This is a genomic window from Thermodesulfovibrionia bacterium (genome assembly GCA_030646035.1).
GTDB lineage: Bacteria > Nitrospirota > Thermodesulfovibrionia > UBA6902 > UBA6902 > JACQZG01.
In genome coordinates this window covers 1-46,530 of the sequence record JAUSMY010000055.1, presented here as the reverse complement: position 1 = coordinate 46,530, position 46,530 = coordinate 1, and the positions used below count along the sequence as shown (strand labels likewise).

48 protein-coding genes, 4 tRNA genes, 1 other RNA gene and 1 pseudogene are annotated in these 46,530 nt (G+C 46.1%); 20 read left to right on the top strand and 34 right to left on the bottom strand.

Translation table 11 applies throughout. From position 1 onward, the window contains the following. Positions 1 to 181: 181 nt before the first annotated feature. Together Q7U10_08655 and Q7U10_08650 are read left to right on the top strand one after the other, a co-directional pair. The gene (locus Q7U10_08655; GenBank protein ID MDO8282669.1) at positions 182 to 1,153 is read left to right on the top strand and encodes a DUF3187 family protein; all 972 of its coding nucleotides are present in this window, start codon (positions 182 to 184) and stop codon (positions 1,151 to 1,153) included. Positions 1,154 to 1,156: 3 nt separating this feature from the next. Continuing rightward, entirely contained in the window at positions 1,157 to 1,519 is a 363-nt protein-coding gene (locus tag Q7U10_08650; GenBank protein MDO8282668.1) for a hypothetical protein, read from the top strand. A 52-nt stretch (positions 1,520 to 1,571) separates the two neighbouring features. Here Q7U10_08650 and Q7U10_08645 read toward each other — a convergent pair whose 3' ends face one another. The 9 genes from Q7U10_08645 to uvrC form a co-directional block, all read right to left on the bottom strand. Then, positions 1,572 to 1,913: a zinc ribbon domain-containing protein YjdM gene (locus Q7U10_08645; GenBank protein ID MDO8282667.1), complete on the bottom strand. Its 342-nt coding sequence runs from the start codon at positions 1,911 to 1,913 to the stop codon at positions 1,572 to 1,574. 97 nt (positions 1,914 to 2,010) lie between these two features. After that, on the bottom strand, positions 2,011 to 3,588 hold the full coding sequence (locus Q7U10_08640) for a dehydrogenase (GenBank protein MDO8282666.1): 1,578 nt from the start codon (positions 3,586 to 3,588) through the stop codon (positions 2,011 to 2,013). Between the two features lie 19 nt (positions 3,589 to 3,607). After that, positions 3,608 to 5,209 carry an NAD(P)/FAD-dependent oxidoreductase gene (locus Q7U10_08635; protein ID MDO8282665.1) on the bottom strand — a complete coding sequence of 534 codons (1,602 nt, stop codon included), beginning with the start codon at positions 5,207 to 5,209 and terminating at the stop codon, positions 3,608 to 3,610. A 70-nt stretch (positions 5,210 to 5,279) separates the two neighbouring features. Continuing rightward, positions 5,280 to 5,945, bottom strand: a complete 666-nt coding sequence (locus Q7U10_08630) for a class I SAM-dependent methyltransferase (protein MDO8282664.1) — start codon at positions 5,943 to 5,945, stop codon at positions 5,280 to 5,282. 154 nt (positions 5,946 to 6,099) lie between these two features. After that, entirely contained in the window at positions 6,100 to 6,537 is a 438-nt protein-coding gene (locus tag Q7U10_08625; protein ID MDO8282663.1) for a DUF5661 family protein, read from the bottom strand. A 31-nt stretch (positions 6,538 to 6,568) separates the two neighbouring features. Then, positions 6,569 to 7,060, bottom strand: coding sequence for a hypothetical protein (locus Q7U10_08620; GenBank protein MDO8282662.1), 492 nt, complete (start codon positions 7,058 to 7,060; stop codon positions 6,569 to 6,571). A 1-nt stretch (position 7,061) separates the two neighbouring features. Beyond that, complete coding sequence (locus Q7U10_08615) at positions 7,062 to 7,484, bottom strand: YkgJ family cysteine cluster protein (GenBank protein MDO8282661.1); 423 nt, start codon at positions 7,482 to 7,484, stop codon at positions 7,062 to 7,064. Continuing rightward, entirely contained in the window at positions 7,481 to 8,275 is a 795-nt protein-coding gene (locus Q7U10_08610) for an inositol monophosphatase family protein (GenBank protein MDO8282660.1), read from the bottom strand. Before Q7U10_08610 ends, Q7U10_08615 begins: the two co-directional genes overlap by 4 nt. A 13-nt stretch (positions 8,276 to 8,288) precedes the next feature. Then, positions 8,289 to 10,097 carry an excinuclease ABC subunit UvrC gene (gene uvrC / locus Q7U10_08605; protein ID MDO8282659.1) on the bottom strand — a complete coding sequence of 603 codons (1,809 nt, stop codon included), beginning with the start codon at positions 10,095 to 10,097 and terminating at the stop codon, positions 8,289 to 8,291. Between the two features lie 169 nt (positions 10,098 to 10,266). On the opposite strand from uvrC, the gene Q7U10_08600 reads away from it, so the two are divergent. From Q7U10_08600 to hypD, 9 genes and pseudogenes are all read left to right on the top strand, one after another. Beyond that, entirely contained in the window at positions 10,267 to 11,334 is a 1,068-nt protein-coding gene (locus Q7U10_08600) for a hydrogenase small subunit (GenBank protein ID MDO8282658.1), read from the top strand. A gap of 23 nt (positions 11,335 to 11,357) precedes the next feature. Continuing rightward, positions 11,358 to 13,073 (top strand): annotated as a pseudogene (locus Q7U10_08595) (nickel-dependent hydrogenase large subunit). Positions 13,074 to 13,083: 10 nt separating this feature from the next. After that, complete coding sequence (cybH, locus tag Q7U10_08590; GenBank protein MDO8282657.1) at positions 13,084 to 13,740, top strand: Ni/Fe-hydrogenase, b-type cytochrome subunit; 657 nt, start codon at positions 13,084 to 13,086, stop codon at positions 13,738 to 13,740. Between the two features lie 107 nt (positions 13,741 to 13,847). After that, the gene (locus tag Q7U10_08585; protein ID MDO8282656.1) at positions 13,848 to 14,324 is read left to right on the top strand and encodes a HyaD/HybD family hydrogenase maturation endopeptidase; all 477 of its coding nucleotides are present in this window, start codon (positions 13,848 to 13,850) and stop codon (positions 14,322 to 14,324) included. A 13-nt stretch (positions 14,325 to 14,337) separates the two neighbouring features. Beyond that, positions 14,338 to 14,583 (top strand): HypC/HybG/HupF family hydrogenase formation chaperone, encoded by a 246-nt coding sequence (locus Q7U10_08580; GenBank protein ID MDO8282655.1) that lies wholly within the window; start codon positions 14,338 to 14,340, stop codon positions 14,581 to 14,583. After that, positions 14,576 to 14,926, top strand: coding sequence for a hydrogenase maturation nickel metallochaperone HypA (hypA, locus tag Q7U10_08575; GenBank protein ID MDO8282654.1), 351 nt, complete (start codon positions 14,576 to 14,578; stop codon positions 14,924 to 14,926). The genes Q7U10_08580 and hypA overlap by 8 nt, the downstream gene beginning before the upstream one ends. A gap of 8 nt (positions 14,927 to 14,934) precedes the next feature. Beyond that, on the top strand, positions 14,935 to 15,672 hold the full coding sequence (gene hypB, locus Q7U10_08570) for a hydrogenase nickel incorporation protein HypB (protein ID MDO8282653.1): 738 nt from the start codon (positions 14,935 to 14,937) through the stop codon (positions 15,670 to 15,672). Continuing rightward, positions 15,669 to 16,661, top strand: coding sequence for a hydrogenase expression/formation protein HypE (gene hypE / locus Q7U10_08565; GenBank protein MDO8282652.1), 993 nt, complete (start codon positions 15,669 to 15,671; stop codon positions 16,659 to 16,661). The genes hypB and hypE overlap by 4 nt, the downstream gene beginning before the upstream one ends. After that, positions 16,655 to 17,698, top strand: a complete 1,044-nt coding sequence (gene hypD, locus Q7U10_08560) for a hydrogenase formation protein HypD (GenBank protein ID MDO8282651.1) — start codon at positions 16,655 to 16,657, stop codon at positions 17,696 to 17,698. Before hypE ends, hypD begins: the two co-directional genes overlap by 7 nt. Before the next feature lie 56 nt (positions 17,699 to 17,754). Here hypD and Q7U10_08555 read toward each other — a convergent pair whose 3' ends face one another. After that, positions 17,755 to 18,165: a threonyl-tRNA synthetase editing domain-containing protein gene (locus Q7U10_08555; GenBank protein ID MDO8282650.1), complete on the bottom strand. Its 411-nt coding sequence runs from the start codon at positions 18,163 to 18,165 to the stop codon at positions 17,755 to 17,757. A 69-nt stretch (positions 18,166 to 18,234) separates the two neighbouring features. Here Q7U10_08555 and hypF point away from each other — a divergent pair, with 69 nt between their 5' ends. Continuing rightward, a complete protein-coding gene (gene hypF / locus Q7U10_08550) occupies positions 18,235 to 20,484 on the top strand; it encodes a carbamoyltransferase HypF (GenBank protein MDO8282649.1) in 2,250 nt (749 codons plus the stop codon). On the opposite strand, the gene truA is transcribed toward hypF, so the two are convergent. The 3 genes from truA to Q7U10_08535 are packed head-to-tail and all read right to left on the bottom strand — an operon-like array spanning position 20,478 to position 22,487. Beyond that, positions 20,478 to 21,218: a tRNA pseudouridine(38-40) synthase TruA gene (truA, locus tag Q7U10_08545; GenBank protein ID MDO8282648.1), complete on the bottom strand. Its 741-nt coding sequence runs from the start codon at positions 21,216 to 21,218 to the stop codon at positions 20,478 to 20,480. The two genes, hypF and truA, sit on opposite strands and share 7 nt — an antisense overlap. A 21-nt stretch (positions 21,219 to 21,239) precedes the next feature. After that, complete coding sequence (locus tag Q7U10_08540) at positions 21,240 to 21,590, bottom strand: rhodanese-like domain-containing protein (protein ID MDO8282647.1); 351 nt, start codon at positions 21,588 to 21,590, stop codon at positions 21,240 to 21,242. Positions 21,591 to 21,608: 18 nt separating this feature from the next. Further along, positions 21,609 to 22,487, bottom strand: coding sequence for a DUF362 domain-containing protein (locus Q7U10_08535; GenBank protein ID MDO8282646.1), 879 nt, complete (start codon positions 22,485 to 22,487; stop codon positions 21,609 to 21,611). Between the two features lie 167 nt (positions 22,488 to 22,654). Between Q7U10_08535 and Q7U10_08530 the strand changes: the two genes are divergently transcribed. The 5 genes from Q7U10_08530 (at position 22,655) to nrfD (ending at position 28,126) form a co-directional block, all read left to right on the top strand. Beyond that, on the top strand, positions 22,655 to 23,989 hold the full coding sequence (locus Q7U10_08530) for a M23 family metallopeptidase (protein ID MDO8282645.1): 1,335 nt from the start codon (positions 22,655 to 22,657) through the stop codon (positions 23,987 to 23,989). A gap of 25 nt (positions 23,990 to 24,014) precedes the next feature. Next, a complete protein-coding gene (locus Q7U10_08525; GenBank protein MDO8282644.1) occupies positions 24,015 to 24,296 on the top strand; it encodes a hypothetical protein in 282 nt (93 codons plus the stop codon). A gap of 104 nt (positions 24,297 to 24,400) precedes the next feature. Further along, entirely contained in the window at positions 24,401 to 26,590 is a 2,190-nt protein-coding gene (locus tag Q7U10_08520; protein ID MDO8282643.1) for a molybdopterin-dependent oxidoreductase, read from the top strand. Position 26,591: 1 nt separating this feature from the next. Then, complete coding sequence (locus Q7U10_08515) at positions 26,592 to 27,149, top strand: 4Fe-4S dicluster domain-containing protein (GenBank protein MDO8282642.1); 558 nt, start codon at positions 26,592 to 26,594, stop codon at positions 27,147 to 27,149. An 8-nt stretch (positions 27,150 to 27,157) separates the two neighbouring features. Next, a complete protein-coding gene (nrfD, locus tag Q7U10_08510; GenBank protein MDO8282641.1) occupies positions 27,158 to 28,126 on the top strand; it encodes an NrfD/PsrC family molybdoenzyme membrane anchor subunit in 969 nt (322 codons plus the stop codon). A 31-nt stretch (positions 28,127 to 28,157) separates the two neighbouring features. Here the strand turns inward: nrfD and Q7U10_08505 are convergent, their stop codons facing one another. The 3 genes from Q7U10_08505 to Q7U10_08495 form a co-directional block, all read right to left on the bottom strand. Next, entirely contained in the window at positions 28,158 to 28,391 is a 234-nt protein-coding gene (locus Q7U10_08505) for a hypothetical protein (GenBank protein ID MDO8282640.1), read from the bottom strand. Positions 28,392 to 28,407: 16 nt separating this feature from the next. Further along, a complete protein-coding gene (locus Q7U10_08500; GenBank protein MDO8282639.1) occupies positions 28,408 to 29,994 on the bottom strand; it encodes a DEAD/DEAH box helicase in 1,587 nt (528 codons plus the stop codon). A gap of 91 nt (positions 29,995 to 30,085) precedes the next feature. Further along, a complete protein-coding gene (locus Q7U10_08495) occupies positions 30,086 to 30,400 on the bottom strand; it encodes a YajD family HNH nuclease (protein MDO8282638.1) in 315 nt (104 codons plus the stop codon). 76 nt (positions 30,401 to 30,476) lie between these two features. Between Q7U10_08495 and Q7U10_08490 the strand changes: the two genes are divergently transcribed. Then, positions 30,477 to 30,872: a hypothetical protein gene (locus Q7U10_08490; protein ID MDO8282637.1), complete on the top strand. Its 396-nt coding sequence runs from the start codon at positions 30,477 to 30,479 to the stop codon at positions 30,870 to 30,872. Here Q7U10_08490 and Q7U10_08485 read toward each other — a convergent pair. From Q7U10_08485 to tadA, 9 genes are all read right to left on the bottom strand, one after another. Next, complete coding sequence (locus Q7U10_08485; protein ID MDO8282636.1) at positions 30,869 to 31,528, bottom strand: DUF2238 domain-containing protein; 660 nt, start codon at positions 31,526 to 31,528, stop codon at positions 30,869 to 30,871. The two genes, Q7U10_08490 and Q7U10_08485, sit on opposite strands and share 4 nt — an antisense overlap. Beyond that, a complete protein-coding gene (locus Q7U10_08480; protein MDO8282635.1) occupies positions 31,525 to 31,881 on the bottom strand; it encodes an acyl-CoA thioesterase in 357 nt (118 codons plus the stop codon). Before Q7U10_08480 ends, Q7U10_08485 begins: the two co-directional genes overlap by 4 nt. Before the next feature lie 6 nt (positions 31,882 to 31,887). Further along, positions 31,888 to 32,481 (bottom strand): recombination mediator RecR, encoded by a 594-nt coding sequence (gene recR, locus Q7U10_08475; protein ID MDO8282634.1) that lies wholly within the window; start codon positions 32,479 to 32,481, stop codon positions 31,888 to 31,890. After that, complete coding sequence (locus tag Q7U10_08470) at positions 32,481 to 32,810, bottom strand: YbaB/EbfC family nucleoid-associated protein (protein MDO8282633.1); 330 nt, start codon at positions 32,808 to 32,810, stop codon at positions 32,481 to 32,483. Before Q7U10_08470 ends, recR begins: the two co-directional genes overlap by 1 nt. Positions 32,811 to 32,930: 120 nt before the next feature. Further along, positions 32,931 to 34,592: a DNA polymerase III subunit gamma/tau gene (gene dnaX / locus Q7U10_08465; protein MDO8282632.1), complete on the bottom strand. Its 1,662-nt coding sequence runs from the start codon at positions 34,590 to 34,592 to the stop codon at positions 32,931 to 32,933. Between the two features lie 43 nt (positions 34,593 to 34,635). Further along, positions 34,636 to 34,734, bottom strand: an RNA gene (gene ffs / locus Q7U10_08460) — signal recognition particle sRNA small type. Between the two features lie 100 nt (positions 34,735 to 34,834). Then, a tRNA-Ser gene (locus tag Q7U10_08455) sits at positions 34,835 to 34,922 on the bottom strand. 103 nt (positions 34,923 to 35,025) lie between these two features. Continuing rightward, positions 35,026 to 35,115, bottom strand: a tRNA-Ser gene (locus Q7U10_08450). A 16-nt stretch (positions 35,116 to 35,131) separates the two neighbouring features. Beyond that, entirely contained in the window at positions 35,132 to 35,614 is a 483-nt protein-coding gene (tadA, locus tag Q7U10_08445; protein ID MDO8282631.1) for a tRNA adenosine(34) deaminase TadA, read from the bottom strand. A gap of 116 nt (positions 35,615 to 35,730) precedes the next feature. Here tadA and Q7U10_08440 point away from each other — a divergent pair, with 116 nt between their 5' ends. Further along, the gene (locus Q7U10_08440; GenBank protein ID MDO8282630.1) at positions 35,731 to 36,324 is read left to right on the top strand and encodes a hypothetical protein; all 594 of its coding nucleotides are present in this window, start codon (positions 35,731 to 35,733) and stop codon (positions 36,322 to 36,324) included. 39 nt (positions 36,325 to 36,363) lie between these two features. Next, positions 36,364 to 36,687, top strand: coding sequence for a hypothetical protein (locus Q7U10_08435; protein MDO8282629.1), 324 nt, complete (start codon positions 36,364 to 36,366; stop codon positions 36,685 to 36,687). Between the two features lie 49 nt (positions 36,688 to 36,736). Here the strand turns inward: Q7U10_08435 and Q7U10_08430 are convergent. The 9 genes from Q7U10_08430 to Q7U10_08390 all read right to left on the bottom strand — a co-directional run bounded on the left by Q7U10_08430 (position 36,737) and on the right by Q7U10_08390 (position 46,313). Further along, positions 36,737 to 36,813, bottom strand: a tRNA-Arg gene (locus Q7U10_08430). Between the two features lie 18 nt (positions 36,814 to 36,831). Continuing rightward, positions 36,832 to 37,368, bottom strand: a complete 537-nt coding sequence (locus Q7U10_08425; GenBank protein MDO8282628.1) for a hypothetical protein — start codon at positions 37,366 to 37,368, stop codon at positions 36,832 to 36,834. 38 nt (positions 37,369 to 37,406) lie between these two features. Then, positions 37,407 to 37,499, bottom strand: a tRNA-Ser gene (locus tag Q7U10_08420). 161 nt (positions 37,500 to 37,660) lie between these two features. Beyond that, on the bottom strand, positions 37,661 to 38,011 hold the full coding sequence (locus Q7U10_08415; protein MDO8282627.1) for a response regulator: 351 nt from the start codon (positions 38,009 to 38,011) through the stop codon (positions 37,661 to 37,663). A gap of 52 nt (positions 38,012 to 38,063) precedes the next feature. Next, entirely contained in the window at positions 38,064 to 41,198 is a 3,135-nt protein-coding gene (locus Q7U10_08410; protein MDO8282626.1) for a PAS domain S-box protein, read from the bottom strand. A gap of 4 nt (positions 41,199 to 41,202) precedes the next feature. After that, complete coding sequence (gene glgA, locus Q7U10_08405; GenBank protein MDO8282625.1) at positions 41,203 to 42,654, bottom strand: glycogen synthase GlgA; 1,452 nt, start codon at positions 42,652 to 42,654, stop codon at positions 41,203 to 41,205. A 43-nt stretch (positions 42,655 to 42,697) separates the two neighbouring features. Continuing rightward, positions 42,698 to 43,693: a galactose-1-phosphate uridylyltransferase gene (galT, locus tag Q7U10_08400; GenBank protein MDO8282624.1), complete on the bottom strand. Its 996-nt coding sequence runs from the start codon at positions 43,691 to 43,693 to the stop codon at positions 42,698 to 42,700. A 255-nt stretch (positions 43,694 to 43,948) separates the two neighbouring features. Further along, on the bottom strand, positions 43,949 to 45,409 hold the full coding sequence (locus tag Q7U10_08395) for a catalase (GenBank protein MDO8282623.1): 1,461 nt from the start codon (positions 45,407 to 45,409) through the stop codon (positions 43,949 to 43,951). Positions 45,410 to 45,776: 367 nt separating this feature from the next. Continuing rightward, complete coding sequence (locus Q7U10_08390; protein ID MDO8282622.1) at positions 45,777 to 46,313, bottom strand: class I SAM-dependent methyltransferase; 537 nt, start codon at positions 46,311 to 46,313, stop codon at positions 45,777 to 45,779. Between the last annotated feature and the right edge of the window lie 217 nt (positions 46,314 to 46,530).

Below are 46,530 nucleotides of genomic sequence, written 5' to 3'. Positions count from 1 at the left end.
TATCCGAGCTGTCCGGAAAGATGGAAGACCTTGAAAAGGCTTTGAAGTTAAAGAACAGCCTTGCTTCTGCTGAGATCTATCTGCATTAAGAAGGTATTTGATAAGCCCTGTCCCTTAATTTAAGGGGCAGGGCTTATTTTGCTATTCTTCTAAAAAATTGCTTCTTCTGATAAAATCAACAATGCGATACGCCGGATATAGCACCTTTGTATTTCTGATCCTTTTCATCATCACGCCTTTTTCAATTGCCGGATCCTTTGACGGGCCTCTTCAGGTAAAGAACCAATACCCGATATTCATGCATGCCGGCGCGCCTTACATTGCGGCCGCATCAATGGAGAACTCCTTTTCCGCAAGCCTGTCACATTCAAGCACATATACTGTCCAGTCATCAAAAGACTGGGTCATTGATCAGGATATGGAGGTCACAGAGCTTAATCTGAGATACAAGAAGGTGCTTTATGACTCTGTTGAGATCGGCGTTGATATCCCTATCATCGCTCTGAGCGGCGGCTTTATGGACGGCTTCCTTGATTCATATCACAAGACTCTCGGCCTGCCTGATTATGGAAGAGGCGCACGGCCTGATGATGACTTTCTGTATGAGATAAGGAGAGACGGTAAGCTGATCGTTAAAGGCAAGACCGGTGTCGCGCTTGGCGACATAAGGCTTACAGCTAAAAAGCCTCTAATCTCTTCTGATGAAATGAAGTTGAGCCTGATGGGAGATATCGAGCTTCCGACAGGAAGCGCAAAAAAAGGATACGGCAATGGGAGCATTGATGCGGGTGTCGCTTTGCTGTTTAACAGGAAGATATCAGATGACTTTATGGCATATCTTAACCTCGGCTCAGTATTCCCCGGAGACCTGAAGGGGTATGAGGATATTAAACTTGAGGACTTCATACATGGAGGCGTTGCGGTTGAGACAACCTTAAAGGAGAAGTATTCGCTCATACTCCAGCTTCAGGGCCAGTCGAGGATATACCCAAGGACAGACCTGGGGGCAGTTGACAGGGGGGCATGGCTGCTCTCTTTTGGAGGGAGATATGTTGCAGGCAGGAACCTTTTTGAGCTCTCTTTTACTGAAGATATAAATTCATCAGGCGCGCCTGATTTCATTCTGAATCTTTCGTATAAAGCGAGGTTGTAAATTATGGATAACGACAAACTCTTTCATGACTGGGCTGTATCGTATCTCAAGCAGAAGCTCTCAAGGAGCTACACAGACGTAAAGATAAATCTTGAGGGCGGCGACAGGAACGAGTTCAAAGGGATGTATCCTGACCTCATACTCGGCAATCACGGGATGGTGCTTGCGATCATGCAGGTTGAGACAGAAATGACAGTGACGCCTGAGAAGGCGGAAGAGTGGAAGAAGCTTTCAGGACTCGGGGCAAAGCTGATAGTGATGGTTCCCAAGACTTCAAAGGCAAAGGTGATCGAGCTTTTATGGAAGGCCGGTATCGCTGACAAGGCGGCGGTCGGGAGTTATGAGTTTAATGTCAGTATGCCGTGAGGGAGAGGAGGCACGAGATCAGGCTGTAGCTCGTTAGGGCTGTCGCGTTAATCTATGCCTTTTTTACAAATTCCGATTTCAGCTTCATCGCTCCAATGCCGTCGATCTTGCAGTCAATATCATGGTCGCCTTCTACGAGACGGATGCTTTTTACTTTGGTGCCGACCTTAACTACCGATGAAGACCCCTTTACCTTCAGGTCTTTTATCACTGTAACGGCGTCACCGTCCTGAAGTAGATTTCCATAGGCATCATGAACAACAAGTTTATCATCAGCGCTCTCTGCGCTCGGATCTTGTGGCCATTCATGTGCGCATTCCGGACAAATATACAAAGTTTCGTCTTCGTATGTGTATTCTGAATTGCATTTAGGACATTTCGGCAAACTGCTCATGCTGTGTCTCCTGGTTATGGTTGGCTAACAATTAAAAGACTGTCGCCTGTATTTTCTGTAATAAGAAAATTCTAGTTGAATGAGTAAGCAAATACAACTATGAATATGCCTTCAAGCTGAACTCAACAGCCTTTATCGCATCAGCTGCCGAGCTCGTTATGCCGCCTGCGTAGCCAGCGCCTTCGCCGATAGGATAGAGGTTCTTTATATTTACTGACTCATATTTTTCATTGCGCATAATTCTTACGGGTGAGGAAGTTCTTGTTTCTGCTCCTAAGAGTATCGCATGGCCTGAGACAAACAATGGATAATCTTCTTTCCAGTGATTGAATGCGGTTAAAAGCGCTTCGTTTATAAAGCCGGGCAGAATTGTATTCATGGGGACGGATTCAGCGCCCATCTTGTAGGAAGTTTTATTCAGGCTGGCAGAGCTTCTGCCGCATAAAAAATCCATCAGATTCTGCGCAGGAACCTTCCAATCTCCGCCGCCTGCAGCAAACGCCTTTCGCTCGATATCTTTCTGGAACTCAAGCCCTGCCAATGGATGGGCTGATCCGTAATCAGTCGTATGGCAGGTTGCAACTATCGCTGAATTTGAGAATGCTGATGATCTGTTTGCGTAGCTCATGCCGTTGACAACGAGCATGCCGTCTTCAGATGAGGCATTCACCACCTCGCCTCCGGGGCACATGCAGAATGTGTAGACGCCCCTTCCTGTTTTTTTGTCGGTGTAGTTTAGAGAATAAAGCGCTGCTCCAATCTTCGGATAGTCCTTATATTTATCTCCATATCTCATGAGGTTTATGATCTCAACAGGATGCTCTATTCTTGTGCCGACGAATATCTGTTTCTGCTCCATGGTGACACCTTTTTTGTAGATCATCTCAAATGTATCACGCGCTGAATGCCCGAGCGCAATGAATATCATTGAAGAATGATATTCTGTGTCACCGTTTATCACTACGCCTGATGCCTTACCGTCTGTGATAAGTAAGTCGGTCATCTTTGCCCCATAGTGTATCTCCCCGCCTCTTTCCAGAATATAGTTCCTTATGCTCTTCACGATCCTGCACAAGACGTCCGTACCAAGATGAGGCTTGCGGATGTAGCCTATCTCTTCAGGCGCGCCGAATTTAATGAAGGTATCAAGCACCTTGTTTGCTGAATGCGAGTTCCTTAACCTGGCAAAGAGCTTTCCGTCAGAGTATGAACCTGCGCCGCCTTCGCCGAACTGGATATTGGATTCAGGGTCAAGCTTCCTCTCTTTAATAAACGTCTGAACATCAATCGAGCGTTCTTCTATCATCTTGCCTCTTTCAAATATCAGGGGTTTTATCCCATGCTCAATAAGCTCAAGCGCAGCGAAGATTCCTGCAGGGCCGAAGCCTATTATGATAGGACTCTCTTTGATGGTGATCGGGTTTTTGTCAGGCGTTATCGTCTCAGTGAATAGAGGGAAGTTTTTTTTGTTGTCGAAGCTTTCAGGAAGATTTACAACAATTGACAGTTCGTAGTAGAACGCTTCTTTGCTGCTCGCATCAAGTGACTTGCTCAGTATCTTAGTGAGATTTATACTGCTTTCACTTAGCCCAAGTTTTTCTGAAGCTGCTTTTATATATTCATCAATCCCGTCTTTTTCAACAGGTATCCGTAACTTGTTTAATATTAGATCCAAGAAAATCTCCTTAAAGAACTCAGCCCATCATGCTCAAGGCAACTGCCTCTGCAACCTTGATCCCATCAACGGCAGAAGAGAGTATCCCGCCTGCATAGCCTGCGCCTTCTCCTGCGGGATATAAGCCTTTGGTATTTATACTTTGCAGGTCATCATCGTTGCGTTTGATGCGTATCGGTGAAGAGGTGCGCGTCTCAACCCCGGTCAGCACGGCATCGGCAAGATCAAATCCATTTATCTGTTTTGCAAAGGCAGGCAGAGCTTCGCGTATCGCAGCAACAGCATAATCCGGCAAGGCTGTGCTGAGGTCGCACAGTTGCACACCGGGCGCATAAGAGGGCTGCACCATGCCTAATTTAGTCGAAGGCCTGCCTGCTAGAAAATCACTTACGAGCTGCGCTGGCGCATGATAATTTTTTCCGCCAAGTTCATAAGCGCGCGACTCCCAGTAACGCTGAAACTCCATGCCTGCGAGCGGGCCATTTGGATAGTCTTCCGGTGAGATGCCAACCACGATAGCGCTGTTGGCGTTGCTGTCACTGCGCGAATACTGGCTCATGCCGTTCGTCACAACACGCCCGGGTTCAGATGCTGCTGCAACCACCTTACCGCCGGGACACATGCAGAATGTGTAGACCGAGCGGCCGTTAGCAGCGTGATATACCAGTTTATAATCAGCCGCGCCGAGAAGCGGGTTGTCCGCGCTCTTGCCATGACGGCTGCGGTCGATGAGCGACTGCGGATGCTCGATGCGGAGGCCGATAGAAAAAGGTTTAGGCTCGATATAAATGCCATGCCTATGTATCATCTCAAAGGTATCACGCGCGCTGTGGCCGATCGCGAGGATGAGATGATCAGTTGCGATATCTTCACCGCTTGCCAGCGTCACGCCTTGCACCTTTCCGTTATTTATCTTAATGTCATCCACATGGCTTTCAAACCGTATCTCTCCGCCCAAGGATTGTATCTCAGCGCGCATCTTCTCCACTATGCCGACCAGCCGGAATGTGCCGATGTGCGGCTTGCTGACATAAAGTATCTCAGCCGGCGCGCCTGCCTTAACAAATTCCTCTAACACTTTTCTGCCGTAATGCTTCGGGTCTCTGATCTGGGTATGCAGCTTGCCGTCTGAAAATGTGCCTGCGCCGCCTTCGCCGAACTGCACATTTGATTCAGGATGAAGTATGCCCTTGCGCCAGAGGCCGAATGTGTCTTTGGTTCGCTCGCGCACAGCCTTGCCGCGCTCCAGTATCAGCGGGCGAAATCCTGACTGCGCGAGTATCAGCCCTGCGAATAGCCCGGCAGGCCCCATGCCGATAATGACCGGCCGTGATGTGAGTGTTTCAGGAGCTTGCGCGACAAAATGATAGCTGATGTCAGGTGCGGTTTTGATATGTAAATCTTTTTTGAACCGCTCAAGTATCTCAGCCTCATTGCGCGCTTCAATATCAAGCGTATATACAAAAAAGATAGCCGGTGATTTGCGAGCATCAACCCCGCGTCTGAATATAGCGTAGTTTGTAAGATCAACAGCAGGGATACGGAGCCTCTTGATAACAGCATCTCTTATCTCTCCTTTAGGATGATCGAACGGAAGTTTGAGTTCAGTCAGTCTTAGCATGCTTTAAATTTTGAATTTATATTTCAATTCAGGTGGCAATAATAAGCTATCACTTATAATGAGGAGGGAATTACTTGATGGCTTTGAATAGTAAATCTCTGCCAAAGAGCATATTCAGAGAACACGGGGTATTCTTTGATACTTTGAGAAACGGCAGGATTTTCCCTCCCAAAGGAATTATTAAAATATCTCTAAAATAGGGTGTTAATAATTTCCTTAATTTCTCAGGGTAAAACATGTGAACATGCGTTGGGTCGCTGTCAAAGTCTTTCCCGATAAGGAACTTATACCTATTCCTCATCCTTTTGCTGTTTGGAACAGAACCTATAAACATCCCGCCATTTTTTAAAACAGCTAATATTTTCTCAATAAATGGTTTTGTGTAATAAATATGCTCGACTATTTCACAAGCTACTACAACATCAAATGATTCTTTCTCAAAGGGAAATTCGGCGTTTAAGTCCAGCCATAAAGTTTCAATCCCGATCTTGCTCTTCGCAATATCCAGTGCCTTCCTGTCAATGTCCACGCCTGTTACAGTATTGCCTTTTGTGAAATATTTTGTTAACTCGCCGTCTCTGCATCCTAAATCCAAAACAACCTTTCCCTCGCCAATCCAGTCTTTTAAGTATATGCCTCTCTCACCATGGCAATATAAATATCCATATCTTTTCCCTTTCTCATGATGAGTTTTGTATACATCTTCTAAAAAAATCTTACCTGAATCAATACCCATAAAGTCTATAGAGTCCTTGCTTGTAGATGTATTAAATAAAATTTAACAACTAAATCAACTTTGACTGGCATATTATCATACCTCATGTTGTTAATTGTCAATATATCGTGCTGCAAACCATAAGGGCTAAATGAACTCCTGATTTCTTATATTTTCACTTCATCTGTTTAGCAACTGCCTGATTAAGCTCTTTCTGCGCCTTGATGAGTTTTTTGTATTTGGCTTCGATCTTCTTTATATCTTTAGCTAAGACCGCCTTCAGCAGGTCGCCTTCTATCTCAGCCACATCGATCCTCTTGTAGTAATCCATGGTCTCTTTGAGATGGGCTAAAACTATCTTCCCGGTTATGACAGGATGGTTGTTAGTGACATTCGCGTCTTCATATCTTGTGCCGTGTTCAAGTTCTACTTCCAATCCCTGCATGAAATCTTCAAGCGGGATATCCATTTTCTGGGTGTTCACTGCTTTAAGAATCGCTGATGCTTCTTTTTTGGATATGGTTCCTTCTTTTAGTTCTGACCAGTCTCTCAAACCAAGTTTTTTGCAGACTCTCTTCACCTCTTTAGCAGTTATATACTCTGGTAATTTCATGATCTCCTCCTTATATATGGCGTCTTATTTTTTATCTTCCCTGACTGCCGTATTTATCGCACATGGAATAAAGAAATTTCTGAAGCTCTTCCGGTGTAAGCAGTTTATCAGGCGGGGTATCCTCAAGCAGCATGGCATTTATAAATTTCTTCATGAGCGTAATGACCCCGTACTCAATCATCTCATGCGGCAGTGACTCAGGCGCGTTCTCTATGAGCAGGCGTTCGGTATGCCAGAACTCTTTTGTCGGAGCGGTGCCTGCGCAGAGGTTTTCTTTTATCTCTTTTGGAGTCGCACCTCTTGAGAGTGCCAGCGACATTATCTCATAGTTTGTAAGCTGGAGCCCCCTCATTGCAGGGTTTGCGCAGGCGCGGTGGCGGCCTTTTGTGATCGGATAGAAACTGTCATAATTAATGCCCGAACAATAGAGCAATGTGTTTTCGCCCCTGCTCTTATCAGGCCGTATTACAAGATATAAAAAATCGTTGATGTATTCATGTGAACCTTTCGTATTCATCGGCATATTATTCCTTATGTTTATCGAGTATCTCTTTGATCTCTTCAGCGGTATAAAGCCTTCCTTTGCCAACTCCTGCGCAGAACGGCGCGACCTCGCTCTCCCATGCTTTGGCATTCATATTCTCAGGCCAGAAGGGCCATGTCCGGCACTGAAGCGGACGCGCCTCATAGACCGTACACTTTTTATCTATCAGAAAACGGCAGTCTTTGTCAGGCTCTTTAAGATGAAAATAGCCATGCAATTTATCACAATATTTTCTTGTGAGCTGAAGAGTGGAGGTTCCGAGATGTTCTGCAAGCCGCCTTCTCTCTGCAAGGTTAAGATATATAAACCCGTAGACGCCCCTTGATGTGCAGCATCTTCCCGAGCCCTGGCATTCAAAGCGGATGCCGTCTTTGTAGAATGTTTTCTTTGCGATCTTGCTCATTCTTTATTTCTTAATGCTTCTAATGCCTTATTATGCAGTTTCATATTTGCGGAGACAAGCAGCGCGGTTGTTCTTGTCACACCGATAACTGTCTTATCTATATCATTTCCATCGAGGCCTGTTATGACGCCGCCAGCCTCTTTCACAAGAAGATACCCGGCAGCCATATCAAAGCTCCTTGTGGGGTACGGGATTATGAATGTGCTCAAGGCGCCTTGCGCGAGGAATGCCATGTCCAGCGCTGTGGAGCCGAAGCATCTTGTCCTGTTATAGAGCGAAAGCAGCGGGAGTATCTTTGCTATATCAACCTTCGGAGTCTGCGCCTCATATGCGATTGCCTTCGGTTCATCATCCTGCTGAACCGTAATACGCTTATTGTTCAGAAAACTTCCTTCACCCTTTATCGCCCAGTACTCATCACCGCTCGTCAGGTTTATGATGTAGCCGATGGCTGTTTCTCCGACAGTGTCGCCTTGAACAAGTGCTATTGATGTTGAGAATAGCGCAACCCCGCTAATGGCGTTCCTGCTTCCGTCTATCGGGTCGATGAGCAGCCTTGGCCCGCCGCCGTTCATCTCTTTGACCCCGCACTCTTCAGATATAATTGTTATCGGCTTCTTTGATCTCTCAACCTCTTCGATGATTATATCCTCTGCCTTTTTATCTATAGGAAAGGTCTTGTCACCGCCTGCGCCTTTGCCAAGCGCCTCTCGCTTGCGGAGTTCATCAAGGAGCGGCGGTATCTCAGTTATTAATCTTTTGCCTATCCTTCTCAGCTCGTTTATATTCATCTTCTGTGTTCCTTTATATGGACTTCTTTATCAGCTCAGCCACCTTGCTGTTCATTCCCTTCAGCCCGGCTATCTCCTCAACCGATGCCTTTCTTATCGCATCAAGGCCGCCGAAATGCCGCAGGAGCAAGAGCCTTCTTGTCTTGCCGATGCCCTTTATATCTTCAAGCGGAGACCTGAGCGTCCTCTTTGTCCTGAGTTTCTTATGAAAGGTTATTACAAAACGGTGAACCTCATCGCGTATCCGCTGAAGCAGATGAGTTGACGGCATAAAAGGGTCTAATGGGATAGCATCTCTTCTGCCCGGAAGAAATATCCTGTCCGGCTCCTGCTTATCTTTAACGGTCTTTGCCTTTGCAATAGCGGCTATATCAAAAGAGAGGCCGAACTCTTTCAGCGCGTTCATCGCAGACTTAAGCTGCCCCTTGCCTCCGTCAATCAGGATAAGCTGAGGCATCTCTCTGCTCTCTTCTGCAAAAACCTTAAGATGCCTTTTGATAACTTCCTCCATCATCGCAAAGTCATCAATGCCTTTTACTGTCTTTATCTTGTAAACTCTGTAGTCGTCTTTGAGAAACTCACCGTCTTCCCAGACAATAAACGCTCCCACCGCCTCAGAACCTGAGATGTTTGATATATCAACCGCCTCTATCCTTTCAGGTATGTTCTTTAATTTCAGAAGTTCTTTTACAGAGAGAAGCGTTGAGTCTACCTTCTTGTCTTTGTGTTTGCTAAGCGCAAAGAGGGCGTTTTCATTTGCCATGTTAAGCACCTTCTTTTCATGCTCTCCTCTTGCGTATGAGAGGCTCACAGCCTTGCCCCTTTTCTTAGTGAGCCACTCTTTCTCCAACTTAAGGTCCGCATTGATCGGGATAACTATCCTCGGCGGGATGAGTATCTCTTTTGAATAGAACTGCTCTATGAAGCTTTCCACAAGCTCGCTCTCCTCAGTATCACCGGCATTCTTCAGGAAGAAGTCTTTCTGCCCGATGACCTGTCCGTGCCTGATAAAGAGCATAAAGACGAGCGCCTCATTATCTTCCTTGAACAGTCCGATGACATCCATGTCTCCAAGTTCAGGAGCGATGACGCGTTGCGACTCCCATGCCCTTTCTATATTGCTTAATGTATCCCTGACCTGCGCTGCGTCTTCATACCTCTGCTCTCCGGAAAGGGACGCAATCCTGTGATGAAGGCTTGAGAGAAGCTCCTTCTTCTCGCCTATGAGAAAGAACTTTACCTCGTTCACCGTCTTCATATAGAGATCATGGTCTTTGTCTGAGCGCTTTGATTTATCGCAGGGCGCGAGGCACCTCGACATCTGGTGCTGGACACACGGCCTGAAAGGCTTGTCCATGTTGTACCTGCATGGCCTGATCGGGAAGCCATGCTCTATGAACTTGAGCATCTCCCACATAATGCCTGAAACAACATAAGGGCCGAAATAGAGCGAACCGTCCTTATCTATCTTTCTCACAACCTCGAGCCTCGGCCATGTCTCGTTCAAAGTGAGTTTGAGGTACGGGTAATTCTTGTCGTCGCGCAGGATTATGTTGAACTTCGGCTTGAACTGCTTTATGAAGTTAGCCTCAAGCGCAAGCGCCTCTATCTCGTTCTCCGTAACGATATATTCAAAGTCCCTGATCTCCTCCACCATCTTTGCCTTTCGGTTATCAAGGGCCGCGGACTTCTGAAAGTATGACCTGAGCCTGTTGCTGAGGTTCTTTGCCTTTCCGACATATATCGTCTTCTCCTTCGCCCCTTTCATTATATAGATGCCTGGAGAGGACGGGGCCTGACGGAGTTTGTTTGTGAAATCCATAGGTTAATTATAACCTATGTCAGCATAATGCTTATATTATTAAAATATTCGTTGACATATATAGTGTGTTGTGATAATTTTATGTAAACATACCTGCCAATTAAGATAATTTAAGACATAAAAAAGGGGAGGAATTATGAAATCTTTTCCAGACGAGGCCCTGCAGAAGATGTCTGAATCTCTGGACGCTTTAGCCCGCAAAGGAGTATCCCGCCGTGACTTTATGAAGTTCTGTACCTCAATGGCCGCACTTTTATCACTGCCCGCAACATTCATTCCAAAGATCGCCGAGGCTATAACCGGGAAGAAGCCTATCCTTGTTTGGCTTGCGTACCAGGACTGCGCAGGAGATACCGAGGCGCTTCTGAGGGCGACCAGTCCAACTGTCGGACAGCTCGTTCTTGATATCCTGTCCGTTGATTATCATGAGACGATCATGTCTCCTTCAGGATTTCAGGCTGAGAAGTCGCTGATGGATGTGGTGAAGAACAACAAAGGGAATTATTTTGTCGTTGTCGAAGGTTCGATACCTCTTAAGGATGACGGTGTTTATTGCTGTATAGGCGGCAGGACAGCCGTTGATATCGCCAGAGAGGTCTGCGGCAACGCACTTGCTACTATATCGGTAGGCACATGCGCTTCATACGGCGGATTGCCTGCTGCAAGCCCGAATCCAACAGGCGCGGTGAGCGTCAAAGAGGCTGTTCCAAACGCGACTGTGATCAACCTTCCGGGCTGTCCTGTGAATGCGGAGAATATAACAGCCACGATAGTCCACTACCTTACTTTAGGCGCGCTTCCAAATGTAGACAATTTTGGCAGGCCTCTCTTTGCTTATGGCAAGAGGATACATGACAACTGCGAGAGAAGGGCGCACTTTGATGCCGGACAGTTTGTGCAGCATTGGGGAGATGAGGGAGCAAGGAATGGATGGTGCCTTTATGAGATGGGATGCAAAGGGCCAGAGACATTCCATAACTGCCCGACTGTCAAATACAACGAAGGAACAAGCTGGCCAGTGCAGGGAGGACACGGCTGTCTCGGATGTTCCGAGCCGATGTTCTGGGATAATATGACGCCTTTCTACAAGCGGCTTCCGAATGTGCCCGGCTTTGGCGTTGAGAGCACTGCCGACAAGGTCGGTGCAGGGCTTGCAGCGGCCACGGCAGCAGGCATTGTAGTTCATGGGATCGCAAGGGCTATATCTCCGAAAAACAAAGAAGACGAAGATAAATAATATATAAAAGGAGGTGGCTTGAATTGGCTAAAAAAATCGTAGTTGACCCGGTAACAAGGATAGAAGGGCACCTGAGGATCGAGGCAAAGGTTGAGAACGGCGTGGTTGTTGACGCATGGAGCTCAAGCACGATGTTCAGGGGGATCGAACTCATTCTTAAGGGCAGAGACCCGAGGGACGCCTGGGCATTTACCCAGCGTATATGAGGCGTCTGAACTACGGTTCATGCAACCGCCTCGGTGAGAGCGGTCGAAGATGCCTTAGGCATCACAGTTCCAGATAACGCAAGAATTATAAGAAACCTTATTACCGGCATACAGTATGTACAGGACCATGTAATACATTTTTACCACCTTCACGCCCTTGACTGGGTTGACATAGTGAGCGCGCTGAGCGCAGACCCTGCAAAGACATCAGCGCTTGCGCAGTCGATCTCTGACTGGGGTAAATCAAGCACAGACTATTTCAAAGCAGTTCAGGACAAGGTCAAGGCATTTGTAGAGAACGGCCAGCTCGGCCCGTTTGCCAATGGCTACTGGGGACATCCGGCGTACAAACTTCCGGCAGAGGCCAATCTCATGGCTGTTGCACATTATCTTGAGGCGCTTGACTGGCAGAGGGATGTCATAAAGATGCAGGCCATGCTCGGTGCGAAGAACCCGCATGCTCAGACCTATATAGTCGGCGGCATGTCGATACCTGTAGACCCGAACAGCCAGAACGCGCTTAACGCAGGCAGCATAGCCTTTATGCACGGCCTTGCGCAGAAGGCAAAGGAATTTGTCGAGCAGGTCTATATACCCGACATACTCGCTGTTGCTCCTTTTTATCTTGACTGGGCAGGCCACGGCGCAGGCGTAGGCAACTTCCTCTCATACGGCGAGTTTCCGCATGACACAGTCACGAACTCATCAAATCTCTGGCTGCCACGCGGGATAATTCTCAACAAAGACCTTTCAAAAGTCCATCCTGTTGACCACAAGAAGGTCACGGAATATGTGACGCATTCATGGTATGAGTATTCAGGCGGAGACGGCGCAGGCAAACATCCGTGGGACGGCGAGACGAATTATAAATACTCAGGGCCTAAACCTCCGTATGCAGAGCTTGATACTGACAAGAAATATACATGGCTAAAGGCTCCGCGTTATGATGACATGGCGATGGAGGTCGGGCCTCTCTCAAGGATGCTCGTTGCATATGCGTCAGGCCATGAAAGGATCCAGGCTGTGGTCAACAGTGTTCTGAAGAAACTTGGGAACCTTCCTCCAACAGTTCTCTTCTCAACGCTCGGCAGGATAGCGGCAAGGGGAATTGAGACACTTGTCACAGCAGAGCAGATACCTGTCTGGATAGATCAGCTTGCCGCCAACATGAAGAAGGGCGACCTGAAGATACACTCAGGCGAGAAGTGGGATCCGTCTGAATGGCCGAAAGAGGCACAGGGTTACGGCCTTCACGAGGCTCCGAGAGGCGCGCTCGGACATTGGGTAAAGATCAAGGATCAAAAGATAGAGAATTATCAGTGCGTTGTTCCCGGAACATGGAACGGTTCTCCGAGAGACGCAAAGGGGCAGAGAGGCCCGTTCGAGGAGGCGCTGATTGGGACGCCTGTAGCCAACATTGACCAGCCTGTGGAGATACTGAGGACCATACATTCATTTGACCCGTGTATGGCATGCGCTGTTCATGTGGTGGATGCAGAGGGCAAAGAGGTCATTAGGATAAAGGTAGTTTAGGGAGGCTGATATGATGAGCGAACGAAAGAGAGTATATGTCTGGGAGTTTCCGGTAAGGCTTACCCACTGGCTCTTTGTTCTCAGTATAGTTGCCTTTGCAATTACAGGGATATACATCGGCAACCCCTATCTCTATGCCTACACAACAAAAGAGTACATAATGGGCTGGATGAGGTTCATACATTTTGTCTCAGCGTATGTGTTTCTGATCAGCTTCATTATCCGTATGTACTGGTCGTTAATGGGCAACAAGTATGCCTGCGTCTGCTCATGGTTCCCGTTCACAGCGGAGAAGATGGGCAGCTTTGTTGCGGAGCTCAAGTATTATCTCCTTATCAGCAGAAAGCCGTCTTATGCAGTGGGGCATACCGTGCTTGCGGGATTCACCTATCTGATAGTCTTTCTGCTCTTCATCTTTGAGATATGCTCAGGCTTTGCATTGTATTCAGTGTATCATACAGGTACGGTCTGGTTCGTGCTCGGCGGATGGATGAGAGGCTTCATGTACCTGCCGGTGATCAGGCTCTACCATCATCTTGTGATGTATGTACTCATAGCATTTGCGATCTTTCATGTTTATGTTGTCATCTCTTCTGATTCAAAGGAGAAGAGCGGACTGCTCCTCTCGATCTTCAACGGCTACAAATTTGTTACGGGTAAAGAGTGAGAATGATCTCGTAAAGAGTTATGAACGGCAAGTAACGGGTTAATTACACTATAGCCCCGGAAGTCCTGAGTGATTGAGGTTTCCGGGGCTGATTTTTGGAGAAGGCTTTGAAGATAACCATATTAGGCATAGGCAACACTCTCATAAGCGATGACGGGGTCGGGGTTCATATCGTTAATAAACTTGACGATGAATATACTTTCCCTGACAATGTCACTCTGATAGACGGCGGTACAAAGGGGCTTGACCTTCTGCCTTTTATTGAAGGGAGCGACAGGCTTCTGATAATTGACGCTGCAAACTTCAAGAAAGAGCCCGGCACTATCGATACCGTCATCGGCGACAGGATACCCGCTTTTCTGAGCCAGAAACTTTCAGTGCATCAGATAGGCCTGCCTGATATGCTATTTGCGGCAAAGCTCATGGGAATAAGCCCGCCTGAGATGTGCCTTATAGGGATACAGCCGAAGTCTATGGATACAAGCACTGAGATGTCAGAGGAGATAAAGGCAAGGTTTTACGATCTCTATGCAGAGGTTTTGGGTAAGCTGAGTGAATGGGGTATTAATCCAATCAAAAAATAAGGTATAAATAATTATGTGTGTAGGCGTACCGATGCAGGTTATAGAGATAAATTATCCCTCAGGAATAGCTGAGGCAAGGGGTGTGAAGCGCAATATCGGGCTTCAGCTTCTGCCTGAGGGCGATGTGAATATCGGCGACAATGTTATTGTCCATGTGGGATTTGCCATTGAGAAGGTGGACAAGAAGATGGCTGATGAGATATGGCAGGGCTTTGATGAGATACTCAGGCTGATGGATGAGGAGGATGCAGGTGCATGAGGTCTCAATAGCCTTGAGCATGATGGATGAGCTTGCGAGGATAGCCAAAGAGAACAACGCAAAGCATATCATCGCCGTCAATTTGAGAATAGGGAATGCAAGCGGCATTGTCACAGATTCACTTAAGTTCGCGTTCGATGCGATAAAGTTGGAGAACCCACTCATCTCAACAGCAGAGATATTTATTGAAGAAGTCCCTTTAGAGTATGAATGCAAAGAGTGCAAAAATAGTTTTCAGCTTGAGAGTATACATTTCCCGTCCTGCCCTTTTTGCAAGTCTTACAAATTGAAGCTTCTCTCAGGTGAAGAGATGGATATAGTTAATATTGAGTTGGAAGTGTAAGGAGAGATATGTGCGATACATGCGGATGCGAACATAGTCACGAACACCCCCCTCATTCCCCCCTTGGTAAGGTGGGAGGAAAGACGGTTGAGATTAATCAGAGCCTGCTAAAGGCGAATGAAGATGCTGCTGCGCATAACAGGGAGCATTTTGACAAAAGCGGTATCTTCACCTTAAACCTTATAAGCTCACCCGGCTCCGGCAAGACAACTCTGCTTGAGAAGACTGCTGAGGCGCTGAAGGATGAATTCAGCCTCGGCGTTCTTGAGGGCGACATAGAGACCGACCTTGATGCCGAGAGGATAAGGAAGAAGGGCGTGCCTGCCGTTCAGCTTACAACCGGAGGCGCCTGCCATCTTGACTCAGCGCTTATACATAAAGGCATGCATGAGCTTGAGCATCAGCTTCACGGCAAGAAGATGGATATGCTCTTTATCGAGAATGTGGGCAACCTTGTATGCCCGTCATTCTTTAATCTTGGCGAGCATGTCAGGGTCGTACTTGTATCTGTGCCTGAAGGCCCTGATAAACCCATAAAATATCCAAAGGCATTTAAGACATCGCATGTCTTTATCATCACCAAATCAGACCTTCTTCCTCATTTTGATTTTGATGTTGAGAAGGTTAAGAAGGATGCGCTGTCACTCAATCCTGACCTGAAGATATTTGTCATATCCGCGACAACAGGCTATGGGATGGGTGAGTGGTTTGATTTTCTCAGGAGCAAGTTGAAAGCTAAGAAATGAAGAAGATCGAGATTGGACACGGCAGCGGAGGCAGGCTCACAAGGGACCTGATAGAGAAGCTCTTTCTCAAATATCTTGATTCGAGCGAACTTAAGCCTCTTGAGGATGCGGCCTATATAAGTTTTGAAAACCCGCATATAGCCATCACCACTGATTCTTATGTCGTGCGCCCTCTATTCTTCCCCGGCGGCGATATCGGCAAGCTTGCTGTATGCGGAGCTGTGAATGACCTCGCTGTAAGCGGCGCGATCCCAAAGTATCTTTCACTCAGCTTCATCATTGAAGAAGGCTTTCTCATCAGCCATCTGAAAGATGTGCTTAAGAGCATAAAGATGACATCGGAAGCCGCAGGGGTGAAGATAGTCACTGGCGATACAAAGGTTGTTGAGAGGGGCAAATGCGATGGGTTGTACATTAACACCACTGCTGTCGGTGAGATAGTCAAATCTCTTGTGCTTGATAATATCGCAGACGGCGATGCGGTCATTGTCACAGGCACACTTGGAGACCACGGCACTGCTGTTGCAATAGCAAGGAATGAGTTTGACATAGATGCATCCGTAGAGAGCGATTGCGCACCGCTTAATAGTTTGCTCACGCCTCTTTTTGATATTAACGGACTGAAATGGATGCGCGACCCAACCCGCGGAGGCGCTGCCACAGTACTTGTTGAGGTTGCAGATAAGACTCATCTTGGCGTTGAGATTTACGAAGAAAATATTCCTGTTCGGGATGATGTTAAGTTCATTTCTGATATGCTCGGATATGACCCGCTTTATCTCGCCAACGAAGGCAAGGCAATTATAATAACTTCACAAGAGACAACAGATGAGGTTCTAAACAAATTAAGGCAGCATACATTAGGAAAGGACGCGGCTCTCATCGGCAGGATAATGGCAAATCACAAAGGTGTGAGGCTCAGAACAAAGATAGGCGGTGAGCGCGTGCTTGATATGCTTGAGGACGATATGCTTCCGAGGATATGTTGAAGAAATCAGAAAAGATCATAAAGCACATCCACTCACTTGTCCCGCATGACCGCAAGGTAAAGATAATGAATGTCTGCGGCTCGCATGAGCATACGATAGCGTTTTCAGGTATGAGGAGTTTAATGCCGCAAAACCTTGAACTCATTCCCGGCCCCGGATGCCCTGTATGCGTCTGTCCGGAAAGCGATATCATCAACGCCATAAACCTTTCAAAAAGAGATGATATAATTCTCGTTACATACGGCGATATGCTGAGAGTGCCGTCAAAGATCGGGTCGATAAGAAGCATTGGGAAGAACTACAGGATGATCACATCGCCTTTTGAAGCGATCACTATCGCGAAGAATCATGCTGACAAAAAGATCGTCTTCTTCTCAATAGGATTTGAGACGACGACCGCGCCCACAGCGGCGATACTTGAAATGGGCGTTCCGGATAACCTTTATATCCTAAGCTCTCACAGGCTGACACCTGCGATAATGGAGATACTTGTGAAGGATGCTGATATCGGCATAGACGGTTTCATCGCTCCGGGCCATGTGTCTGCTATTGTCGGCTCAAACGCGTGGAATGTATTTTCTGAAAAATACGGCATTCCTACAGTTGTAGCGGGTTTTGAGGCGGAGAACCTTCTGCTCGGCATCGCTGATATATTGAGGCAGATCAAAGACGGCGTTGCACGAACAACCAATGTCTATAGCAGCGTTGTAAAGCCGGAAGGCAACATACAGGCACAGAGGATAATGCATAAATATTTTGAGGTCTCAAGCGTGAACTGGCGGGGCATAGGCTATATCCCTGATTCAGGGCTTGAGCTGAAGAGCGAGTATTTCGTAAAAGATGCAAGAAAAGTTTTTGAACTTAAAGATGTTAAGGAAGAGAAGATTCCGGGATGTATCTGCGGCGAAGTCATACTCGGCAAGGCTTATCCGTCAAAATGCAAACTATTTAAAAAGGCATGCACTCCGCAAAGTCCCGCAGGCCCATGCATGGTTTCTCAGGAAGGCTCATGCAATATCTGGTACAGGACGAGTTAATGTATATCTCTTAACACACCCCTGCACCCCTCTTTTTAGAGGGGAAAGGATTCTCACTAAAACTCTTTAAATACCTTTGCCAGAGACTCGCCTGCCACGTGCATCTTCCATTCATTCAGATATCCGAAAGGTGTTTCAGTAATTGTGTAGCCTGTTCTTGAGAGGCGTTCCTTTACATCCGTGATTATCTCATTCGTCAATTCCGGTGCGGCCTTTGACATTGAGAGGTGGCTGAAGGAATGGAGCACGATGGTTTTAGTATCAAACTTTCCGGCGACCCATTTGACGTTCTTTACGAATTTGGATATGACGCTGCTCTTCTTCTCACTGTCTCCTTCCTCTGCCTGATAAAATACCACAACAACGTTCTCGACCATTTCTTCCATATCATGGTCAGGCACATCGTCAAGGATCTTTTTGTATGTCTTAAACCAGAATGACGGCGCGTAGTAAAGTATGAGCCTCATCTATCGATTAAACCTTCCTCGTGAATTGTCATTGGTAATTATATAATATATTGCGTGGAGCAAGTTATTATGAGGCTGAAGATCAATATAACAGGTGTTGTGCAGGGCGTCGGCTTCAGGCCGTTCATCTACAGGCTTGCCAAAGAGATCGGGCTGAACGGGTATGTCTGCAATGACGCAGGCGGAGTTGTTGTCGAAGTTGAAGGTAAGGAGCCTCTGCTAACAGACTTTCTCCTGCGCATTGAGAAGGAGAAACCGGCGCTCTCCAGAATATACGGCATGCATCATTCCTTTCTGCATGATAAGGGATTTAATGAGTTTGTAATTAAAGAGAGTGAGAGAGAAGGTGAGATCAGAGTCTCTGTTCTCCCTGACATAGCGACCTGTGATGAATGCTTGCGGGATGTTTCAGATAGAGACGACAGAAGGTTTGCTTATCCTTTTACCAACTGCACAAACTGCGGACCGCGCTTTACCATCATAAAAGACCTGCCATATGACAGAAAGAATACATCCATGAAGAATTTCAGGATGTGTTCTGATTGCGAGAGTGAGTATGGCGACCATTCAGACAGAAGGTTCCATGCCCAGCCTGACGCATGCCCTGTCTGCGGGCCTGAGGTTTCTTTGTTTGACAATAAAGGTAAAGCTGTAAGCAGTAAAGATGAGGCTATTGAGCAATGCGTTGCACTTATAAACGAAGGCAACATCATCGCCATAAAGGGATTAGGCGGTTATCATCTTTTATGTGACGCATGGAATGCTGAATCAATAACGAAACTGAGAGAGAAAAAGCAGAGGGAAGAGAGGCCGGTTGCTGTCATGTTCCCTGGCATTGGATCAATAAAGGCTGAGGCGCATGTCAGCATACTTGAAGAACGTGCCTTGTTCTCTGTCGAGCGGCCGATTGTCATTCTCAGAAAGAAGAAAGGGGCGAGGCTTCCTGATTCGATCTCTCCGGGCAATGACACCATAGGCGCATTCCTTCCATACACGCCCCTTCACCACATAATATTACAGAAGCTGAAAAGGCCTGTTGTGGCAACGAGCGCCAATATTTCAGATGAGCCGATTGCAAAGGATGAAGATGACGCATTCAAAAGGCTTTCAGGCATTGCTGATTATTTTTTAATTCATGACAGAAAGATAATCAGGAGATGTGATGATTCAATTGTAAGGATAATTGCTGACCGGCAGATGCCGATAAGGCGCTCAAGAGGATTTGCTCCACTGCCTGTCATATTGCCCTTCAAACTAAAAAAGCCGGTGCTTGCGCTTGGTTCTTACCTGAACAATACGATCGCTGTCGGCATTGATGACAAGGTTTATTTATCACAGCATATAGGAGATCTTGAAACACCGCGTGCAATGGAGTTCTACGAGGAGACGGTCAATGACTTTTTGATGCTCTTCAATATCAAGCCTGAGGTGGTTGTCGCGGACATGCATCCGCGATACTTCAGCACAATATTTGGAGAGAAGCATTACAAAGATAAGCTTGTAAAAGTCCAGCACCATTTCGCGCATATACTTTCATGCATGGCTGAAAATGATATTCAGAAGGATGAAGAGGTGATTGGATTTGCATTTGACGGAACAGGCTACGGAACTGACAAGACGGTATGGGGCAGCGAGGTTCTGATCGCTTCATATTCAGGCTTCAAAAGGTTATATCATCTTCATCCTTACCGCCTGCCCGGAGGAGAGAAGGCTGTTAAAGAACCTTTCAGAACAGCTTTGTCTTTACTCTATGAGACATTCGAAGATTCTTCCGGGTTTGATCTTCTCTCTTTGTCTGAACAGGAGAAGAAATTTTATTTAGATATGATAAGAAAAGGTGTTAACTCGCCTTTGACAACAAGCATGGGAAGGCTCTTTGACGGCGTTGCTTCAATTGTCGGTTTAAAGCATCATGTGTCGTATCACGCTCAGGCGGCTGTCATGCTTGAGCAGGCGGCTTCACGCTCAGATGAAGATGGAGGTTATCTCTTCAGCATAAATGAGGGTATCATAGACTTCCGGCCAATGATCAGAGAGATTGTGAAAGATAAACAATCAGGAGTTTCAACAGATGCCATAGCAAAGATATTTCACAACACAATTATTGAGATAATAATATCTCTTGCAGAGTCATTAAGAAATGAAACAGGCATTAATAAGGTTGCTCTTTCAGGCGGGGTATTTCAGAACGCGATACTTCTCTCCGGGGCATTTAATAAATTAAAGGAGAAAGGTTTTACTCCTCTGATCCATCAGCTTGTTCCATCAAATGACGGCGGGATTTCACTTGGGCAGGTTGTAGCTGTCCACTTTCAATAAATGACCTTAACCAGAAACAAGGCATGAGGAGGAGCAGTAAAGCCGGCCTCTGAGCGCTTTTCCTTTTCAAACATCTCTTTAACTTCTGAAACAGAAAGCTCACCTAAACCAACTTGAATGATCGTCCCGGTGATCACCCTGATCATCTTATGAAGAAAACCATCTCCTGAAAAATTGAGAGTGATCTCACTCTCTTTTTTAAGGATCTCGATCTTTGAGATAGTCCTTACGGTCGATTTGTTCTTTGACTTCAAGGCGGTAAAACTTCGAAAGTCTTTGGTCCCGACAAACAGCTCCGCAGCCCGTTTCATCTCTTCAACATTTAGAGGTTTTTTTACTTGAAGATAATAGCCCCTGTTGAAGATATTCTTTTTAAAAGGATGGTTCCAGATCCGGTATAGGTAGTTTTTCCCTTTTGCATTCAGCCTTGAATGGAAACGTTCAGGCATCTCCTCGATCTCAAGGAGATTGATATCTTCAGGAAGGTATTTATGTAGATACTCCTCTATTTCTGAAAGTTCCTTTTGACTTTGAGTATGAAAATTCGCAACTTGTCCCAGGGCATGCACTCCTGTGTCAGTACGACCTGATCCGTGAAGCTCGATCTTCTCTTCAGTCATCAGCTGCAGCACATGCTCAATCCTTCCCTGAACCGTGCTTTTAATAGACGTCTGGCGCTGCCATCCTTTATAACGGCTGCCATCGTATTCCAAAACAAGTTTTATGTTACGCATAAAATTCTTCCGATGAGGGCATCACACTTCTTCAATCGGCAGGTTATGCTCAACCCATTCATCTATCCCGCCTTCATACACCTTCACGTTCTTCACATTCAAAGATATGAGCGCAGATGCGACTTTTTTTGAGGCGACGCAGTCTTTGTGTTTGCAGTAGATTATTATCTCGCTGTGTCCTGCCAGTTCTTTTCTTCTGTCTATGACAGTCGGGTAATCAATAGTGGTTGAGGTTTTTATCTTATGTTTATTCCCATGATAATTGCCGATGGTGTCAACAATAATATAGTCTGATTTATTGTTAATGCGGTCTAAGAGTTCTTCCTTTGTTATGCATTCAAGCGGGATGTTCCAATTTCTTGTGTAAGGCATTTAGTCTCCTATATTATCTTAATGTTTATAAACCGCCCTGTACAGCAGGCTTGCGGTTGTCTCTTTAATGTATCTGAGCCTTGTTGAGAATAGGCATCCCTGCCTGTACTTCACCTCAAGATGCTCGACAGGCGAGCCGAGCAAATTTATCTCAGGCCTGCCCCAAAGCTCCAACGCCATCTTATATGTTTCGTTGTCATAAAGGTCGATGCCCATTACTGCGGCAGCGGTAATATCAACTGCAAGTATATTCTCTCCCGCAAGCACAACGCCTGTATATTTAGGTGTGCTCTGCACTTCGTCAAACTCATTTCCCCATACTCCGTCAACAAGGCAGAAGTCACTTTTTATTATCTGGTTCATATCCATGATCGCCTTTCTTATGAATGGATGGTACATGAGCTTTTGCTTGCGTAGCGGGACGCAGCCGAAGATGTTCTTCATGCATAATGTCACGCCTGCCAGCGAGTGGGTCTTCATCTTTGCGATGTTGACGACATAGTCATGCTTTAATACGGTGGCATTAAAAGGCATCTCTTTTGTGTGGTAAGGCTTTGGTATCTTTTTCCAGACTATCTCCGCCTCGCGGATATCTTCAAGGCGGACATTCGGGAACTCCTCAACAAGCTCGCGGTAGCCGAGCTCGTTAAAAGCTGTTACTGTATCACTGCATGACTCGCCAATGGTTATTCTTGGTGCGTCATGGATCCGCTCTATCACTGCCCTCACAAGGCCGGTATTAACCGTCATGCCCTCATAGCATGGCCTTCCGCCGGTAAGATTGGGTTTTATATAGACACTCTTTCCCGTTACGCTGAAGCCGAGTGCGTCAAGTGCTTCGCATGCTCCGATGTAAGGGTCTTCTGTTTTAGCAAGGTATACGTCTGTTTTAGCCATGAAGAATGCCTCCCTTATATAGGGTTAAAGTCTGTCTGTTCATATTATAACTATTTGCCCTTTGATTTAGTTTTCGCAAGATATTATATTAGATGGTCATTATTTGGTATTTTTTTGAAATCCCACTAATAATAAAGTCAAATTATATATAGTTATCTGGAGGCTGGATGAGCGGTTATGTAAGTAAAAGCAGTGGTGGTATCTTTAAGAAGTTATCAATAACGGTTGTGCTCTTATTCATCCTTCTTGCTATCGGTTATGCCGCGTATAAATTATTCTTTATCCCGGCTCCGGTGATCGAAGGAACTGATGCATTTAAATTTATCTCTTCCAATAAGACGGTTGTGCTGAATGCAAAGAACCTGAAGTCTATTGTGATATCGATCAGCCAGAATGGAAAGACTGCCGAGCTGTTAAGGGATGTGACGCCGATCAGTGATAAGAAATATTCAATTCAGGTTAAGACAAAGGAGCTGCAGCTTAGCGACGGCCCTGCAAAGATCTCCATAGTCGCATCATCGGGCGGTTTCAGGGAGGCCAAGCAAGAGATAGACTCTGTAATCGATACCACCCCGCCTACTCTTGATGTATTGATGTCTCCGTATATGGTCACTGTCGGAGGCGGCGGCTTCATCGCCGTCAAGTCTAAGGATGCTGATGCTGTATTTGTTAGATTAAAGGATTACCGGTTTGAAGGCTATAAAGCGGCTGATAACCCGGGCGCTGACGGGGCTTTTGAGTACTATATCTTCTTCCCTGTGCTCCTTGATATTGTTGAAGGAGGCACTATTCACGCAGTTGCGGAAGACATGGCCGGCAATCAGAGGGTCAGGGCTGTTGATACAAAGATAATCGGGAAGACGTACAGCGCGTCTTCGATAAATATTTCAGACACATTTATAAACACGGCTGTTGTCTCGATCCTGAACATCACGAGCACTTCTGATCCGGTCGGTTCATTCAAAGAGGTTAATGAGAAGATGAGGGCTGAAAATGTTGCAAAGCTGCGTGAGATAGCCAAGGTCACAGAATCGAAGATGCTTTGGGAGGGGAACTTCCTTCAGATGAAGAACAGCCAGGTCATGGCAAAGTACGGGGATAAGAGAGATTATATATACAACGGCAGAAAGATAAGCGAGAGCGTCCATCTCGGGTATGACCTTGCCGCAAACGCGAATTCTCCTGTTGAAGCTGCCAACACCGGCATCGTCAGGTTTGCGGGAGATCTGGGTATATACGGCAACACCGTAGCGATAGATCACGGAATGGCGCTCATGAGCATTTACTCTCATCTTTCGGAGATCATGGTAAAGGAAGGCGACGAGGTCAAGAAGGGCGCTGTCATAGCCAGGTCAGGGGCTACCGGTTTTGCAGGCGGAGACCACCTCCATTTCGGTATACTTATACACGGCCATGAAACATCGCCTATCTTCTGGTGGGACACCCACTGGCTCAAAGTAAATATATTTGATTATCTGGAGAAAGGTAATCCTCAGACATAAAATAATTTAAATAAAGAGCGTTATCATGTGCCCTGAAGAGACAATACATAAGATTCCTGCTTACAATATAGTTGAAAAAAAGATCAGGCAGATCGACAGGAATATCATGGTATTCCGTGTATTCTTTATCCCTGTAGAATCTATCTACAGGTTTCTGCTGATAAGGAAAGACAGGATGTGTACTGTAGCAGTGCCCAAGTCCCTTCTTGAGGAGCTTAAAGACGGCGGCACTGCGTTAGAAGAAGAGCTGGCTGAAACCCTTCTCATCTCCATTGATAATGATGACTTCTGGACAGAGATCCGTTAGTTATATTAATCCAATCCCCGATTTATTCTAAAAATCTCCTCTTGACCAACAGGTAAAGCTGTGATATTGATATAACATAACAACAGTTTTTGAGAGTGTAAGTTATGCCAATATCAAGAAGAGATTTTCTAAAATACACATCAATTGCTGCCGCGGGAACTGCTGTATCCTTTTCTGATGCTGAATTGTTCAGCCATCTCTTCGCCATCACCCCTGAGTCTAATGAAGATGTCAGGTATATTCCGACTTACTGCGAGGTCTGTTTCTGGAACTGCGGCGCTGTAGCCGCGGTTGTGGACGGCAAAGTCAAAAAGCTCGAGGGCAATCCCTATGACCCAAGGTCAAGGGGAAAGCTCTGCGCCAGAGGCAACGCAGGCATAGGAGAGCTTTATGATGATGACAGGCTCAAGCATCCCATGATAAGGACAGGCGCTCGCGGTGACGGTAAATACAGGGAGGCCTCATGGGACGAAGCCCTGAATTATACTGCTGAGAAGATGATAAAGATAAAGAATGAGTATGGACCGGAGTCTGTAGCATTCATGATGCACGGAGGCATAACAACACACCTGATGAATTTGGGCAAGGCGTTCGGCAGTCCGAATTTCGGATTTCCGTCTTATGGCCAATGCAGGGCTGCAAGGATGGTCGCCTATGACCTCACATACGGCGCTGATGTGGGTTCTCCCGAACGCGTGGATATGGCAAACAGCAGGGTAATCGTATTTTTCGGAACACACCTCGGAGAGAATATGCATAACTCCCAGGTTCAGGATTTCACAGAAGCACTTGGCAACAGGGCAAAGATAATTGTTGTGGACCCGAGGTTCTCTACAGCCGCAGGCAAGGCTGACCACTGGCTGCCGATAAGGCCGGGCGCTGATATGGCGCTGATGCTTGCCTGGATAAATATAATTATCAGCGAAGGCCTTTATGACAGTGAGTATGTTAACAAATACACCACAGGTTTTGACGAGCTCAAAGAGTCAGTAAAGGAGTATACTCCCGAGTGGGCCTCAAAAGAGACCGATCTGCCGGCTGACATTATAGTTGAGACTGCAAGAGAACTTGGCAGATACGCACCTTCAGTATGTATCCATCCAGGAAGGTTTACGGCATGGCACGGCAACGATACTCAGCGTGAGAGATGCATCGCGATATTGGGTGCGATACTCGGCACATGGGGAAGAAAGGGCGGGATATACCTTGCTTCTAAAGCACCGCTGTCAGGTGTTGCAGGCATGAGCTATCCTGTCCCGTCAAAGGTGTCAATTGCAAAAGGCCCTCATCATTTTGCGCAGCCTCAGCTTATGCAGGCTGTGCGGAGAACAACAATAACCGCTGACCCATATCCTATTAAAGGATGGGTAGTGGCAGGAACCAATATCCTGAGGGCTGTTCCGAATCCGGTAAAGAGCATAGAAGCTATCATGAAACTTGACCTCCTGGTCGCGATAGATATAAGGCCGCTGGATACTGCGATGATGGCTGATGTGATACTTCCGGAGTGCACATATCTTGAAAGGCACGACTCTCTCAAGATCGACAGAGGCGTGTCATTGTCAGTCGGCATCAGACAGCCTGTTGTAGAACCGCTATACAAATCAAAAGCCGGGTGGTGGATATGCAAGGAACTCGGCAACAGGCTTGGTGTTGGCGAATACTTCCCTTATGAAACATATGAGGGACATATTAAAAAAGAGTGCTCTGCCATGGGCATTGACTACGATGAACTTACAAGGGTCGGAACCAAATTTTACCCTGGAAGTGATAATCCTTATATCACAAACGAGAACCAGCCTGTATTTAAGACACCTTCAGGCAAGATCGAGCTTTACAGCAGCCAGCTTGCGGCACAAGGCTTTGACCCTATACCGAAATATAACCGCATTGAGCAGCCGGAAAAGGGATGGTTCAGGCTGCTCTCAGGCCGCTCGCCTGTACATTCTTTTTCAAGGACCGCAAATAACCAGAAGCTCTTTGAGCTCTTTGAGGAGAATGTACTCTGGTTAAATGCCAGGATTGCTTCAAGTATGGGGATTATGGACGGGCAGAATATTATTCTGGTCAATTCTGACAATGTAAGGTCTGAGATTATTAAAGCAAAGGTCACTCAGAGGATAAGAAATGACTGTGTCTATATGGTGCACGGCTTCGGCGCAAAGAGCAGGCTGCTCAGCAGGGCGCGCGGAAGAGGCGCTGACGACAGCAGGCTTATGACCAGGTTCGTGTCTGACCCGATAAGCGGCTCAACAGGCATGCGTGTGAATTTCGTGAGGATAGAGAAGGCGTAAAATGTCTAAATACGTAATGGTTATAGACCAGAGAAGATGCATCGGCTGCATGGCATGTATAGTCGCGTGCAAGGCTGAGAACGATGTGCCTGAGGAGCATTTCAGGACAAGGGTCATTCAGGAAGTAGAGGGCCAATTCCCAAAGCTCAGGATGGAGCTTCGTTCGGAATTGTGCAACCACTGCGATAACCCGCCATGCGTTTACAACTGCCCTACAGGCGCGTCATACAAAGATAAAGAGACCGGGATGGTCTTGTTAAAGAAGAACAGATGTGTCGGCTGCAAGGCCTGCATAGCCTCATGCCCTTATGACGCGAGATATATAGACCCACGCCACGGTTACGCTGATAAGTGCACATTCTGCTCGCACAGGGTTGCCAAGGGCAAGGAGCCGGCGTGCGTTCAGACATGCATAGGAAGGTCAAGAATATTCGGAGATATAGAGGATCCGGAAAGCGAGGTCTCAGTTCTTCTTCGTGAGCATCACTTTGAAGTATTGAAACCTGCCGCCGGAACCGAACCGAAGGTATATTACATTAACAGGATATTAAAGGGGTAACGATAGAAATGACTGAAGTCACGATCACAGGGATAAACAGCATCACATATCCTCACCTTGATGTATGGAACTGGCTGGTGGCGATATATCTTTTCTTAGGCGGGCTTAGCGCAGGCATCCTTATAATGTCAGCTATAGCCAACCTCAGGAAATGGCCTGGCAGCGCATCAGGGCCTCATTGTGAAAAAGGTGTCATGTTCGCCCCGTTCATTCTCGCATTCGGCATGCTCTTCATATTCCTTGACCTTGAGCGCAAGGCAAACATGTTCTGGTTCTATCTGACCCTCCAGCCGACCTCCCCGATGTCCTGGGGCGCGTGGGGCATAATGATCATAATACCCGTAAGCTTTCTTTACGCCCTTTCCACCGCGCCGCCGGAATCAAGGCATAACCTCAGGTACGAAGCGCTGATAAAACTTTCTGAGATGCTGCGCCCCTACATGAGAAGGCTTGCAATGATAAGCTTCGGGTTAGGGATATTTCTCGGCATCTATACCGGCGTGCTTCTCAGCAACATGCTTGCGAGGCCTCTATGGAATTCACCGATACTGCCTGTGCTATTTCTCACCTCTGCCGCTTCCACAGGCGCAGCATTCCTCATAATAGTTGCAAGAAGGGCTGCTGTTAAGCTTTTCTATACAAAACTCGATATATGGCTCATCTTTGCAGAGATAGTGATAATCGTGCTCTTCTTCTACGGACAGTACAATTCCTCAGCCTCCAGCAAGGCATCCATCATGCCTTTCTTTGCACTGACCCATGAATTTTTCCTGTACTTTTTGGCTGTATTTCTTATGGCTGTGCTCCTGCCGCTTGCGCTTGTAATGAAGCTGATAGAGATGAGAGAAGAGCACGCTGATGTTTTATCAGAGGCCACGATCTTCAAGATGAACCTGAGCGCGGTAATGGTACTCACAGGCGGACTCATTATAAGACTTGCGCTTATTTATGCGGGGCAGTTAGTTAAGTTTATGTGACAGATGATGGAAGTTGGGCTTCCATCATCTGCTAACCCTTTTTCTTCAGCAGTTCCTCTATCCTAGCAATCTTTGCTTTATAGTTCCTGCAGTTGTCCTCGAAGTCCTCTTTCATCGCCTCAACCTGAAGCGAGCCGATGTGGACGGATGCTTTGTGCATTGAAAAGCCGTAAGTCTCTTCTTCATCAATAAGGCATTCACTTGCATGCTCCAGTTCCTTTTTCAGCTCTTCGACCGACATGTCCTCAATATTTTTCTTTTCCATAACGAGACGCGCCGGTTTATCTCCCGCCCTTCTTATCCTTTGCCTTTGTAACGAATGGCCCGGAGCCTCTTTTCTTCTTCTTGAAGTAGGCTAATACCTTTTCAGCTTCATTAAATGGAAGGGTGACAAATGAGAATTTATCCAGTATCTGGATGTCCCTTACCTTTCCGGCTACTATGTCGCATCCGCATTTGTCCTTGATGAAATCTACCAGCTTGTCGCGTGTCATCCCGTCCTTGCTGCCCTGTGTCACAAAGAGGCGTGTCTTGCCTTTGCCGTCCACAACCGATTCCTCTATCTCAGCATAGCTCGATACATCCAGCTCATCCTGAAAAGAGTACTGCAGAAGCGCTGCTAATATATCTTCCGGTTCATTGGTTTCCAGAAGTTCTTTCGACATCTTCATGTATTCGATGTTGGGTGATGCTTCTATAATATCTGCAAGGTCTGCCTTGATCCTGCCTTTTTTCATCTCAATTACATCCTTGATCTTCGGCAGTTTCGCCTTGCGAATATCGGTCTTTGCCTTCTGCTGGATGAACTGGAGCTTTTTATACTCTGACGGCGTGATAAAGGTTATGGCTATGCCCTCTTTGCCTGCCCTGCCGGTACGGCCGATCCTGTGCACGTATGACTCAGGGTCCTGGGGAAGCGCGTAATTGATAACATGCGTCAGATCCTGGACATCTATTCCCCTGGCTGCCACGTCGGTGGCGATAAGGATATTGGATTGGCGTTTTTTGAACTTGTTCAGTATCTTCTCTCTCTGTCCCTGCGACATGTCGCCGTGAAGGCCGTCAGCGTCATAGCCGCGCTCGGTCATGTGGCTGGAGACATTGTCAACATCTATCTTGGTTCTGCAGAAGACAAGGCCGTAAAAGTCTTCTTCAATATCAATGATCCTGCAGAGCGCCTCAAACTTGTTTGCAGCTGCTACTTCAAAATATATCTGGTCTGTCTTGCTGACCGTAAGCTGTCCTTTGGAAACCTTAAAGACATCAAATTCGCCCATATGTTTCTTGGCGATCTGCATTATCTCAGCAGGCATCGTAGCTGAGAATAGCATGGTCCGTTTATCAGACCCGGTGTGCTTCATGATCTCTATTACATCATCAAGAAAGCCCATGTTCAGCATCTCGTCAGCCTCATCCAGTACAAGGAAAGATATATCATCCACCTTTAATGTCCGGCGCCTAAGATGGTCCATGATCCTGCCGGGCGTGCCTACGACTATATCAACGCCTTTCTTCAGGCTTTTAAGCTGGAGGTCGATGGACTGCCCGCCGTAGACAGGGATAATGCTCAGCTTCTTCTTGCCTTTTAATGAATTGATCTCCTCAGCAACTTGAATGGCAAGCTCTCTTGTGGGCGTAAGGACAAGGGCCTGGACATTTTTCGACCTTTCCGGCATGAGTTCTAACATCGGAAGGCCAAAAGCAGCTGTCTTTCCTGTGCCGGTCTGAGCCTGGCCGACAACATCCTTCTTTCCCAAAAGTATCGCCGGTATGGTGCTTATCTGGATCGGGGTTGGTTCCTCAAACCCCTTCTGCTTTAATACTTTTAATGTCTCTTCAGAGAGCCCTAGATCTTTAAATGATTCCATTTGTTAATTTCCTTTCATGAGCTGCATATTTGAATTTTTCATCTTGACAGCCTTAATTTTAGCATTAAATCCGAATTAAGTCTTATCCGCCTCATTTTTCACCGCTTAAATAGCCGCCAAGCAGGCCTCTGCTGTGCTCGTCCTCGTGGCAGTGGACGCAGAGGTTTTCCCAGTTAGAGCCGTTAGGCGGGTTGTTATTGTGGTTGCCGTCTTTATGGTGAACGGTCAGGATGTTTCTGTCTTTGTCCTCAAACTCTCTTCCGCACTTGGCGCATATCAGTCCGTGGATCTTGAGCGACATCTCCCTGTATCCGTTGTCAGCTGGGATGTTCTTCTTCAGCCCCCTGATTATCTCTTCAACGGATCTGTTTCCGCCTGTTTTTTTAGGCCATCTTTGTTTACGCATTTTTATATCTGTATATCTATGGAAAGATTATATCATTATTTTAACCCAACGGAAGCATCATGTTATAATCATCTTCATGAATAAAGAAAAACCTGTCATGTCTTCCAATTACGCGATGTACACTGTATTTATTATCGGGCTGCTGGCTTCAACAGCCTTCAGGATACTCATCATCATTGACCATATATATCCTTCCTGGGTCAGGCCGGTATGGTATTTTGCGGTACTGGGTAACTTTGCCTTCTTCTATCACCGATTCCGTATAACTATAAAGAGAAAAAAGGCTGTTGATGATTTTCACCTGATAGAAAAAGCAAAGTCAGGAGCATGCCTTTCTGAAGAGGAGAGGGAAGTTCTTGTTTACCTGCTCTCATCCATAAAGCGGTCGCCTGAGAACATTAACTACCTTATTATATTTCTATTGTCACTCATGGCGATAGGGGCTGATATTGTTTTAACCTATATCTGTTAGCGTCCTGCCTGATGTGCGGGAGCTGTTTCGCTGTCTGTATGCTTGGCAAAGTGAAGGATCTCTCTTCTTCTAAGCATACTGAAGAATGCCATTACACATACGGAGCCTAATCCGTCTGCCAGCATATCTTTCTGCGCATCCCAGACATCGCCCTGAGACCCCAGAAAAGCCAATCCTGCTGATGGATCTGAAGCAATCGCAAATGACCATTCTATGATCTCATATATGCTTGCGACAGCAAAGATAGTGAAAATAGGGAAGGAAAAGAGTATTAATTTTTTTGTTACCCATCTTTTGTTTAATATGAATTCAGCGATAGGGAAAGCATAAAATCCGACTGTAAAGTGGGTGATGCGGTCATAATGGTTCCTTTCAAACCCGAACAGTTTGGTAACATGGTCAAAGGGGACAAGCGCAAAGGTGTAATGCCCGCCGACTGTATGCAGGAAGATAAGAAAGGCCATGCATATATACGCTGCATTTGAGAATTGATATTTATGGTAGGTCAACAGCAGAAAGAGGACAATCAGCATGATCGGGATATTCTCAGCCCACCATATTGAACGGTCATGCGGGGCTACAGCCAATGCAGCAAAGACCATCAGGTATAAAGTGAAAAGGAAATAAGGAAGCTTATTGGTATTTCCAATGATCATTTCGGTAAAGGTATTTTCCTGCCTTCTTCATCAACGCGTACATACGTTACATTGGTAGAAAATATGAGGTCGTTCTCTTCATCAAGACTGTTGCCGCGAAATACTTTCATGCGATACTGGACTGAAGTATTTCCTGTTCTTGTTTTTTGAGCGATAAATTTCAGTATGGTCCCTTTTCTGACACTTCGCTTGAATTCAACCTTATCAAGCCCGATCGTGACAAAATTGCAGCCCGGATAATCCTGGCTTGCGGCTATCCACGCATATTCATCTGTCCACTTTAGAAGGTTGCCTCCAAAAAGAAAACCGTACTGGTTCATGTGCTGGGGGAGCACTAATTTATGATTTTCCATCTTGTGTTACAGCTCCTTTCTTCCCTCAAGTGATTTTGCAAGCGTTACCTCGTCGGCAAATTCAATATCTCCGCCGATGGGGAGGCCGTAGGCTATTCTTGAGAGCTTAACTCCAAGGGGCTTCAATTCCCGGGTGATGTACTGCGCGGTTGTCTCGCCCTTTGTATTCGGGTTTGTAGCGATGATGACCTCTGATATCCCGCCTCTCTTCACTCTCTCGGCAAGCTCGCTGATCTTGAGCTTGTCAGGCGTAATGCCGTCAATAGGTGAGAGCGCGCCGAGAAGGACATGATAGAGTCCGTTATATATTCGGGCGTTTTCAATGACAATGAGGTTGCTCGGCTCCTCGACTACACATATCTTGCTCTTGTCTCTTGCAGGGTCTTTGCATATATGGCACATCTCATCTTCTGTGACGCTGAAGCACTGGCTGCAGAAGCGTGCCTTCTCTTTTATCATGATGATGGCATCAGCCATTGAGCGGGCTTCATTATAAGGCATCCCCATAATAAAGAACGAAAGGCGCTGGGCGGTCTTTCTCCCTATGCCCGGGAGCCTCATGAGTTCTGTAACAAGGTTTTCTACTATATTGCCGCTCATTAACCGAATAGATTCCCAAGGCCGGGGAGCTTCATTCCGCCGGTCAGTTTACCCATATCATCATTAACCATCTGCTGCGCCCTGCGAAGCGCCTCATTTGAGGCGGCGATTATCAGGTCCTGAAGCATCTCTATATCGTCAGGGTTTACGACATCCTTCTCTATCTTGACAGAGACTATCTCCATTGCGCCGCTGGCTGTCACGACAACCATACCGCCGCCTGCAGAGGCCTCAACGGTCTTCTTCTTTGCCTCTTCCTGTATCTTTGCCATCTCCTGCTGCATCTTCTGGGCCTGCTTCATCATATCCCCAAGCATCTTATTTGACATTGTATCCTCCATGAAAAATCGATTGTCCCACTTTGTAAAAGGGGGATTGAGGGGGATTTTATAATTAATATTAAAATCTCCCCTGACCCCTCTTTGCCAAAGAGGGGAAATTATATATTGTTAGATCTCATCAGAACCTACTACCTCAAGTGACTTTACTTCCAGTATCGTGCTGTTGAATATCTTCATGGCATCCTGAACAAGCGGTTCAGAGATTATATTCTCTTTTGTTATACTGTTTTTATTTTCACTCTTTTTTGCAGCCAGAGGCACTATGCTGAGCTTCAGTTTCTTTCCTGCGAGTTTCTTTAAGATCTCTTCTATGCTTGATGAATTCTTTTTAATAGAGTCTGCAAGCAGCGACATACCGCCGTTAAAGCCTATCACAAGCTCCTTTGCCGTGAGGTCAACAGCCCTGGCCTCGGCGAGCTTGCATGCAAGGGTGTGGTCTTCAGCATCAAAGTGCTCAACTACTTTATTCCAGAGTTCTTCTTTATCATGATATGTTGTTTCATGTGAAGAGGCAGCAGCCTTGTCATGCGGTTGTATTTTATTTTCCGGATGGGGATCTTCAGTCTTTATACTTTTTTTTTCAGGAATGGACTCTGTTTTTATTTCCTTATTTCTTCCTGTTGCCGTATCCTGTGAGCCGGGTGTCTCGTTCAGCATCCTGATCACTGCGTCAACGGATGTCATGCCTTTTACGAATGACATCCTCAGGAGGCCGAGCTCAAGCGTGTATCTTGGGTTCATCGCGCTTTTCACTTCTCCGTCAAGTCTGAGCAGTTCTGTCAGTATCAACGTAAGCGGCTCTATTCCGACCTTTTCAGACTGTTTCCTGAGATCTTTAACCTCGTCTTCACTGAAGTCGAGAAAGTTTTCAGCATTTTCAGTCACCTTAACAATGGCGAGATTCCTGAAATGCTCAAGCAGTTCTTTTGTAAGAGACCGCAGGTCATAGCCTCTATCGGTCTGGTCTTTTACTATCGACAGTGTTCCGTTTATGTCGCCGTCAAGGATGGCTTCGGAAAGGCCTGATATGACATCCATCTCAGGCAGCCCGAGCAGCATCTGAAGGTCTTTTTCTGATACATCGCTGCTGAAGGAAGCAGCCTGGTCAAGCAGCGTGAGGGCGTCTCTCATGCTGCCATCCGCCGCTCTTGCTATCATATCCAGAGGTGTCTCCTGTATATTTATCTTTTCCGCCTCAACGATATTTTTCAGCTGCGTCTTTATCCTCTCTTTGGGTATCTTGCGGAAGAGATGGTGCTGGCACCTTGAGAGAATGGTTGCTGGTATCTTTTTAGCTTCGGTCGTTGCGAATATGAATATTACATGCGGCGGTGGTTCTTCAAGTGTCTTTAAGAGCGCATTAAATGCCTGGGTGCTCAGCATATGAACTTCGTCGATAATGTAGATCTTGTATTTTCCGCTTGAGGGGGCATACTTTATCCCGTCTCTCAGGTCTCTGACATCATCCACCCCTGTGTTTGACGCGCCGTCTATCTCAAATACGTCAACCGATGCTCCTGAAGTTATGGCTTTGCAGCTTTCGCATTTGCCGCAGGGCTCGCCTTCTATCCGGTCTGTGCAGTTAAGCGCCTTGGAAAGTATCCTTGCTGTTGATGTCTTCCCTATCCCCCTGGGGCCGGAGAAGAGATACGCATGGACGATCCTGTCTTGCAGGATGGCATTCTTAAAGGTCTGCGCGACATTCTCCTGTCCGATGAGATCTTCAAAGTTCTGGGGACGCCATTTTCTTGCGAGGACTATATAACTCATATTATAAAAGGAGTTGTTTGTGATCTTATATTTAATAATGCCGGGCCTTCAGGTGATCCTGCGGCACACATAATAGCTGCTTACCGTTGCTTCCTTCCGGACCTGGCGGGGTTCACAGTACGCTGTTGCACAGGGCCCAAAGACCCGACAAAATCGATAACGATAATAGTGAAAAGCTGAAAAGTTAACGTCTTGTTATTGCTTGTATTATACCTGTTAGCATAAACTTTTTCGCCCTGTTATGGCGGAGAGGGTGGGAGTCGAACCCACGGTACGTTGCCGTACACACGCTTTCCAAGCGTGCTCCTTCGGCCACTCGGACACCTCTCCAAAAAAACAGGGTTTAGGGTATAAAGCTAAAAGGTTAATTAACGCTATATACCTTATACCTTTTAGCTTTTAATTTTCAACTTTTCAACAATTAACTCAAATATGGCGGAGAGGCAGGGATTTGAACCCTGGGTGAGGTTGCCCCCACAACGGTTTTCGAGACCGCCCCATTCAACCGCTCTGGCACCTCTCCGATAAAACAAAGACTTTCAGCCCTTTACAGTCAACTTTTGATTCCTGATTCTCAACTTTTGAAAAAATCTTTTCAGTATTTCACCGCAATCTTCTTCAAGCACCCCTGACCTTACATCAACGCGATGATTGAGCGCCGGGTCAGTGGTTATATGGTAGATGCTTTCTGATGCACCGTATCGGGTATCCCTGCATCCATAAACAAGCCTGCCCAGGCGCGCATTGATCATTGCTCCGGCGCACATTACACATGGCTCTTTTGTTACATAAAGCGTTGCTTCGTTAAGCCGCCATCCGTTGTTTGTTATCGCGCCTTCTTTTATCGCGAGCAGTTCAGCATGCGCGGTAGGATCGTTTTCCGCTTCTCTCAGGTTATGAGCAGAGGCGATTATTCTGTCATTTATTACAAGGACCGCTCCGACAGGCACCTCATCTTTCTCAAATGCCTTTTCAGCTTCTTTAAGGGCAATGCCCATGTAATATTCATCTGATTCGCGCATAAATAGAAATTTCCTTGAAGAGACTCTATTAATGTAGCATAATGATATATATTGATGCAGTCAGCCGATGATATCGTCAGGCTGTGTCTTTTATCAATCAAGGAGGATTCTGCCGTATGAGATGGAGTTGGATAACAGTGGTTTTCTTTGGAGTTATCTTATCAGGCTGCGCCACCCCCGGAATCGATGAGGTGAGGTTAAAACAGTCTGAGATGGAACTTAGAGCAGAGTTCAGGGAGCAGCTTGATGCGGCCAGGCAGGAATTGAGACAGGAGATCAAAAATGAGAACCAGGGCCTTAAGTCTGAGATTCAGGGTTCCAGCGACGGGTTACAGACAGGGATGGCAGAACTGAGAAGCCTTCACGATAAAGACAATGTTGAGCTTCAGAAAGAGATATTCAACAATAAGAGGATGATAGAGGACCAGGCGAAGAGGATATATCTGATAGAGTCTATTGTAACGGCAAAGGCGGCTGCGCCTAAACATGTGGAAGAAGAGGGGCTTGTGACTTATATTGACGGGATAAATATTTCAATATCTCTCGGCAGCGGTGATAAGGTAAAACCCGGGGATGTTTTCGGCATTTATAAAAAAGGAAAGAAGATAGCCTCAGGCAAGGCCATTAAAGTGGACACTAATTCCTCTGAGGCGATGGTAATATCAAAAAAAGATGAGATATCTGTCGGAGATTCTGTAAAACCTGAATAAGAGCCCGGCAATAAACTTTAAGAAAAGGAGGCAGTGAACATGCGTTGGTTATTGAAAATTTCCACGGTGTTGTTTTTAATGATTGGCACATACGCTCTTATGGGGCCTAACAGCAGTTCAATGGTGATCAATGTGTTTAAAGCCATTCACTCTGAAGCAATTGTGAATCAGCAGGCTATTTTTGATTATATCCAGTTTGCAGTCGGGTTGATTTTTCTCAGTTTCGCTTTAACATGGATAGCAATGGCGTACATGCTGAAGAAGTTGCTTATGATAAGGAAAGCGACATATGACAATCATGAGATTTATTCGGGAGAAGAAAAAAGGCATTGCGACAGAAGGGAGAGTGACAAGGAAGCTTAACTTATCTTATTTATTCAGGTTCTCTTTTGGGCAGAAAAGTAAAGAAAGATGGTGCGCCCAGGAGGAGTTGAACCCCCAACCTTCTGATCCGTAGTCAGACACTCTATCCAATTGAGCTATGGGCGCATTTGAAACTATTCAGGCCTAGTTCTTAATGCCTTCTTTCAGGAGCAATCCAAAACGCTCATGCTCAAACGCATGAATGGTCGGCAGGTTGGCATAGAGCCATCCCCATTCTTTTCCTGACTTAGGGAATATCTGAGATCCTTTTTCATAAACAACTATCCCTACTGAAGGGTTTTTTGCTTCATTTGAAGCGGAAGTAATAATATTGCCGTCAATTGTAAGATCCGGTAAAAAGGAGCCTACCTTGACCACAAGGTCTGAGTCAGGCACATTAAACTTCTCTCCTATCCTGACCTTATACTCCTTCTCCTTGCCCATTTCCTTGTCTTTAAGGATGAGCACAACATCTGTCCAACCGCTCTTTACAGGGCCTGGAACGACGACCTGGAACTCTTTAGGTATTGCATTTTTTTCAACAGGGGTTGATGACTGGTCTGCTATTATCGGCCCTGAAGATCCAGCCTGCGGTTTTGCAGCCTCCTCCTCCTTCTTTTGGCAGGCTGTAACTGAGAATATTAATGCTGCTGCAAAGAGTAGAACAATTATTTTTTTCATAACAAAACCCCTTTATTGTAAATTCTTTTTTAAAATAATGGCGGAGAGGCAGGGATTCGAACCCTGGGTGGGGTGTTACCCCCACAACCGCTTAGCAGGCGGCTGCCTTCGACCTACTCGGCCACCTCTCCATAACACTATTTATTAATAAACAGTTCTGATTTAAAAAGAAAGAAAATCTGTTAATCAGCTATAAAATATACTTGATTACGGTTTGTTTTGTAAACCTGATGACTTAACGGTCTTGCAATAAAATCAAAATCTCATCGCAGATTATAAGCAATTACAGGCCTTAATCTTTGTGAAGCAGTTTCTTTATTGTGCTCTTCAGCTCATCAAGGTCCGCTGATTTTACAATGTATGCTTCAGATGCCCAAAGCGCAAAGTCATCCCTGTAATCATAGGCTGTTGACATGATAATGGGAGTTTTGGGATTTATCTCTTTCATCTTCCTCAAAAGATTTATGCCGTCTATGTCAGGCATAAGGATATCCAGGGTAACTATGTCCGGTTTTTCTGTTTCAAACAGCTTCAGGCCGTTTGCCCCGGTATCTGCCACTATGACTTCATAGCCTTCTTCTTCAAACTCCAATTTATAAAGGCGCCTGATATTTATATCATCATCAACAATTAAGATCTTCATGCCGCTCCCCCTCTTTAAAATGTTTATTTAATTTAAATGCTGATTGTCTCCATTAATTATCGGTATGGCTTATATCCAATGGAAAATACACCTTAAAGGCAGAGCCCTTGTTCACTTCTGTATCTCCGGGCTCATGAAAATGGCTTTCAACCTCTATCCTTCCGCTATGCTCCAGGATTATTTTATTGGTTACCGAAAGGCCGAGCCCGGTGCCGTCGGGCCTTGTTGTATAAAAAGGATTAAAGATATTATTGAGTTCCTCAGGCCTGATCCCGCAGCCTGAATCTGAAATCTCGATCAGCGCCTCATTATTGTCACTGCATGTTCTTATTGCGATAGTCCCGTTTTCAGTAGCGTTATTTGCATTGGTAATAATGTTCAGTATCGCTTCCCTCATTCCGTTCTTGTCTATGACCACCATTATAGGCGACTCTGAAAGAAGATTGATAATTTCATTCCCCTTGCTATTGACTTCAGGTGTTATGAAATCTATGGTCTCTTTTAAAACCAAATTGATATCCATGCTGCTTTTTGTTGCAACAGGGCCTTTAACAAATCCAAGTATCTCCTTCAGTATATATTCAAGCCTTGTGACTTCATTCACTATAATATTTGCAAATTCATGTGCTTGACCCTCGGTGCTGTTTAACAACCTTCTTGCGAAACCGCCTACCGAGACAAGCGGGTTCCTTATTTCATGCGCGACCTTTGCAGCCAGTTCTCCCAAGGCAGCCATTCTTTCTGAAGAGGTGACTTTATCTCTTAGTGCATTAAGTTCTGTGATATCACGGGCGACATGCACTGTCCCGGCATACGTCCCGGATGAGTCAAAGATCGGGGAGCTTGATATCACAAAGGTCCCGCCAAGATACTGGTCGTCGATCTCCTCGATAGACGGCTCATGCGAGGTCATGGTCTTTATATGCGGGCAAAAGAGGCTGTGTTCCTCTTTTCCGTGAAACATCTCAAAGCATTTTTGGCCTATTATTTCCTCTTCGCTCTTCCCCAGTTTCTTTATTACCGCTTGGTTTATTCGTCTTATAACGCAGTCTTTGTCAGTGAAATAGACCATGTCTGTTATAGATTCAAAGATATTTTTAAGTTCAGCCCTTGCAAGCGAGACGTTTTCAAAGAGCTTTGCATTCTCTATTGATGAGACGATGTGGCTGGTAAATATCATTAATGACTGCAGGTCATCATTTTTGATCGTCTTCCCTGAAAAGAGATTGTCAACCCATATCAGGCCAATTGCCTCGCCTCCTGAAAGCAGGGGAACCACGCCAAATGACTTGGACATAAACTGCTGCATGAGGTTTGCTGGGGCCTGTGCTTCTGCTTCTGTAACATTATAGAAAGTTTTTTCCTTTATGCAGCGGCTAAAGATGGAATCCTTGCCAAGGTCTATAATAAAACTGCGGCTCAGTTTGTCAAAAGAGGATTCTTTGGGCTGGGTATCACTGTCGATCTCGCTGATAATGTTTTCCAGGTTCTTGCCGCCAATAGACTGCCATATCTCCCTGGCCTCATCAAAACTTGCAGGGCCGACCCCCATCTCCCCTTTTAGGGCGTTATTTCCTTTGTCAATAAGGAAAAGGATCGCTCTGTTAAATCCCAGGCCGTCGCTCATTGTGACAGCTGAGAGGACCATCCTCGCAAGTTTCTCCAGCTTGATAGTGCTTTTTACGGCAGAGCTCATTATGAATAATCTTGACAGCTCGTTATTCTTTTTTATTAATTCTTTTTCTATCCTCTTCTTTTCAGATATATCTCTTGAGATCCCGCTTATGCCGGTGATGTTTCCGTATGAGTCGAGTACCGGTGAGAGTGTAAGGCTGACCTCTATGAATTCTCCGTTCTTTCTTTGCCTTATGGTTTCAAGGTCGCTTAATATCTGCTTCTGAAGGATCTTCTTTATGTTGTTCTTTTCCTCCTCAGCAAGGAACTCAGGAACCATTGGAAGGAATTTGCCCAATGCCTCCTCTTCTGTGTATAAATATATCTTTTCAGCCCCCTTGTTCCATGATGTGATTATGCCGTTAATGTCTGAAATGACAATGGCATCGGGCGAGTTGTCTATAAGGCTTTTAAGATAGTCTTTTGTCTGGGTGACTTCAAGGTAAAGGCTAAGCATATCGTTCTCTCTTTCGAGCTCTTTTCTGTAAAGCCTCGCGTTCTCGATCGCAACGGATGAAGCAGAGGCAAATGTCACCAGCCTGTTTAACTCTTCTTCTGTGAAAGTCGCCGCGCCCCACTCGGTTTTTTTGTTATAAAGCCCTAATGTTCCAATGATATTTTTGCCGACTATCAGGGGGACACAAAGCACAGAGGTTGCTTCGATACCCGGCACGCGCAGGTTTTCAGGCATCTGACGGGCATTGTCTACTATCATCGGTTCGCCCGTCATGGCAACATGTCCTGCTATTCCGTTGCCGAGGCGTAAAGACATCTCCTTCTTTATCTCCTCAGGCAAGCCGTAAGAGGCTTTAATATTAAGAGCTTCACCTTCAAGAAGCCTGATGATACAGCCTTTTGCGCTGAAAAGATTTGATACCTCTTTGCATATATACGGCAGAAGCTCATCTATATCCAGAATGGATGTTATCGCCTTGCTTATTTCATGGATTACCTTTAATTCATCAAATCGGGTTTTGACATTTTCATAGAGCTCGGCATTCCTTAAAGCGACGTTAAGATTATGGGAAATAATAGTAAGGATGCTGATCTTTTCCATGCTGTAAGAGCAGGCCGACCTGTTCTGAAGCATAAGAATGCCCACAACTTTGGAATCCCTCATGATCGGGATCGCGATAAGAGAAAGGTAATCATCGCCCCCGGGCCTCAATAGGACTTTAATATCAGGTTCATTGCTTATGTCAGGTATTATGAGAGGCTGCTGTTCCGCCATGATCTTTTCGATGATCCTGTTGTTTTCTGTGGTTAGACAGAATGATGTGCTTGGTTTATTTTCAGCATCATTTGTGGCTTCAACGCAGACAAAATGCCCTCCCGGTTTGATCAGGCAGACAGAACATAAGTCATTGTTAAATGTGGTTGCAACTGTCTGTGCGATTGCACCGAGGATTTCAGTCAGGTCTGTAGTAGAACTGACGATCTGGCTGACTTTCCTTAAGATGTCTATCTCAGACAGGTCAAAGACCGGGTCATTTTTTTCTTTTATCTCTGACATGGTATTAAGTTATCGCTTTTAAGGCTTTTTTATACAGAGATACATATTTTTCAGTTGATTTACCCCAGGAAAAATCCTGCGCCATTGTGTTCTTCACGATCTTATCCCATTCTTTCTTATCATAATATAATTCTATCGCCTTTTGAAGTTTTTTCATGAGCTCTTCAGAAGAGTGGCTCTTCAGGAGGAACCCGGTCCCTTTCCCTTCTGATGGCGAGTATTCAGAGACTGTGTCTGCAAGCCCTCCGGTCTTTCTGACAACAGGCACAGCGCCGTAGCGAAGCGCGATAAGCTGCCCCAGTCCGCACGGCTCGTACATTGACGGCATCAGAAAGATGTCTGAGCCGGCGTATATCTTATGTCCCAGCGCCTCTTCAAACCCTATCGTCACAGACAGGTGTCCGGGATATTTCTTGCGGCATTCCAGTAACGCATTTTGAAAGAACTCGTCTCCCTTGCCTAATACTGCAATCTGTGCGCCTGATCTTAATATCTCTTCCATGGACTCTATTACAAGGTCAAGCCCTTTCTGTGATGAGAGCCTTGAAACCAGCCCGATGAGCGGTGAACTGTTCACAGGCAGCCCCAGTTCGGCCTGAAGGGATCTTTTACATATCGCCTTGCCTGAAAGGTCTTTGCTGCTGTAATTGGCAGGGATGAACTTGTCTTTTAAAGGCCCCCAGTAATCCAGGTCTATCCCGTTGATGATCCCGTAAAGGTCATCTTTCCGTTCCCTCAGGACGCCTTCCAGCCCGAAGCCGTGCTCCGGGGTAAGTATCTCCTGTGCGTATGTCCTGCTTACGGTGGTAATAATATCAGAGAATATTATCCCTGCCTTGAGGAAGTTTATCTTTCCATAGAACTCCAGCGCATTCATGTTGAACATCTCCCATCCAAGGCCGGTGAGAGGCATATCGGTTTTTGGGAATATTCCTTGATATCCGAGGTTATGGATCGTTAAAAGCGTAGCTGTCTTTGGGAAGTCGTTTCTGTAGATCTTTTTCAGATAAACAGGTATCAGGGCTGTCTGCCAGTCATTGCAGTGTATGATGTCCGGTCTCAGGTTTAACGCCTTTAATGCCTCGAGCGTGCCCCTGCTGAAAAAGATAAAGCGTGCGGCATTGTCAGGATAGTCACCTTCAGGAGTGCAGTATAATTCATCTCTGTCGTAATATTTTTCATTCTCAATAAAATACGCGTCAGCCCCTTCGGATGTCGTTCCTTTCCATAATATGCCTTTTTCAATATCATTGCCGACCCGCACAGCTATCTCTTTGTTAAGGGGTTTGATATTGAAGGAACTTGCCGCCTTTTTTATCTCTCTGTAAAGAGGCAGGATGACGGCAGGCTGCAGCCCCATCTTCTTATATTCATTGGCCAGCACTCCTGCCACGTCCGCAAGGCCGCCGGTCTTAACAAATGGGACTGCTTCTGAGGAAGCTATCAGTATTTTCATATGTAAAAATATATTTAATCGGGCTGGCTACAGTTAAGAAGAGCTAACTGATCTCTGCTTCCCTCATGAATCTCGCAGCTTCTTCAGGTGGTGTCGGGTTTATGTAAAATCCTGAGCCCCACTCAAATCCCGCTATCTTTGTGAGCTTGGGCTTTATCTCAATGTGCCAGTGGTAATAATCGTTTATCTCGTTATTGTAAGGTGAGGTATGGAGCATCATGTTGTATGAAGGGAAGTCGAGAACATGGTCTATCTGCTTAAGCGTCTTCTGCAGTATCTGGGCCAGCAGGTTCGCATTGCCGCTGTGCAGGAATTTGGATTCATGTTTTTTTGGCAGGATCATCGTTTCAAACGGCGAGCTGGCGGCAAAAGGTGCGATCGCCATATAATCTTCATTTTCAGAGATGACCCTTATTTTATAAGCTGCTTCCTGATGTATGATGTCGCAGAAGATGCAGCGTTCTTTGTAGGTATGGTAATGCTTGGCGTTCTCAATCTCTTCCTGCACCAAATGAGGTATGATCGGCAGCGCTATAAGCTGCGTGTGGGTATGGTCAAGCGATGCCCCAGCATCCTCGCCCTCGTTCTTAAATATGAGGGCATACTTGAAGCGGGTATCTTTTTTAAGTTCAGATATCCTACTGTCAAAGGTCTGCAGTGCATCCTCAATATATTTCAAAGGCATAGTGGACAAAGTGCTGTTATGGTCCGGGCACTCTATGATGACCTCATGCGTCCCGATGCCGTTCATCTTGTCAAATATCCCTTCGCCTATCTTGTCGAGCTCCCCTTCAGAGCGCAGTGCAGGGAATTTATTCTGAACGACCCTCAATGTCCAGCCCGGAGAATTCGGCTCGCCGCCGCCCGGCCTTATGGCAGATATCTCAGGCGGGGTCGTATGTTCATTGCCTTCACAGAAGGCGCAGAAGCCTCCTTTCGGCGCTGTGATGCGTTTAGGAAAGTCAGAGGGCCTTTTGCCTCTTTCTATTGAGATGATGACCCACCTTCCTGAGATTGGGTCTTTTCTTAATTCAGGCATATAGATTCTCCAGTACGAGGCGTTATAATAAATTTCAAACTGCTGCTTATTTCCAGTGTCCTATTGTGTTATATATTATATAACTAGTGAAGTAATAATTTTATATGAAGTCATCTTTTCATACAAGGTTCATTAACAGCCTATTTTAAGACCTCGGGATTATTAGAGAGGGTGGGTAGTTATTAATGTCTCGGAGTCAGCAGACGGTGCTAATGCGCCACCGCTGACTCCGAGACATTATCTGTTTTGTTCAATCTATGCTGTAATATCGTTCAAGGGAATGCCCAACGCATCAGCCACGCCCTTGCCATAGGCTTTGTCCGCCTTCAGGCAATTACCTATGTGACGAATCTGTATTTCTCTTGGCGCGCCGCCGATTGCACGAGCGGTGTTGGCAAAGAGCACCTTCTGTTGTTCGACGCTCATCAAGTGGAACAGCAAACCGGGCTGAGTGAAGTAGTCTTTGTCTTCTCTATGATTCCAGTGGTCGGCAGCTCCTTCCAGGCTGAGAGGCGGTTCAGCAAATCCAGGCTGCTGTTCCCACTCGCCGTAGCTGTTCGGCTCGTAACCGAGAGTGCTGCCATGATTTCCGTCAACCCGCATGGCGCCGTCGCGGTGAAAGCTGTGGAAGGGACAACGTGAGGCGTTGACCGGGATCAGTTGATGGTTCACGCCGAGCCGGTAACGCTGTGCATCGCCGTAGGAGAAGAGACGTCCCTGCAGCATCTTGTCCGGCGAGAAGCTGATGCCGGGGACCACATTGGCAGGATTGAAGGCCGCCTGCTCCACCTCGGCGAAATAGTTCTCAGGGTTCCGGTTAAGTTCAAATGTGCCCACTTCCATCATGGGGTAGTCTTTGTGAAACCACACCTTGGTCAGATCGAAGGGGTGGTAGGGAACTTTTGATGCGTCTTTTTCCGGCATAATCTGGATAAATAGTTTCCACTTCGGGAAGTCCTCCCTTTCAATGCTATCGTAGAGGTCCCGCTGGTGGCTCTCCCGGTCCTTCCCGACCATGGCCTCGGCCTCAGCATCCGTCAGGTTCTTGATGCCCTGCTGCGTCTTGAAGTGGAATTTAACCCAGTGACGCTCGCCCTTGGCGTTGATGAAACTAAAAGTATGGCTTCCGAATCCATGCATGTGGCGGTAGGTGGCAGGAATGCCCCGATCGCTCATGATTATAGTGATCTGGTGCAGCGCCTCAGGCAGTGATGTCCAGAAATCCCAGTTGTTCTTTGCACTGCGCATATTGGTGCGTGGATCGCGTTTCACTGCATGGTTGAGGTCTGGGAATTTCAACGGATCACGCATGAAGAATACAGGCGTGTTGTTGCCCACGAGGTCCCAGTTGCCTTCCTCAGTGTAGAACTTCATGGCAAATCCACGGATGTCGCGCTCCGCATCTGCCGCCCCTCGTTCCCCTGCTACTGTGGAGAAGCGGACGAAGAGGTCGGTCTTCTTTCCGATTTGGGAGAAGATCTTTGCTTTGGTGTAGTGAGTAATGTCATGTGTAACAGTGAAGGTGCCATAAGCGCCGGAACCCTTGGCGTGCATCCGCCGCTCAGGAATTACCTCACGATCAAAGTGGGCCAGCTTTTCAAGGAACCAGACATCCTGCAGCAGCATCGGGCCGCGCGGCCCGGCTGTTATGACATTCTGGTTATCCGGGACAGGCGCCCCGGCGTTGGTGGTCAGTTTCTTATTCTCGTCTTTCATGATGCCCCCTTCACTTAGTGAATTGTTCAGATAAAGTAAATATATTGCATTTCTATTGTGATTGCAAAAAACTTTATGAGCAGGTAATCAGAAGAGTTGAATCGCCCAGCCCCAGACAGAGAGGCTCGTGCCTCTTCACTTTTCATCTAAATACATGGATCGGCCGGATGCGCTTTTGAGGGAGGCTGAGGAGGAGTTTGGTAGAGGGTGAGGTGGGGGGTAACGATTGAGTTCAGCCGCATCACCCTGAACGCAAAACGTGGTAAAGGCAATGCACAGGCAATCCAACACCAAACTTGGAGAAAAACGCGCGGGGTGGTGTCGGCTACAACGATTTGTTAGAGAACCTTTTCACAAAGGTCTGTGTCTATTTAATTCTTTCAATCCAAAAAGACATCAGACGATGATTGCTCTGGAGATATGAAAATATTTGTTGCATTTCATTGAAGTAATTTAACCGCATATATCTTGCTGCCCAGATAATTTTAAAAGATTCATTGAACAACATAAAAGAATGAACCATATAAGATTCATTCCAAAACATATTCCCATCATCAATCCATTCTTTCCAGTAATTTGTAGGAATAACAATATCATGCCAATGAACTAATGAACCCACTTTTAATTTCGGGATTATCTCTAAGATTTCATAGTTTACATCACTGCCAATTTTGCTTACATGGCTAGAGTCAATGAATAACAAATCAGCAGTAGAAAGCAAATCAATCTCTACCTCCTGTAATTTACGGTCAATCAATTCAAAATCTGCATTCTGGATTTCTCTTAACTCCCTCCGTGGATAAGGCTCTACAGAATAAAATTTATAAGAATTTCCTTCTTTTTTATTCATCTGAAGAGCTTGTAAACTTATTTTTGTAGTATCTCCAGCACCGATCTCTATCATTATCTTAGGTTTTTTTTCTCTAACCATAGCATAAAGAACAAAGGCATCAACAAGAGATAATCCAGTATTAGGGGAAGGAGAGAGGTGGACCCCGGAATTCGGACAGTCGTATAAGGTGTAAAATATACGATTAACGAAGGAGGAAACCTGAAGATGAGCAAGACAAAAAGGACGAGGTATTCAGCAGAGTTTAAGGCAAAGATAGCCCTTGCAGCGT

Coding starts and splice junctions, on each gene's coding strand:
- glgA (MDO8282625.1), bottom strand. CDS start 42,654: ATGAAAATACTGATAGCTTCCTCAGAAGCAGTCCCATTTGTTAAGACC.
- cybH (MDO8282657.1), top strand. CDS start 13,084: ATGATGAGCGAACGAAAGAGAGTATATGTCTGGGAGTTTCCGGTAAGG.
- Q7U10_08425 (MDO8282628.1), bottom strand. CDS start 37,368: ATGAAAAAAATAATTGTTCTACTCTTTGCAGCAGCATTAATATTCTCA.
- Q7U10_08540 (MDO8282647.1), bottom strand. CDS start 21,590: ATGCCTTACACAAGAAATTGGAACATCCCGCTTGAATGCATAACAAAG.
- Q7U10_08480 (MDO8282635.1), bottom strand. CDS start 31,881: ATGGAAAATCATAAATTAGTGCTCCCCCAGCACATGAACCAGTACGGT.
- Q7U10_08395 (MDO8282623.1), bottom strand. CDS start 45,409: ATGAAAGACGAGAATAAGAAACTGACCACCAACGCCGGGGCGCCTGTC.
- Q7U10_08610 (MDO8282660.1), bottom strand. CDS start 8,275: ATGAATATAAACGAGCTGAGAAGGATAGGCAAAAGATTAATAACTGAG.
- dnaX (MDO8282632.1), bottom strand. CDS start 34,592: ATGAGTTATATAGTCCTCGCAAGAAAATGGCGTCCCCAGAACTTTGAA.
- Q7U10_08630 (MDO8282664.1), bottom strand. CDS start 5,945: ATGGGTATTGATTCAGGTAAGATTTTTTTAGAAGATGTATACAAAACT.
- hypE (MDO8282652.1), top strand. CDS start 15,669: ATGAAGAAGATCGAGATTGGACACGGCAGCGGAGGCAGGCTCACAAGG.
- Q7U10_08515 (MDO8282642.1), top strand. CDS start 26,592: ATGTCTAAATACGTAATGGTTATAGACCAGAGAAGATGCATCGGCTGC.
- Q7U10_08500 (MDO8282639.1), bottom strand. CDS start 29,994: ATGGAATCATTTAAAGATCTAGGGCTCTCTGAAGAGACATTAAAAGTA.
- Q7U10_08615 (MDO8282661.1), bottom strand. CDS start 7,484: ATGAGCAAGATCGCAAAGAAAACATTCTACAAAGACGGCATCCGCTTT.
- Q7U10_08470 (MDO8282633.1), bottom strand. CDS start 32,810: ATGTCAAATAAGATGCTTGGGGATATGATGAAGCAGGCCCAGAAGATG.
- Q7U10_08495 (MDO8282638.1), bottom strand. CDS start 30,400: ATGCGTAAACAAAGATGGCCTAAAAAAACAGGCGGAAACAGATCCGTT.
- Q7U10_08520 (MDO8282643.1), top strand. CDS start 24,401: ATGCCAATATCAAGAAGAGATTTTCTAAAATACACATCAATTGCTGCC.
- Q7U10_08650 (MDO8282668.1), top strand. CDS start 1,157: ATGGATAACGACAAACTCTTTCATGACTGGGCTGTATCGTATCTCAAG.
- Q7U10_08600 (MDO8282658.1), top strand. CDS start 10,267: ATGTCTGAATCTCTGGACGCTTTAGCCCGCAAAGGAGTATCCCGCCGT.
- Q7U10_08435 (MDO8282629.1), top strand. CDS start 36,364: ATGCGTTGGTTATTGAAAATTTCCACGGTGTTGTTTTTAATGATTGGC.
- tadA (MDO8282631.1), bottom strand. CDS start 35,614: ATGCGCGAATCAGATGAATATTACATGGGCATTGCCCTTAAAGAAGCT.
- Q7U10_08415 (MDO8282627.1), bottom strand. CDS start 38,011: ATGAAGATCTTAATTGTTGATGATGATATAAATATCAGGCGCCTTTAT.
- Q7U10_08655 (MDO8282669.1), top strand. CDS start 182: ATGCGATACGCCGGATATAGCACCTTTGTATTTCTGATCCTTTTCATC.
- uvrC (MDO8282659.1), bottom strand. CDS start 10,097: ATGGATTTCACAAACAAACTCCGTCAGGCCCCGTCCTCTCCAGGCATC.
- Q7U10_08645 (MDO8282667.1), bottom strand. CDS start 1,913: ATGAGCAGTTTGCCGAAATGTCCTAAATGCAATTCAGAATACACATAC.
- Q7U10_08440 (MDO8282630.1), top strand. CDS start 35,731: ATGAGATGGAGTTGGATAACAGTGGTTTTCTTTGGAGTTATCTTATCA.
- nrfD (MDO8282641.1), top strand. CDS start 27,158: ATGACTGAAGTCACGATCACAGGGATAAACAGCATCACATATCCTCAC.
- Q7U10_08530 (MDO8282645.1), top strand. CDS start 22,655: ATGAGCGGTTATGTAAGTAAAAGCAGTGGTGGTATCTTTAAGAAGTTA.
- Q7U10_08635 (MDO8282665.1), bottom strand. CDS start 5,209: ATGCTAAGACTGACTGAACTCAAACTTCCGTTCGATCATCCTAAAGGA.
- Q7U10_08555 (MDO8282650.1), bottom strand. CDS start 18,165: ATGAGGCTCATACTTTACTACGCGCCGTCATTCTGGTTTAAGACATAC.
- Q7U10_08505 (MDO8282640.1), bottom strand. CDS start 28,391: ATGGAAAAGAAAAATATTGAGGACATGTCGGTCGAAGAGCTGAAAAAG.
- Q7U10_08580 (MDO8282655.1), top strand. CDS start 14,338: ATGTGTGTAGGCGTACCGATGCAGGTTATAGAGATAAATTATCCCTCA.
- truA (MDO8282648.1), bottom strand. CDS start 21,218: ATGCGTAACATAAAACTTGTTTTGGAATACGATGGCAGCCGTTATAAA.
- Q7U10_08485 (MDO8282636.1), bottom strand. CDS start 31,528: ATGATCATTGGAAATACCAATAAGCTTCCTTATTTCCTTTTCACTTTA.
- hypF (MDO8282649.1), top strand. CDS start 18,235: ATGAGGCTGAAGATCAATATAACAGGTGTTGTGCAGGGCGTCGGCTTC.
- Q7U10_08525 (MDO8282644.1), top strand. CDS start 24,015: ATGTGCCCTGAAGAGACAATACATAAGATTCCTGCTTACAATATAGTT.
- Q7U10_08535 (MDO8282646.1), bottom strand. CDS start 22,487: ATGGCTAAAACAGACGTATACCTTGCTAAAACAGAAGACCCTTACATC.
- hypB (MDO8282653.1), top strand. CDS start 14,935: ATGTGCGATACATGCGGATGCGAACATAGTCACGAACACCCCCCTCAT.
- Q7U10_08390 (MDO8282622.1), bottom strand. CDS start 46,313: ATGATAGAGATCGGTGCTGGAGATACTACAAAAATAAGTTTACAAGCT.
- recR (MDO8282634.1), bottom strand. CDS start 32,481: ATGAGCGGCAATATAGTAGAAAACCTTGTTACAGAACTCATGAGGCTC.
- Q7U10_08620 (MDO8282662.1), bottom strand. CDS start 7,060: ATGCCGATGAATACGAAAGGTTCACATGAATACATCAACGATTTTTTA.
- hypD (MDO8282651.1), top strand. CDS start 16,655: ATGTTGAAGAAATCAGAAAAGATCATAAAGCACATCCACTCACTTGTC.
- Q7U10_08625 (MDO8282663.1), bottom strand. CDS start 6,537: ATGAAATTACCAGAGTATATAACTGCTAAAGAGGTGAAGAGAGTCTGC.
- Q7U10_08410 (MDO8282626.1), bottom strand. CDS start 41,198: ATGTCAGAGATAAAAGAAAAAAATGACCCGGTCTTTGACCTGTCTGAG.
- galT (MDO8282624.1), bottom strand. CDS start 43,693: ATGCCTGAATTAAGAAAAGACCCAATCTCAGGAAGGTGGGTCATCATC.
- Q7U10_08490 (MDO8282637.1), top strand. CDS start 30,477: ATGAATAAAGAAAAACCTGTCATGTCTTCCAATTACGCGATGTACACT.